The organism is Bacillus sp. PK3_68 (assembly GCF_003600835.1).
In the GTDB taxonomy this organism is placed as follows: Bacteria; Bacillota; Bacilli; order Bacillales; family Domibacillaceae; genus Pseudobacillus.
In genome coordinates this window covers 190001-247671 of sequence record NZ_NQYC01000002.1, presented here as the reverse complement: position 1 = coordinate 247671, position 57671 = coordinate 190001, and the positions used below count along the sequence as shown (strand labels likewise).

Below are 57671 nucleotides of genomic sequence, written 5' to 3'. Positions count from 1 at the left end.
CTACAAGAATATCGGTTAATACAGCAACGATTCCGTTCATACCGTTATAATCTGGAATCACCGTGTCATCAGTAAGGATTTTAAAGGCCCCTACATTAATTAACAAAATCCCAAATAAAGCAAAACCACGGATAATATCTAAGGAAATGATTCTTTCCTTTTGTGTAATGGATGGATTCATACTCTACTACTCCCTTTTAAAAGTTATCTTTGTAAAGCGAGTATAACGCCCCAACCTTACACGAATTTAATGTAAACCTTACATTAACCTTAAAACATTAAGTACCATAAAGCCGCAGGTAAAAGGATACTTTGCGGCTTTATGGTATCATTTCACAGAGTATAACCTTATTTTGCGCTGATTGTGGAAAAGAATAAATGAGCAACACCGAAAGGACAAAGAGGGGGAAGACGAAATTAAAAATGTTATGCTGGAACTTCATCAACGGGGAGACTATCCATATTATTACTCTATAACTTAACTTGTAGGTTTTAATAGGGGAAACGATTTTTTATACCATTAGGCTTGTAGCATTTCAAATTCCTCAAAGTCTTATATTCGAATTTTTCTGGTATTTATATAATTTCACAAACAGGCTATTTCATGGAGTAAGACTTATTGGGCGAACGAGGCATGTTAATACAATAAAGCAGACAGTCCTATTAGTCGCCTTGATTAAATAAAAATATAATTTCTCTCTTTATAAAAGGGAATAAAAGAGAATTAATGAAAACAGATACATTTTTCTTAATAATGAAAAATGCACCTGTTTTTTTTACTTTTCTTATCTTTTGTTTTGAAATACTGCTGGAGGGAGTTGTGAATCCCAATTCTCAGGGATATCTAGTCGTAGCGCATGAGCAATGACGGCAGCAGTATCTATATTTTCTACATCAGACAATACGGTGCCAGGCTTAATAGACTTTCCTTTAGCAGTCCAGAAAATGGTCTGTTCTTCTGGGGAGGAACCACCATGACCATAACCTTTCCCACCATGATCCGTTGTGATGATAATTAGAGTATCCTTCATCAGTCCTTCTTCTTCTATAGCTCGGACAATTTTTCCAACTTGCTGATCCGCTTTTTGTAATGCCTCATACCATTTCAGGCTGCCATAGCCATGGTTATGACCTGCACCATCCACTTCATCCAAATGAACAAAAATATTGCGACTGTTTTTACCTTCTGCTTTGATATAGTCCACCGTTTTTTGTGTCGTATTATTATCGTTCCCACCATTTACTTTATAAGCACCTGAAGAATCTTCAATAATTCCTTTGTTGATCGGTGACCATGTAGTAAAGGAAGCTTGATTAAGCATAGGACGCTCTTGTTTCAGCAATTTCATATAAGATGGATAAGGATTTTTTTCAGGGTAAGGATTACCTGTATTTTCATTGTTCAAACCATGTTTTGAAGGTACAACCCCATGGAGCATGGATCCCCAGTTATGCCCACTAATCGTGGGCATCATTGCTTTTGCTTCATATGTTCCAGCGCCTTCACTCATTAGCTTCTGTATATTTCTTGCGTTTGCTTGTGGGTCTTTTACCCCGTTTCCTGCTCCATCGATACCAATGAATACTACTCGCTTATAAAGAAAATCTTTCTTGTAAGGAGCCAGTTTATCTTTCATCATTTTCACATCTAAGTGATCCACTTTTTTATCATCGTTAATATCCGCTATCTGCGCATGTTTCCAACGTTTGTCACCTTCGCGACTATTTTTGTTTTTCTGGATGAGTTTTAGATCATCTTCCGTTAACAACCCATCTCCCGACACGTCAATGGAGTTGGATATATGTACGTTAGCTGTAGCTGTTTTGCCTCCATCCACTGTTTTGGCCGTAATCGTTGCTTCGCCCGCTTTCACTGCAATGATTGTAGGACGGTCGTTAATCATTTCGATTTTCGCTACTGTTTCATCACTAGAAATCCATTCCACATCCTTTACCGTTGCATCTGATGGAGAAACCGTTGCTGTCAGTGGCATCGGTGCTCCTGCCTTCAGATTGAGTTCAGTTTGATCCAAAGAAATTGATTCTACTGGTGTCGGTTGAAGTGGAGGTGCACTATCATACATGGCACGGACTTCCGATTCGCTCAAAACATTTCGATAGATTTTAAGATCATCCACTGCGGCAGTAAGAGTAGAATCATAATTACCTGTGCCATCTTGTCCGATTTTCGTCGTATAGGAGGTATCAAGAGTTCCTTTCATTCCAGAAATATCGATAGAATGGACTAAGCTACCATCTTTATAAAAGCAGGCACTTCCCTCACGATCATGCGTAGCAACAATGTGATGCCATTGATTATCAGCTACATTTTCCATATGATAATCTTTTCGTGCGCTTCCGGATGTCTTGAAGTTCCAATCAAGTTGTTTTGAGCTGTTCAATGATAAATTCCAACCTGTGTTGCTTCCAGAATTCCAACTCTTATTTGAAATAATAGCAGGGTCTCCTTCAATATTGTCTGATTTGATCCAGAAGGCAACAGAAAAATCTGTGGCCTCCCCAAAACGTAAATCGTCACGATTGCCCAAGTCTACATATTGTCCTTTTGATGTAAATTTAATTGCTTGATCAATTCGTCCTTGAACATACCCTGGATTGCCTTTGATTTGAGGAGTTATAGCACTTGAGGAGCTATCGACTACATTGTTGTTAAAATTAATGTCAAGAACTGTTCCTTCATTAGCAAATGCAACGGATGACATACTGCTGTTGGATAAAACATTAAATGGGGTATCTGCACTTGTTACAGAAAGTGACATCGCCAAAGTTAATGAAGTTCCCACTACTACTTTTTTAAACATGTTAGATTTAGAGTTCATTCATTTACCCTCCAATTTAAAATAATCTGACATGTCCAATTGTAGGGAGGGAATGTAAATATATGAGTAGACTTTTGTGAATTTTTTTTTAAATGCCGGCAAAAAAACACAATAAATAATATGAAACTTCATTAAAATTCTTAATATTAATTTGTTTTAATTGGTTTTTGGGATTGCATTTTACCAAAGTTTGAGAATCCCTGTTATGAGTGTTTTTCTTTTGATCTTTAAACTTCTGTCGGGCTGTTCAATTAAAGGACCATTAAATAGAATAATGCTTTTGACCTGCAAAGTCACTCATCATTTACCTACAGTTATAAAACTTTTCACATTCTATATGTTGTTTTAGGAGGGCTCGTATATATTTTCCAATAAAGGACATATTATTTTCTGATGTACACAATATTGGAGGTTGTACAATGAAAAGCAATCATAATCAAATGAGATTAACATCTACTGAAATGGGAAAACTTTGGGTAACTTATACAGGGAATACGATGGCCAAATGTGTTCTTAGTTACTTTCTTCAGCATATCGATGATAAAGATATCAAAAAAGTCGTAAAAAAAGCCCTAAATCTATGTGAGACGCTTATAGAAAATATTAAAGATATATTTATCCAAGAAAATTTTCCTGTGCCAATTGGGTTTACGGATGAAGATGTGAACTTAGGTGCTCCAAGGTTATTTGCAGATGAATTTTATCTTCATTACTTAAAGTATGCGGGTAAAGCAGGAATGAGTATTTATTCAATAGCCATACCTATAATGGCGAGAAAAGACATAAGGGATTTCTATATTAAAACGCTTAACTCTACAATAAATTTAATAACTGAGGTTAACGATACATTAATGGCAAAGGGACATTATACAATGCCTCCACAAATTCCAACACCAGACAAAATTGATTTTGTAGAAAAACAAAGTTTTTTAAAGGGCTTTTTGGGAGATGTTCGATCTCTTCACGCATTAGAAATTTCACATCTCTATGATAATATTGAAAATAATGTAACAAGTAAGGGATTGTTAATTGGTTTTAGTCAAGTGGCCAAAGCTGAGAGAGTAAAAAATTTTCTTTTAAGAGGAAAGGAAATTACAAATAACCAAATAGAAGAATGTTCACAGCAACTGCATAAAAATAACTTGCCATCTCCTCCGTTACTAGACGACCTAGTAGGTACTTCGACCTTTTCTCCTTTTTCGGATAAATTAATGGTAGGGCATAAAATAGATATGTTTTCCATGAAAATTAGGTCTTACGCCAATGCTATGTCACTTAATGGAAGACGTGATCTTGGGGCAATGTATGCTCGATTTCTAATGAAGATTGGGGTATATGTAGAAGATGGTGCTAATATTATGATTGATCATGGATGGATGGAACAGCCACCAAAAGCAACTGATCGTAAAGAACTTGCGAATAATAAGGATTAAAATATAAGGAACAGATTGACTTTGCAAATAATATAAAAGCTGAATTTGATATAAATTTGTATGCGAACCCTTATGATGAAAATTTTGAGGACTAAAAAAGGCAATTATTCTTCAACTAACAGGGGGCTTTAGTTAAATAAGGAATACCAGAAGAACTCGACGGGACAGGATTCTTTTTGTTTGCTCAAAAATCATTTTCTAAAAGCCAAATATTACTGCGTGATTATTATAACGAACGAGAGATTATGGTTGTGATTCATGAAATGGTCGATGAAGTAGCGATGAGACTTCGTTTGCACCATGCAGCAGCAAGGAAAATCACTCTTGCTATTAGCTATTCTCGGGACATTGAAGAGAGGGACTTAAACATCAAACGCAGCTGCCTAGACAGACAAACTGCACGAAAAACCTGAATACTCAATTTGAAAAACTGTTTAAGACATATTAGAGAGAATAGCCTGTTGCCATCAGGAACCTTGCTGAAAAGAGCTAATCATGATGAGGGATAGACGAAGGTATGGATTGGCAAGCGAGTTGAAAATATGGAACATAATTCCATTCGTTGATATGATTAGGGAAAGATGAGTGAAAAGGCGGTGAGGAAATCGGATAGGAATGAAGTGTACGCATGGATAGCGTTATTAATTGCTTTTGTGTCGCTGAGTATAGCATTTGGAGTTATAGTAAGAAGGAGGTTAAGGGTGGAGAGGAAATTCTGGTTTGCTAATCATTACATTAATGGATTGCATAGAAAACTAGATTGGACGATTCGAATTGTTTTCATCTTTGTACTCGTAGGGTTTATCTATAGTAGTCCTTATAGCGGAGAAGAAACGATTCTGCAATCCGAGCGATGGTTTCTTCTCCCTATTCCGTTTTTAATGATGACGGAAACTGTACGAGCGGTAATGGAGTGGAAGTACGATGAAAATCGAAAGGCTTATCTAGCAACCATTTTAGAGATGTTATTTATGTTATGTTTAGTATTACTTATTATAGGTACCGATTTTTTTGGCATCATTTAAAACTACATTTTGAGATGGATGACTGATTCAGCCATTGAATGAAACAATCCCAAAAGCCTTTTATCTATGGAGCAGCAGAAGGTTGGTAATGTTTTTATACGTTTAAGTACAGTGCATGCTCGGGAGTGAAATCACGATGATCAATATATTCTCTGAATTTTAAAGGATCGTCTAGCGATATATACTTTGCTTCCGGGTTCTCTGAAAAGTAGGAATAGGGATCTGTATAGTCTATGACAAGAAAAAAATGATGAACAGTAGACAAATACTCTGCAGTAAACCACTTTTTGATAAGTCTGTAAAGGAATACGCTAAGCTAAAACGATAGTTTGCAAAACATATTATTTATTAAAAAAGGAATGGATACTTTATTCTGCGTATTCCAACATCTAAGCTGGGTTCTATTAAACTAGTGTAGGAAGACTTTCCTATTGACAGTTTTTAAAATATGGCATAACTTATACTTAACTTAATAATCGACAAATATTATTTCTGTCCCTTTTAAATAATTAGGCCTTTAGCATTCTTTTAATATTTAATATTGACTGGATGAAAAAGCATCCTAATATAAACAAGGAACAGTCACATAAATTAATTTATTTCATCCTCAATAGATTAAATTAAAGTGATACCGATGTCTTCTTTAGAAGGAAATTAAAACATAAGTTAAAATGACCTATAAAAGGTAGCACTTCAAAAAACTTCGCTGAAGTTAGTTGAAGTGAAGCCGACAACTTTAATAGTTCAATGATTGAAAATTATCATTGAACTATCAAAGCTGTCGGTTTTTTTATTGGAAAAATAACATGTAACTAGCAAAAAAACAAAACTGCATGAAATTATCGAAAAAATATCGCCTGAATTAAAAGGACTTCTTGTACGTTAACACTGCTTAAAAAGGGAGAATATGAGATGGTAGTTTCGCTGAATTTGTCATCATTGTTAACATTATTTTTTGTTGTGCTTATTGCTTCTGGGCTAAGTGGACTATTGTTTTTACATCCACGGATACCCTTGAGTTTTGTTCGCATTCATATTGGTATCGTGGCTTTACCGGCTTTGATTTCCTTGGTGGCTCTTGCTAATAGTAATGTAAATGGAAATGTGGGTTCTTGGTACTTGGATTCCTTAGCTTGGTTAATGGCTTTCTTTGTTCTTACAATTGGTTTAATCATTCAGCGTTTTTCTGTACGTTACTTAATGGGAGATCGCCATTATCGTAAGTATTTTACCCTTTTTACATTCACTACAGGTGTTGCTTCAACTGCATGGTTAAGTGCGGATCTCCGCTTGATGGTCGTATGTTGGGGAGCAACTCTCCTCGGGTTAACCTTGCTGATAAGGTTAAATAGTGCTTGGAAAGTAACGAATGAAGCAGCCAAGGTTGCTGGCCGATTATTTATATTAAGTTGGTTTTCTTTGTTGTTTGCGATGATTTGGCTTTTTCAAGTCACAGGTCAATGGCAGTTACCATTAGCTCTAACAACTGACAGTTTGGCTCAACTTGCACCATGGGAAAGAACAGGGATTAATTTATTGATTATATTAGCAGTGGTAGTTCCTGCAGCTCAGTGGCCTTTCCAACGGTGGTTAATTGAGTCTGCTGTTGCCTCGACTCCTGTTTCAGCGATAATGCACGCAGGTTTAGTAAATGCAGGCGGGATTATGCTAACTCGATTTTCCCCTCTCTTTGATAGGGACATAGCTTTGGTTGTGTTACTTATTCTTGCCAGTATTTCTGTATTGATTGGATCCGGAATTAGTTTAGTTCAGGTCGATTATAAACGTCAGTTAGTAGGCTCGACGATCGGACAAATGGGATTCATGCTTATTCAGTGTGCATTAGGTGCGTATATTGCAGCTATTATGCATCTTATTTTACATGGTTTGTTCAAGGCTACGCTGTTTTTACAGTCTGGCTCGGCGGTGCGCCGTTACGAAGTGTCACCTCGCGTTGTTAATGAACACTCATCCTATTTATGGATCATTGCTGGCCGGTCTTTAGGCTTAGTTGTAGGGGTTGCTTTTTGGCTCACGGCTCCTGGAGAGGGGTATCAATTGATTAGTGCCTTAATCTTAGGGTGGTCATTGTCCGTTTCTTGGACACAGCTCGTGGCTTTTGGAGAGGGGAGAATTGGTCGAATTACTGGCTTATCACTTTTAGGAGGAATGGCCCTCGTTTATTTTATCATTCATAACCTCTTCTATGAGTGGTTGCATGCAACCGTTTTTCAGAGTGCTCAACCTCCGATATCAGTTGTTGTCATTGTTGTATGTCTCTTACTATTTGGTAGTGCGATAGGCAAGTGGATTGCTCGTAATCGTTCTTCTGTTTCCTTCGCAGTACTCTACCTTTGGTTAGTACGGTTAGGTGAAGCGAAACCAAAGTCAGTAGAAAGTCATCCAAACTACCTTAAACAATATTTATCATAAGGAGGCGATCAGTGATGGGTGTATCTGTATTAACGAAGGAACATTTTAAAATAAAAGATACAAATATTGATTTTCAAGAAATTGATATTAACGTTTTAATAGAAGCAGCTAGCCAAGTGATTGCACCGCTTGGACCTATTTCTACCTTTGCAGCGCGTAGTCCGTGGCTGGGACTTGAAAAGCAATCTTTTGACCAGGTTGCAGGTCGGTTAAAAACTACTCGTGATATTGATATATACCCTAGTGCCTCTATGATTCTCTCGGCGAAGAATAAGGGAGAGATTGATGAAACTTATGTGGAAATGGGGCTGCAGCATTGGCTTGATTCACATCCATTTAACATCCCACAAGACGTGGCAGAGCAATTTTGCCATGCCGCACTAAAATTAGATCCACTACCTTCTACTCTTTTGTCATCACCTAAACTGGAGCAGTTAGCAGATGAGTGTGGTGGATGGAAGAGGGACAACATCGAAAATTCTTCAATGCAACCAATAAGTTCGCAGATAGAAAATCAAGATGGGGAAAGATTAGTCGATATTCTTGATCATCATGTCATCAAGTGGTGCAAATTATTTCTTGATGACTCTCAGGCAGGTTGGACAATGCCAAATCGTGAGGAAGGTTTCTATCGTGCTTGGAAGCGTCTCATTCAATATGATCCAGCTCTTGGCAAAAAGCAGCGTGAAAGTTTAAAAAATTGGCCGCAAGAGGCACATTTGGCTTTGCAAGAAGCATTGTTCGCACTAGAAATTCCCGAGTCAGACATACAGGCTTATCTTGAAAGTCATTTACTTTCCTTACCTGGATGGGCAGGCATGATGCTTTGGCGTTCTCGACAATCGAGCCATGAGCAGGCACTCCTAACAGACTATTTAGCGGTTCGAATTTCTATGGAGTGGGCACTTATCAAGCCGTACTTCCCTTTGGCCAATCAACGATCAGAGAAAAAAATCTCAGTTGCTCCCCTTTTAGCATCTTGGATTCATTGGGGGAACCTTACAATCGATGAATGGTCACAGATGTCAGCGGCTGAACAAAGCGAATATTTATCATTTGCTTATCGTTTTGATGAGAAGCTTCGCAGGAAACTTTGGTTAGAAGCTTGGGAACAAACCTACACAGATCAATTAAGTCAGAAGATTATCTCTAAACAATGTGAGACCGACAATAAAAAATCTGTGTTAGCCCAATTGGCATTTTGCATTGATGTACGATCAGAGCCTTTTCGTCGTCAACTTGAAAAAGAAGGTCCGTTTGAGACGATTGGAATTGCCGGTTTCTTTGGCTTACCGATTGCAACTAGTGAACTCGGGTGTAATCACAGTCATCCTTCCTTGCCGGTTATACTAAAGCCTCAACATCAAATAAAAGAGTCTGCAGATGAAAATGAATTCAAATCATATCAACAGCGTAAACAGACAGTTAATTCCTTAAGCTCTACATTTAAAATGATGAAACAGAATGTACTTTCGAACTTACTTTTACCTGAGCTAAGTGGACCTTGGCTTAGTCTACAAATGGTAGCACGTAGTTTTATGCCTAGGGGAGCAGATCGTTTTATTCATAAGCTTCATGAGACTTGGTTACGTAAACCTAATACAACGCTCTCACTTAATCATGTTCCCAATACAGAAGCGGAGATGCCTGTTGGTTTTTCAGAAGAAGAAAAAGTGGCTTATGCACGCCAAGCTCTGAAAATGATGGGGTTAACAAAGAATTTCGCGCCATTAGTCGTAATATGTGGACATGGCAGTAAAAGTACCAACAATCCCTATGCTGCGGCTCTCGACTGCGGTGCCTGCGGAGGGGCGGCAGGTGGATTCAACGCTAGAGTTCTAGCTACTTTATGCAATCTTCCTGAAGTAAGAGAAAAACTTTCTTCTGAAGGAATTAAAATCCCTGAGGACACCGTTTTCGCAGCTGCTGAGCATAAAACAACGGTGGATGAATTACACTGGATTTATGTTCCTGAGCTTTCCGAGGCTGCTAAAGAAGCCTTTGATCGTATCGAAGCTATTATGCCGAAAGTGAGCCACAATGCAAATGCAGAACGTCTAGCCCAATTACCGAACATCCATAAAAAATGTAAAAATCCGAAGGCGGAGGTACACCGATTTGCGAAAGATTGGAGTGAGGTACGTCCGGAATGGGGACTAGCTCGTAATGCCGCTTTTATTATCGGTCAACGTGAATTAACTAAAGGTTGTGACTTGGAAGGTAGAGCCTTCCTTCATAATTATGATTGGAATCAGGATGAACGGGGTGATATCCTAGCTAACATCATTGCAGGACCAGGAACGGTGGCCCAATGGATTAATCTTCAATATTACGCTTCAACAGTAGCACCTCATTATTATGGCAGCGGAAATAAAGCAACTCAAACCGTTACAGCGGGTCTCGGTGTTATGCAGGGAAATGCAAGTGACTTGTTAGCCGGACTGCCTTGGCAATCCGTTATGAAATCAGATCACGAGGTTTATCATTCTCCTCTTCGTTTGCTGATTGTCATCCAAGCACCTAGCAAATATATAGAAAGATTATTAAATAATGACTCCGGGTTTCGAGAAAAAGTTCAAAATGGATGGGTTCGACTTGCTAGTATTGATTCCAACGGACGTTGGGAAAACTGGTAACTGCTATTAACTGTTTGCTGCTTAATCAGCAAATTATAAGCATAAAGAAGGGGTGTATTATATGAATTTAGATAAAAATCAAAAAGCATTGTTTTTAACGGGCATGGAAAACGAGTTGGAGCCTATTTTACAAGAAGTGACTAATATTCGGCCAGAAAACATGCTGACCGTACAGTGCTATGGTCCTGTCATTTCCAATCCTTATGGAGATATAATGAGGTCGGTTATTATTGCTATTTATCAGGAAAACGTTGAGGAGATTTTTGTTGTAGGGACAAAAGATAGGGAGACTGCCTCGGTTAATGCACTTACTCAACTTGATTCAATGAAAGACAAAATACAAACATTGGATTATCTTTTTCAAAATAGCAGACCTGAATATCCGGGTGGTACAGTTAATGAGTGGCTAAATGGAAAAGAAAATGGTAGTGACAATATCGAAAACTGTGTGAATACGATTCATCATCATCCATTAGTGCCGTCATATGTTAAAGTTCGAGGTTTAATAGTTAATACTAAAGATGAAAAGTTCTCAATTGCTGAGGTTCCTATTAATAAAACAGCGTCAACGCTTACCTAATCATCATTTAGTATCTTGGGGTGGAGGAGGGAGGAACTTGGTCTCCCTCTAGAAATAGCTAGTGAAATAAAAAATAATTTTTGTTCTGTAGGAGACGTGAAATTTATGAAAACATCTAAAGGTTCTTATGAATCTGAGATAAGTAAGGCAATTACTCAATGGGAAAAGGACTTTCTTGGGCGTGGATCTGTATCTGTTAAAACAGATATATTACGGGATATGATAATTGTGAATTTACAAGGCATTTTAACACCAGCTGAATATACCGTTTGTGAAACAAAAGAAGGACTGCTAACTATAAAGAAAACCCGTTCGGAATTAGTTGAATCAGGTATAGAAGATCTCAAGGATATTATACTAACTATTACCGGAGAAAAAGTAAAAAGCTTTCATACTGATATAAGCTCACGTACAGGTGAGCGAGTAATGATATTTAGATTGTTTAATGATCTCGAGAAAAAAATTTTAATGTAAAGAAATACAGGGATGTCACCTTGAGGGTTATACTATTTTAGTAAACAATACATATCATAATGCCTGCGATAACGATTCGAGCAAAGTTAAGGGCTGAAATACATTGGTTATTCTAATGTTTTAATATATAAATGACCTTGTTAACAGGATAGAAAATCATCCGCTGGCTGACAGGGAATAGCCAGGAAGAGTTAGAAGCGCAATTGGAAAAACAGACAGACAATGGAATAAGATCACAGCAATGATCGAACTTGGTTGCTGTAAGGGTTATTTTAAGTATAAAAATCATTAACAGAAAAGCACTGCAAACAGCTAATTTCTAAGCTGGCTGCGGTGCTTTTTTAATACAATCTCCTAAGAAGCAATTGAACACTCCTATTTGAAAATCTTCCTCTTACTAAATTTTGATCACAATAGGTTAAAGAGAGGTCCTCGTAATGACAATTCTAAATTTCTAGTTACACTAAAAACGATCCTCAACAATCTGGCTCAGTTGTTGTACAGAATTAAAAGAGAAATCTTTAGCTATCTTTATTTTTATTCTAAAACTTATAATAATGTTAACACCGTCCAATAATTGGGCGGTGTTGTGTGTGTTTATATATTTTTTGGATAGATAATATCAATAAAGAGGTGCAGGAACTTAGAAAAAGGATAAGGGATTTATCATAAGGAAAGGATGACTATTTAAAATATTCAAAAAATATTGAATTATATTTTTTCACCGTATATACTATAAACAACAGTCGACAATAGACAATAGAAAGAGACCAAGGAGGCTTTCATCATGAAATCACCAAATTTAATCAATAATGCGCTATCTAATTCAATAGCAGAGCATATTACAGAACAAATTATCACTGGTGAATTGAAACCAGGTGACAAGTTGGTGGAAATTAACTATGCCGAAGAATATGGAACAAGCCGGGCACCAGTACGAGAGGCTATTTACTTGCTTGCTATTGAAGGACTTGTGGAAAGAATCCCAAGAAAGGGCGCCATTGTTAAAGAATATACGAAAAATGAGATATATGATCTTCTTGAAATTCGAACTATGCTTGAAAATATGGCATTGGAGCGGATTAAGAAGCATGGACCTAATCAGGATCTAATACAGGAAATGATAGACCTTCTTGAGAAAATGAAGACAGCGGATGGGATACATTTATACACACAACTAAATCACTCTTTTCATATGTGTCTTATTAAGATGAGTAAGAGCGAAACAATTAAAAATGTGTATTTACGACTTGGTTGGCCGCTATTAAGAATTCAAAGTTTGTCTTTTGCTAATGAAGGCAACATCGAAAAGTCAATTGTTGAACATGAAACTATTATTAAACTTTTAAATGAACAAAACTTAGATGAATTAACTCATGTTTTAAATAAACATAACGAAGATGTTATTTCTAGTATTCAAAAAAAATTGCATTCATAGTCAATTGTTCAAAGCGAAGAGGTGAATATATTGAAGACCGCTTTTTTGTTCCCAGGTCAAGGATCACAAAAACCGGGAATGATGAATGAGTTGCCGTCACACACTGCTGTGAAAGAATTGATAGATTTGGCAAGCAACCTGCTTAATGAGAGCGTATTCAATTTTCATACAGCAGAATCTCTTGCTTCAACAAAGGCGGTACAACTTTCACTCTTCATCGCTGGAGTGGCTACTTTTAAAGCATTTGAAGCGGAAGGGATAAAACCGGATTTTGTGGCGGGACATTCCGTTGGTAGTTTTGGAGCAGCCGTTGCTGCAGGTGTAATTGATTTTGAAGATGCTTTGAAAATAGTGAAACTGCGAGGAGAGTTAATGGAGCAGGCTTATCCTACAGGTTACGGCATGGGGGTCGTGCTGGGAATGGATGTTCACGATTTACAGGTGATCGTTAACCGTTATTCAAATGACAAATCCCCCGTTTTTATTACCAATCAAAATGCACCGGATCAGCTGACGCTTTCAGGTGAATTATGTGGGATAAAAAGAGTGTTGAAAGAAGCAGGAGAGAATGGAGCACGTTGCGCTTCAATGCTGAATGTCCGTACGCCCTCTCACTGCTCCCTCTTAGCCCCTGTTTCAGATGCGCTAACTAAAGCACTTCAAAATATTGAATTTCATCGTCCGGTTATTCCTTATGTAGGTAATCGAACTGCACGTTTACTGTATAATTCGGTCGACATTCGACTAGATCTCGCAGAAAGTGTTTCTTCAGCTGTTAGGTGGCACGATGCTTCTTCTGTTCTTTACGAAAAAGGAACTAGGCTATTTATCGAAATGTTTCCTGGTAATGTATTGTCTCGATTAGCCGTAAAAGCCTTTCCGGATGCGAGAGTAATGTCGATGGAGGAGAATGGGTTTGATGATTGTCTATTTATAGCCCAACACAAAACGTCAAAATAAAGGAGGATGGAATGGTGAAAGCGATGCAGCAGGCAGTAAATAAAAAAGATCTTGGATAAAAAGACTTGAAGCGAAGAATAAGCGTGTTGACAGTGTTAAGGATCTTGTTAATGGAATAGTGATCCCGACAGATCGCATTGTTGACGTGTTGGAGAAGTTGATCAGACCTGGTGACCGCGTTGTTTTAGAGGGAAATAACCAAAAGCAGGCTTCGTTTCTTTCGAAAGCGCTTGCACAGACCAACCCAACCAGATTGTTTGATTTACATATGATTATTTCTAGTATTTCAAGACCAGAACACCTTGATCTTTTTGAACATGGGATTGCGAATAAAATTGATTTTGCCTATGCAGGGCCTCAAAGCCTTCGGATGGCGCAAATGCTTGAAGATGGCAAATTGACGATGGGAGAAATTCATACATACATTGAACTGTATGGCCGTCTTTTTATTGATTTGATTCCATCAGTCGCTCTAGTAGCGGCTGATCAGGCTGATTGCCACGGAAACTTGTATACAGGTCCAAATACAGAGGAGACCCCAACATTAATCGAAGCAGCTGCATTTCGTGACGGGATTGTTATTGTACAAGTAAATGAACTGGTTGATGAATTGCCGCGTGTAGATGTTCCAGGCTCTTGGATCGATTTTATTGTTGTCGCCAAAGAACCGTATGAACTTGAGCCGTTATTCACACGCGATCCGCGTCATATTACAGATATTCAAATCCTGCAGGCAATGATGGTGATTCGCGGTATTTATGAGAAGCATGGGGTACAGTCATTGAATCATGGGATCGGTTATAACACGGCCGCAATCGAATTGCTATTACCAACCTATGCAGAATCACTTGGATTAAAAGGGAAGATCTGCAAGAACTGGGCATTGAACCCCCATCCAACAATGATTCCAGCTATTGAAAGTGGCTGGGTTGACAGCATTCATTGTTTTGGTGGAGAAATAGGCATGGAAAAATATGTTGCCGCTCGTCGCGACGTCTTTTTTACTGGACCTGATGGTAGTCTACGATCGAATCGTACTCTTTCACAAATGGCTGGGCAATATGCTGTTGATTTATTTATCGGCTCCACACTACAAATAGATCAGGATGGAAACTCTTCTACTGTTACACGGGGGCGGCTGGCAGGCTTTGGAGGGGCACCGAATATGGGACATGATCCCGGTGGAAGACGGCATTCAACCCCAGCATGGTTAAATATGATGACATCTGATGATCCGCTAGCACGCGGAAAAAAGCTTGTTGTGCAGGTTGTGGAAACATTTCAAGCAGGGAACAAGCCAGTTTTCGTAGAGTCGCTCGATTCAATTGACGTAAAAAAAGACACTGGTCTCGCAACCGCACCGGTCATGATTTACGGTGGTGATGTAACACACGTTGTGACGGAAGAGGGAATTGCTTACTTATATAAAGCGGATAGCTTGGAAAAACGAAGACAGGCCATTGCAGCGGTAGCTGGTGTTACACCAGTAGGATTAACGCATGATTCCAAAAAAACAGATGAGTTACGCCAAGAAGGGTTAATTGCTCTTCCTGAAGATTTAAACATTCGCCGGACAGACGCTAAGCGATCATTGCTTGCAGCAAAAAGCATTGAAGAGATTGTCGAGTGGTCAGACGGATTATATAAGCCGCCGGCAAAGTTCAAAAGTTGGTAAATAGGAGGAATGAAGTGAACAGTAGAAAATATTCTTTTAGCTACTTTGTTGCCGAAGCAGCTGTGCGCTCTTTAATAGAAGAAGCAGAGCTTACACCGAAACCTGGGCTTGTAGATCAAGCTAACACCGGCGCTCATAACGATCTAACGATTCACTTAATGAGAAAATCAGCGAGATCACTGAAAGAAACGTTTATAGAAATGGCAGACGCCAGCTATGGACTCACCCCTTCACAGTCTCTGCGGGAAAAAATTGCTTTGATCGGCCGTGAAGGTGAAAAAAGAATGTATGAAGCAACCAGCGGTGCCAATACACATAAAGGTGCAATTTGGGCGCTCGGTCTACTTGTTTCAGCGGCTGCGATGGGAAAAGGCACTTATACAATAGAAGAAGTTGTTTCAAAGGCGGGTGAAACAGCACGTTTTTCGGATAGGTTTTGTCCCATTGTCCCCACTAACGGCGACAGAGTCAAAATTAAATATGGTGTAGAAGGAGCAAGAGGAGAAGCACAGCAAAGTTTTCCACATATTATGCAGGTTTCGCTGCCGATGTTAAAGTGGGCACGAGAAAGCGGAATGACAGAAGAAGCGGCTCGGTTAAGCGTACTTCTATCATTGATTGCCCATTTGGATGATACATGTATTTTGCACAGGGGAGGAGCAGAGTCGCTAATATTTGCTAAAGTACAGGCAAATGTATGGCTAAAGAATAAAAAACTTGAACAGCTGAAACAACTAGATGAAGAGTTTACGAGCCGCAATATTTCACCGGGCGGGAGCGCTGACTTGCTGGCGGCGACACTTTTCTTGGATAAAATGCAGGCGGAAGAAGCGGCTTATTTTGTCCAAAAAGAATATGAATCTGCGTATTAAATGGAGGTGCTTCATTTGGAGAGAATCACATATACATTTCCTGCCACAAAAACAATTAGTCGGCGGGCTCATGTAGGGGTCGTCGGGTCGGGGGATCTAGAAATTTTAATGGAGCCCTGCAGCAATTTTCAAACTGAAATAACTATTCGTACAGGCATTACAGGATTCAAAGGCACTTGGGATGCGGTTATCAGGCGCTTTTTTGCCCAGCATGATGTTGCTGCGAAAGTAAAAATCAATGATTTTGGCGCAACACCGGGAGTAGTGACGATACGCTTAGCGCAAGCATTGGAGGTGAGCGGTGTTGATGAAAGCGTTAAGAGCTAGTTTTACAGAGTGTAATGGACGTGAACGGGCAATAGAACTGTTAGACAGCGGGTCGTATAAAGAATTACTTGGCCCATTCGATGGCTTTGAATCTCCCCATCTGGAGACTCAGGGAATTGTACCGCAAAGCGATGACGGAGTTACTGTAGCGAAAGGAACATTGAACACCCAGCCAGCGGTTGTCATTTCAATGGAGGGAGATTTTCAAGGCGGGGGAATAGGCGAAATATCGGGAGCAAAAATTGCCGGCGCACTTGAAAGGGCGTTAATAGACTGCGAAGCAGGGGTTATGACGGTTCCTATTTTCGTATTTGATACGGGGGGAGTAAGACTGCAAGAAGCAAATTATGGCCTATTGGCTATCGCAGAAATTGGTGCGGCTATTGTGGCTCTTCGTCGTTACGTACCTGTTATCGGAGTCATACCTGGAAAAATTGGTGCGTTTGGCGGCATGTCCATTACAGCAGGGCTTTGCAGCGCACTTATTATGACGCGGGAAGGCCGGCTGGGGCTAAATGGACCAGAAGTGATTGAGCAGGAGGCGGGCATCCGTGAATTTGATTCACAAGACCGGCAGCTCATCTGGAGAACGGTTGGTGGAGAGCAACGGACAGCTTCAGGGTTTGCAGATATGTTAGCCGAGGATGATGTAGAAGCTATCAAGGAGGCTGTTACTTCCGTTATAAAAGGAGAGATTACGCTCTATCCGCGAACGGAACAAGTAGAGCGGTATCAAACATTTTTGTGGCTGGTTAATCCATTGCAACGCTTGTCATCCGAAGAAGTACGAGAGTTATGGAGCCGCTCGGAAAAAGCAGTTCAGGATGAAGCAGAGGTTGTTCTAGATAGCTATAAATCAACAAGCCGAGGAAAGACATGGTTTGATTTACTGCGAGGGGATGCTGAAGAAATCAGTGATATTCCTTCTGTTCGTGTCGCTGATAGTATGATAGGGGATAAGAAAGTACGCTATATTGCAGTTGTTCCAGATACCCATAACCGTTTTCCGAGGTCTCGAAGAGGAGAGGTTGGTTTAGAAGAGGGTTGGTCCATTGCGAAATTTGTTCGTGAAGCCATTGAATTGGACCAAGAAGATGAAAAACGTGTGATCGTGGCCATTGTAGATGTACCAAGCCAGGCATACGGATATCATGAAGAAATGCTTGGTATTCATCAAGCGTGTGCGGCGGCTGTTGATGCATATGCATCCGCAAGGTTAGCCGGTCATCCAGTTATTTCATTCATTCCAGGCAAGGCCATTTCCGGTGCCTTTTTAGCACATGGAATGCAGGCGAACCGGTTAATTGCGCTGCATGATCCAAAGGTAAATGTGCATGTTATGTCTAAACAATCAGCGGCCCGCATTACACAGCGAAGTTTAGATGAGTTAGAAAAAGCTACAAAAAAAGTGCCAGCGATGGCTTATGATATTGATTCTTTTGAAAAGCTTGGTGCTTTATTTTCAGTAGTTGATGGAGTGGAAGCTGATGCTCCAGGGGAAAAAGACCGCGATGTGATATATATGGAAATTCAGCGCGCGGTTGAGGATGTCCAGATGAACGGCTCGACAGATTTAAGCGTTCGTTTATCGTCGTCTTATGCAAGAACAGTTGGCCGGCCTGCATCTATCCTGGTTAGAAGGAAGCTGAATGAACAATGGAGTTAAACCCGCATGATTTATTAAAAATAAGAACTATAAAGGAGTTGATCAGCTATTCCTCTATGCCTGGATGGGTAACAGTTTCCTTAACGAATGCCCCTTATGTTGTTGTGCGGCGAGCAAGGGCTCCTGAGGGATTCGTCGCTGTCGGTGTTAGAGGCTCCAAAAGAAATGAGCGATTTGCGGCTTTTTTGCCCATTGAGCACATAGCGGAGCGAATTACGCCGGAACAGCTGGCTGATGAAAGAGGATGGCGTGAAAGATCAAAGGAGATCTTCCATCGTTTAGAACAGGTTAGTGACTTGTTAAAAAAATATCCTTATCCGTGGGGGCCGACGGGAAGTGTCGGTTTTGAACTCGCAAGCGGGAAAGAAACGGTCACAAAGAACAGTGATATTGATATCGTGATTCGCTCGCCGGCGGGGTTAACAATCGAGATTGCTAAAGAGATGAAACAAGAGTTGGAGAGAATACCAGCTCGGCTGGATGTTCAGGTGGAAACAGTTGATGGAGCTTTTTCGCTCAGTGAATATATCATGTCGGAAGGGAAAGCTATTTTGTTTCGTACGATGGACGGTCCGCTATTAAAGACGTTTTATATACCGGCGCTGAAAAAATAAAAGAGCATCTCAAGAACAGCCATTTTAAAAAATGTGTAAAGGGGAGGTACAAAATGAAGTTTATTCACTTTTTAACTATGATTCCTTTTGTTGGAATGCTTTTCTCTCTGCCATTCGTTAATCGAGTCGAACCGTTTGTACTTGGGATGCCATTTATCGTATTTTGGACCGTTTTATGGGTCATATTAACCTCAGCTATTATGGCTATTGTTTTTAAAATTGATCCTGCTAATCAAGAGGATGGTGAGTTAGAATGAATGCTTCGCTCTTTGTGCTTTTTGGTTTTCTGTTATTAATCATTTATATCGGAATACGGGCTAGACAAGGAAAAGATATGGACCTTGAACAATGGACTGTTGGCGGAAGAGGATTTGGAACAATACTTGTTTTTCTGTTAATGGCAGGAGAATCATTTACAACCTTTACCTTTCTTGGCGCAAGTTCATGGGCTTACGGAAAAGGTGGACCTGCTCTTTATATTATCGCTTATTTGTGTCTGACCTACTGTTTCTTTTATTGGTTTTATCCTGGTATATGGAAGTATGCAAAAGACAACAGGCTAGTCTCTCAATCTGATTTCTTTGCCAGTAAGTATAAAAGCCCGTATTTAGGAACTCTCGCCGCTCTTATCGGCGTCGTGTCCATGATCCCTTATATTGTCCTTCAGTTAAAAGGATTGGGTATCATTGTTTCCGAAGCTTCTTATGGTTTAATCTCTCCTGCTGTTGCAATTTGGATCGGAGCAGTATCTGTAACGGTTTACGTAATGATTTCAGGCATACATGGTTCTGCATGGACGGCTATAATTAAAGACATTTTAATCTTTGGTGTTGTCGTATTTATGGGGCTATACATCCCTTTTCACTATTATGGCGGAATAGAGCCTATGTTTAGAGAGATTCATACATCAAATCCCGATTTTCTCAAGTTACCGGATTCAGGGTTGAGTATTTCCTGGTTTATTTCAACTGTTTTGATGACGAGTGTCGGCGGCTTAATGTGGCCACATTTGTTCGTTGCTACATATTCGGCATCAAGTCCAAAAGCCATCCGTAAAAATGCGGTTATTACTCCCCTGTATACACTGATGTTATTATTTATCTTTTTTGTTGGATTTGCAGCAATTAAGATCGTACCTGGTTTACAGGGGTCCAACACTGATCTCGCTTTGCTGCGTATTGCATTGCAAACATTTGATCCTTGGTTTGTCGGAGTTATTGGCGCCGCAGGTTTATTGACTGCTTTAGTTCCGGGCTCCATGCTGCTGATGACCGCTTCCGTGTCACTGTCCAAGAATGTATATAAAGTATTTGCTCCGGAAGCTTCGGACAAACAAATTTCAACAATTGCCAAATTGTTAGTCCCTATTATTTCACTCATCTCTGTTTACTTCACATTCAATGGCGGAAACTCGATCGTAATGCTTCTCCTCATGGCCTATAGCTTCATCACACAATTATTTCCGCCAATCATTTTCGGTTTGATGAAAAATAACTTTGTTACAAAACAAGGTGCTGCAGCAGGAATGATAGCAGGTGTCATCACTGTAGCTTATATGACTGTGACAAATGCTACTGTGGGGACTTTATTTCCTTCGCTGCCAAATGTAGCAAAAGATTTAAACGTAGGAATCATCGCTTTAAGTATAAACATTATTATTATGCTGGCTGTTAGTTTATTTACTAAACAAGTATCTGTATCAACAAATGTGAAAAAATCTCAAACGGTGTAATTTCTATCAAAATATTCTAAGTAGAAGAGGTGTCATTATGATTGAACATCTATTTAACAGATTAGAAAATTTATACCCTAAGTTAGTTGAATTTCGTAGAAACCTGCATATGTACCCGGAACTTTCTTTTAAAGAGGAAGAGACGCCGAAAAAAATTGCTGACTTTTTAACGAACTTAGGATTAGAAGTGAAAACAGGAGTCGGTGGCAGAGGGGTTCTAGCAACGCTAAGGGGAGGAAAGCCCGGAAAAACAGTAGCTTTCCGCGCTGATTTTGATGCCCTGCCTATTCAGGACGAAAAAGAAGTAGAGTATAAGTCTCGTATCCCGGGAGTTATGCATGCTTGCGGTCATGATATTCATACGGCAGCTTTACTTGGAGTAGCCAAGGTAATGAGTGAGGTAAAGGATGAGCTTGAAGGAAATATTGTGTTTATTCATCAATTTGCAGAAGAAGTAATTCCAGGAGGGGCCAAGTCCATGATTGAGGATGGCTGTCTTGATGGAGTGGATATGATTTACGGAGCTCATGTCGCTTCTCACCTTCCCTATGGAACAATAGGTTTAAAAGAAGGGTATTTAATGGCTGCCGGTGATAGGTTTGAAATCGATATTTATGGAGTAGGAGGACATGGAGCCACACCAGAATTAACAGTTGATTCTCTCGTAGTAGGCAGCCAGCTTGTCCTAAATCTTCAGCAAATAGTAAGCAGGCGTGTGGACCCGCTCAAGCCTGCTGTTGTAACTGTTGGCTCATTTGTCAGCGGTGATGCTTACAATGTAATCGCTAACACAGCAAAAATTAAAGGAACTGTTCGAACATTCGATGAAGGTGTTCGTGATTTGATTGAGGAATCGATCGGACAAATAGCCAAATCGACATGTGAAGGAGCTGGAGCTACTGAAAAATATTCTTATGAAAGAGGCTATCCAGCTGTTTGGAATCATCCCGCTGAAACGAGAAGAGTGCAAGAAATTGCCAAGGTACTGATTGGTGAGGAGAATGTCAAAGAAATGACACCTCATATGGGAATGGAAGATTTCGCGTATTATTTGCAAAAGGTACCCGGAACATTCTTCTGGGTAGGGGGAAGGAATGCCGATATAAATGCAGAGTATCCGCATCATCATCCAAAGTTTGATGTGGATGAAAGGTCTATGCTAATCATTGGAAAAATGTTTATTTCTGCTTTTTTTGCCAACAGTTCAACTAATATGGCGAAACTAAAGAAAGTTTCATTGGGACATTAAGATTAATAAAAGGGGGAGCTTTGAATGGGAAATATAATTGAAGAAAGAGTGAGTGATTCATTGATAAGTACAAATGCGGCGAAAGAAAGAATTAAAGAGTTATTAAGAGACTTAACAGGATTAGTAGGCGTTTCTGGTACAGAACAAGAGGTTGTTAAATATATGAAAGAAAAATTGCTGCCGTATGCGGATGAAGTAAAGGTTGACCACAATGGCAACGTGATTGCGATCAAAAAAGGAACAGCGCCGGGGCCTAAATTGATGGTTTCAAGCCATTCGGATGAAGTGGGATTTTGTGTGAAAAATATATTGCCTAATGGGTTTATTATGTTTGATAAAGTTGGAGGCGTTTCTGACCAGTTATTGTTAGGAAGAAAAGTCTGGATTACAGCAAGAAAACTGCCGGGCATTATTGGAATTAAAGCTGGGCATATGCAAACTCCTGAAGAGAGCAAACGCGTAAAAACAACCCGTGAATGCTACATTGATATGGGAGCTTCTTCTCGAACAGAAGTAGAAAATATGGGAATAAAAATCGGAGACCCGATTGTGTTCCAAAGTGATTTTATGGAAATGGACAATAAAGATCTTGTGTCTACAAAATCAGTAGATAATCGAATCCATTGTGCCATATTAATTGAATTATTTAAAGAATTACAAGGTATTGAATTTGCTGGAACTTTGTATGGTGTTGTTACTGTTCAAGAGGAGGTAGGTCTCCGGGGAGCTATGATGGTAGGGAGTGCGATCGAACCTGATTATGCCATCGTTTTAGACACAATTCCAGCTGGAGATACACCTGACATAGATACAGAAATATCACTTCCGGTCTATCTCGGAAAAGGCCCTGCTTGTCCTGTTGCGGACGGGGTAAGAGGAACAATGACATTTAACTACATTCATCCTAAAGTAAGAGAAATGATTGAAGAACAAGCAGCAAAAGAAAATATATCCTTGCAAATGATCACGTTAATTGGAGATGCGTACACAACTGATGCAGCTAGTTTAGGTTCAACGAATAAAGGGATACCTGTTGGCATTGTCTCCACACCGCGCAGATATTCCCATTCTCCGGTTGAACTGGTTAACCTAAATGACGCCGAAGGGGTTTTGAAAATCGTAAAAGGAATTGTAACAGACAATGGAACAAAAGATTTAAGTTTTATCTAACTTTTGGGTACCATTCACTTTAAGTGAATGGGCCTTTTTTGTTATTTAGCGAACTATAAAATGTTCGCAGTTTGGATAACATTGCTTATGGAGTTGGATAGGTGGAAGAACATTTGCTTGTCAGGGAAGGCCAAGGTGCTTACGTATTTGTTCTTTCAAAAAATTTTGATTTTTCTCTTGCAAATGACCAATCTGTAAGAAAATCCTATCATTTTGTCAGAATGCAGTGAGGGATTTATTTTAATATATATTTCATAGTGATTTTTCAAAATCTAAAAACTGCTTCGCAGGAGGGAGTTATAATAACAATACAAAAGACAAGGTAACCGCTGAACGCTTAATAGAGTGGGATAAAAAACATTGCCTTCATCCCACAACTCTACTGAAAGAGCAGCAGATAAATGGTCCTGCCAGGTATTTATGTAATAGATATGCATGGAAATCAATTTGTTGATGGCGTGTCTTTTTTATATTGAAAGTAGCATTAATACGTTATCTGATGCCATTCAAGCATTTGAGAAAAAAAGCAAGAGAAATTGTCAGACGAGCTCATTATGTACGGCATGTCGGACCGTGCTAGATAATATGCGTGAGGAGAAGTTGTAAGTGGTGAATATTAAAGAAGAAGAGTTTATTAGTGTCGGTGAGCTTTCTGTCGGATTTAGTGAAAATATGATGCAGCCAACGAATCGGTTAGAAGGAGATTATTGAATCTTTATATATCGATTATAAAGAATGTTCAACAATACTTATTTGTTGTTAATACGAATTTCTAGGCAGCATAAACGTTATATGTACAAAAATAATAAGAGGGAGTACCAGAAGCATAGTCCCACTTCTCTTGGGATGTATACTTTCATCAGTTGAATCCATGGAGTTTTGCAAACTTGCTCTTCGTAAATACTTCATAGATGATTAAAATATCGATATCTCCGACTTTAAATACTACTAAGTAGTCAACCATAGAAAAATTTTTTGTAAAAACTAAATTTGATTCTGCTGGATAAGAAGCCATTTTAGTCAATTCTTTATTCAAAATGGCTTCTTTTGTTTGCAGTAAATTAAGGCCTGAAAAAGTGATGTTGAACAAAATTTTTTACAAAGCTACAAGAATTTGATTCTATCAATTTTCTTTATGCGTTTCTAAAGTTTTACTTCTTTATTTTCTTTGTAGAAGTCCATTCCAGCGTTTTTCTTCCGCTTCAGGCAGATGTATGTTGAACTGATCTAGTGTTCGAAATGCGATATGGTTAAATATGTCATCCAGGGACTCAGGATGATTATAAAACGCTGGCATCGGAGGGAGTATAACGGTTCCCATACGCGACAAAGTCAACATATTCTCAAGATGTATATCGTTGAACGGTGTTTCCCGTGGAACCAATACCAACTTTTTGCGTTCTTTTAACATGACATCTGCAGCGCGAGTAATTAAATTATCACCAAGACCTACACGAATGGAGGCTAATGTTTTCATTGTACAGGGAGCAACAATCATTCCATCTACTTGAAACGAACCGCTGGAAATTTTGGCCGCTAAATCTTTATTTGAATACGAGTAATCTGCCAGATCTGAAACCTCTTTCGCCGTATAAGGAGTTTCATCTTGTATGGTTACAGCTGCCCATGAAGACATAACGAGATGCGTCTCAATGCCCGCCCCTTTAAGAAGCTGTAAAAGACGAACACCAAACATGGCTCCCGTGGCTCCAGTCATTGCTAAAATTATTTTCATCTTATTTATCCCTTCTAACACTTATTATAAAGAATTTCTAAACCCTATGAAGTGATAATTCTTTACTGTAAAACGGAATCAAAACCCGTATTCTTTCCAGTTTTTAATAATATGATTACGTAAATCTTCAGGATAACTCCTAAACGATGCTTCAAGGGGTCTCTTATCCTCAGACCACTTGTTTAAAGGCAATAAACAGTTATAAATTACCTTTGTGGTAAGTGCTTCTTTCTTTTCTTTTTCATCTAGGTAGGCAACAAGAGGTAAGACATTTTGGTTAAGCATAGCTTTTCTTTTATCCGGATGATGGCGGGTGGCCATAGCCCACACGACTTGATTAATGTCACTTGGATCAATATCGTCATCTACAACAATTACTTTAGGGACGTAAGAACCACCTCTAGTAGCAAACACGGTTTCGCCAATTTCATGAGCCAGCTTTTCATTATCATCTCTTTGTTGACGGCTATCTACAGTGACAACAAGCCAATGTACAGCTGATTCTAATGGAATAAAGCATTCTTTAATAGGTAATCCTTTTTTTCGCAGCGCATGTTGAATGCTTGCTGCAATAGCCACGCCCCAATTGGTATGATTTTCTTCCGGTGGAATACCGGCTACACATACTGGCATGATTGGATTATTTCGATGTGTCATGGCTGTCACGTGAAAGCGTGGTACTGGTTTTTTATGACCAACCCATGTATAGCCAGCATATTCACCCATTGGACCTTCTGGAATCATCTCTTCTAGGGAGGCGGTTCCTTCAATCACAATCTCACTTGAAGCAGGTACCTCTAAATCACTGGTCTCGCATTTGACAACATCGATTGGTTCACCATACCACCCTCCAATCATTTCACCTTCATTCACATTATCAGGAAGCGGATAACCTGCTATCATCGCAATGCCAGGATCTACACCTAGACATAAGGCAAACGGCATCTCCTTTCCTATTGCTTTCCATTCTTCGTATATTTTCCCGAGATGCTGAGATGCGATAACAACACCAGCCATTGTATGAGGTCCCTCGAGCATAACACGTGAAATGGACCAGTTCACCCAAGATCCATCAGGTGTACGGACGATAAGAATACCGTAAGTATTAATGTAACGTCCTCCATCTCCAACATGCAGATATGGTACAGGTAATTTAGCAAGGTCAATCTCATCATTAAACAATTTGTTTTCCTTGCACTCACCATCTGTAACTAAACGAGGGGAAATAGGGTTAACGTCGGGAAGATGAGACCATGCTTCGACTAACTCCGGAGCTGGGGTATCTATTGGTAACCCGAGCGAGAGGGCCACTCGTATAAATGGATGTTCCTTATTGGGGCTCAATCCTACTGGTGCTCCTAACACTTCAAATCCAGAGGTACTATCTTTTACGGATTTAAAGAGTGGAGCTGGGGAAGGGAGTTCATAAGCTCGACGAATGATAGCACTCATTTCTAAATTCCAATCTACCTCTTGACTAATAGCAACTACTTCGCTGTATTCCTTCAAAGTTTGCACATACTCGCGAAAACTTTTAATTGGTTTCATATATATTATCCTCCTTCAATAACTTTCACCTCATTATCTTTACTTATTTATTTTAATGTGAGGCATAAATGTATGTAAAATATATATAATGATAGGTGCGCATATAAAAAATATATAACTAAAAAGGATGTTAAATTATGGATTTAAAGAAGCTTGTCTATTTTGTAACAATTGCTGAAGAAGGACAAATCACACGTGCTGCAAAGCGTTTACATATTGCCCAACCTCCTCTAAGTATGCAATTGAAGTCTTTAGAAAAAGAACTAGGTGTAATGTTAATTAAACGAGATAAAGGGGAATTTGAATTAACACCTGAAGGGGCGACTTTTTATAAAAGAGCCAAAGAGGTATTAAATTCTATTAATGAAATGGTAACAGAAGTAAGGGAGGAGCAAGAAGGTATTAGGGGAAAACTATCTATTGGTACAGTCATGTCTTGTGTACCTTACCTACCTCCGGCGTTGAAATTTTTCCAAGAAAAGTATCCTGACGTTTCTTTTCAACTATTTGAGGAAGATTCCCGCAGAGTAGAGGATCTTCTGCAAAGTAAAGAAATTGAACTTGGAATCGTAAGATTACCTTTGCAGTCTCAAAATATAAATAACATTTCTATCTATCCGTTGCAGTCAGATCCACTTGTAGCTATTCAACCGGCTGATTGGAATATTTCTAAGGGGAAAACAATTTCAATAGAAAAATTGGAAAACCAGCCTCTTTTGATACTCCACGGCCGGGGAGATTATAGTGTTTTTCATAAATTTGTTGAGATGTGCAACATCTACGGGTTTAATCCAAAAATTGTTTGCGAAAGTCCAGATGTAACGACGTTGATGAAATTAGCAGATTCGGGAATCGGGGTTGCAATCGTTCCTAAAATAGCTGTGCAATTAATGTCAAAGGAGTCGTTATGGTGTGCAGAGATTATTCCAGAAATAAATTCTGATACCGCACTGATTTGGTTAGAAAATCAATATATGTCTAAAGCTGCACAAAATTTCAAGGATGTTTTACTTGATTTATTTTGATAATCGGTTCGTCGTTTTTATAACAGCCATTAAAGCGTGAGAATTCCTTACAAAACTGAATTAATTGTCAGATTCCAAAAATTTTTCAAAACTAAACACCGGGCATCTCAATGGAAACTATCGAAACCCCATATGGATACCCGGTCTTTTTATAATTAAATCCAGTTTTCAGAATGTTTTTCGATTAAAAAACCATTTCTGTATGCCTAAGCAGCTGGGAGGAAAAGTTCAAAGCTATGATGAAAAGATAAATAATAATACAAATAAACAAGTATGCAAGTGTAAAAGTATACTTGTTTATTTATGTATAAGTGTAATTATACTTAATAGATGAAGTTTATACTTATTAAAACAAGCTCAAAAATCCAGTCATTATTAAACAAAAAGTAACACATTAAATATATTGAAAAAACCCTATTTAACCTATGTAACACAAATTGTACATGGTTCTTTAACCATTGTTTAGTCCACTTCATTAAAATGTTATAAGCAGCAATCCCCACTATAAAAAAAAGAAAGAGAAGAATTAATATTAGCTGTGTGCAAAAATAGGGATAAAAAAACAGTTACGAAACTTACCAATTTAATAGCATCAATAACAAAACTATATATAAGTGATTTAATAAAATACGGCTTTAATTCCCTTTCTAATGGCAACAAAAAGATTATATCTGCCCTTTTAACAAAAGTATGGACTTTTGTCTGTTTTAAAAAGTAGGTTACAAATAATGATAAGATTACTTCAACAGATATTTGAGGAGGTATCCACTGAAGAAATAAATTAAAATAATATATAAAGATACTGCTAATGATTAGAAAAAAATAAACAACATTTGCGCCAATTATTGAATAGTACCTGAACATTTTTCTATAATATTCCTAAACCCTTAAACCACATGATGTTTTTATATCCATTAATACACCCATACCTTTAAAGAGTTTGCACAATATGAAGCAAAACTTAATCAAGGCGAAATTCAACCTTTTATCGCACCAATCCTTGTCCCTATTGCTGCTACAGCTAGAGTCGCTTTACAAACTATTGTGAAACAAGGTACAAAAATAGCATCTAAGTATCTTAAAAATAAATTAAAATCCGCAGGGAAAAATTATAAATTAATTTGGAATGCTAAAAATAGTAAAGGTAAAATCACATCTTTGCTCAAAATTCAGCATAAGCCAACAAAACAAATGGTATTTAGAATTGACAACGGCACAATTCCATTGAAACCAGGTTCACAGGACTGATATTGGCATTACCACATTGGGGACACTGCTACTAAAATGAAATACCATTATTCATTACGTGCCATTGTCCCATCAAAATATAAGCCAGATACTGGCACCATATTGTATTAAAAATAAAAGAAGAGTGTTCTATCACTCTTCTTTTTCGTCTTCATCTTCATCTGGAAACAATATAACTGGGGAGTAAGGTGCTTTTGGATCTTGTTTTAAATTTATGAAATAATTATGGTTATTACGCTCACCAAATTGTTCCGTGTAAGGCATTTCTAATGAATTAAACATATCTTCATTTTCTACTACACCTACATATAACTGGTATCCCTCTTCATCAGAAGGAAAGAAATTACCCATGGATGTATTATTAGTCAAAGCCTTATCTATTAATGCTCGCAGCTCAATCAGTGCTTCTCTATTTCCTACAATAAAAGATTCATGATGATGGGAATGCTGGGCATATACATGCAAATACTTATAATCTTTCCAAGACATACTATAATCCCCTTTAATATTTTGCTAATTATACCATAAATCGATTTCCGCTTATTCTCATTTTTGGGTTTAGATGTAACCTGTAAAATTATAATTTTATCGTATAAAAAGCGCCCTATTTTTTTATTTCTTCAAGCCTTCTTCTGTTGACTGCTCTATATAAGGACCCTTGAGATATTCCAGTTGTTGAGACTATCTCCTTTATAGAATATTCCTCACTATCATACATCCGTAGCGCAACAGCAAGCTTTTCTTTATCCAACCTAGGTCTACCTAATGTTTTCCCACGTCTTTTACTTGCTTCAAGTCCTTCCTTTACTCTTTCAGCGATAAGGTTTCTTTCTAATTCAGCAATGACACACATCATTTGGAACATGGCTTTACCTGCAGAGGTTCCTGTATCCATATTTTCCTTTAAAGAAATAAATTGCACCCCCATCTCTTCTAACTGTTGAATAATGTTTAGGATGTCTAATGTTTTACGTCCTAAACAGGAGATGCTCTCAACTACAACTGTATCGCCTTTCTGGATGACATCAAAAAGTTGATGAAGACCTTTTCGATCTTTAACCGCACCAGTAAATTTCTCCTTAACTATTTTTTCACACCCATATTCATTAAACATACTAATTTGCCGATCTAAATTTTGGTCAGTAGTAGACACCCGAGCATAACCGATTATCATTTGTAACCTCCAATAAACTTGTATATTTTTATTTTATTAGAGGGGAACTTATTGTAAAGGTATTTGGTAATAGTATGTATTAACATGGAGATAGGTTATTCAGCAATCGGGCCATTATATGCGGAAGAAGAGAAGGGAGAGTAATACTATTAAGCGCTTAATTGTTTTTTCACTAATGACAGGTTTATTGCTTTTATCTGCTTGTAGCAAAGATAATATAAACTATTTTCCTTCGAAAGAAGCGGCCTTGGAAGAGTTTATTCGAAGCGGGGAAATTAACGGGAATATTGATATGGTTACAACGATGAATGATGAAGAACTGTTAGTCACTCAACAAGATAAGAATAACTATTTTGTAGGTGAATTGTTGGAAGATAAAAAGGGATTCGCTGCTAACAGAGTATCTGACAACGCTGTCATGGAGTTAGGTGGAAGTTGGGAGTTGAAAACAAATGCCAATCATAAATACACGATCTACTTTGAGAAAGAGCAAGAAAATCAGAATTACTTCCCTTTATCGAATGGAGATTATTATATCTCAATTGCAGAAGGGCATCAGATTCAAAAGGAAAACCCAACTTTTACAAATTCAATAAAAGACATTAAAGCAATAAAAGATTAATTGGGTAATCGTTGAAGGATAGTCAGTGACCTATATCCGTAAACGGGCGCTTTTCAGGTAAAAGATTAAGGGGGATAAGCATTGATAGTACTTTTTTCTTTATACGTTAATGCGCATTCTGGATCTATACATGGTAAAAGCCTGTCTAAAGCTCCAACGTCAAATACTTTCTCATATACTACTGGATGGGGATATAACTTTTTTGCCACTGGACAGGCTAGTTCAAGAGCTTGGAGCAGTGCTAAAGTTCATATAACTGGAATGACCACAACACATACAATTAGTTTGGAATTCACATATCCTTAAAATCCAGCTATGTTTATAGAAAAGTAAACACTCTATATTTTGTACAAAGTATGTACAAAATATAGAGTGTTTTTTATGATGATGTGCAGAGATAATAAAGTTGTTTAAAAATCCTTCCTCTACTAACGGGCAGGATAGTTTAAGAAGGAGTAAATCAAGTTGGATTTAATTTTATAAGAATACCCTTCATGATAACATGCAAGAGCATTTGTTCTAGAACACATATTCTATACAGATTGTAACGTCGGTCTAATGACAATCTCATTTACTCCAGCAACATCGGGTTCATTGATAGTAAATGCAATAGCTTGAGCCACACTGTAAGGTGAAATGCTAAGATAATCTTGAGATTCATCAAGAACTCCAGTTGCTGTCATTCCTGGTGAGATGTTCGTTGTACGGATATAAGAAGTGGGAGACTCCTCTTGGCGTAAACCTTCCGTAATAGCGCGTACAGTAAATTTGGTCGCACTGTATACCGGAAGCTCATTAATTATTTGACGTCTATTGCTAGTGTATTGTCGTTTTATGCTAGTTACAGAACCGTATTATATAAGTAAAATGAAATAACTATCCCGTTAACAAACTTAGCTGCGTTCATTTTCTAAAAAACGTTAATGTGTTGATAGATAGAGAGGTGTAATATATGACTTCACATACTCGTATTAGAATACCGGATGGATTTTGGGCAGGACTGTATCAACTTGGAATTGCGGCTCAAGATGTGGTTAGGAAAGCAAAAATGCCACTTACCGTAATCACTGAATCTGTTGTTAGTACTGAGGAATATTTCGCAATATGGCAAGCATATTCCGATATTATCGGTGACATGGAAGATGGGATAATTAAGCTCCCGACAGTATTTGAAACAGCTCAATATCCACCGTCTGTACTGGCAGCTTACCATGCTCGTGACTACCGGGATGCTCTAACGAGAATGGCTCGTTATAAGGAAATGTGTCCTCCTGAAAATATTCGAATTGTGGAGGAAGGCGTAAGCTGTACAATTGAAGTGGAATGGCTGGATACTGATCAACCTGGACCACCGTTGCTTGTTGGAACTACGCTTGCATTTTTACTGGAACTAGGGCGACGAGGTACTGGTTTGCCTTTAAAAGCGAGCTTAGTAGAATTTAAACATACAATGACTCAAGTACAAGGAATTGAAGATTACTTTGGCTGTCCTATCCAGACTGGTGCAAAATGTAACAGATTGACATTGCATAGAGGAGATTTGGATCGCCCATTTGCTTCTTACAATGCTGAATTACTGGAAATGCTAACTCCCGTATTGGACCAAACGTTGGAAGAGCAGCGACGCAGTCACTCTATAACAGAGATAGTTAAGTGGATATTGAAACGCAGTTTAACAGGAGAACGACTAGAAATACAAGATGTAGCAAGTGAGTTGGGAATGAGCGAACGTACCTTACAGCGCCGGCTAACTGACGAACGAACAAGCTTCAAACAGCTGTTGAGAGAAGCCCGCCATGAACAGGCAAGAGAGTACTTGGCAAATCCTTCTTTAGACATTAAAGAAGTGGCTTTTCTTGTAGGGTATAAAGATCAGAGCTCGTTCTATCGAGCCTTTCGCTGTTGGGAAGGTAATACCCCTTCGAATTGGCGTACTGAATATGTAAGTATAAATTCAATAAACTGAAACCGTCTTTAATGAAAAGTAAAGGAGGAGTATATGATGGAAATGGGATTAAACAATAAAACAGCCTTAGTTACAGGCTCCTCAAAAGGAATAGGTAAAGCAATTGCCATAGAACTGGCCAAAGAAGGAGTTAACGTTCTTATAAATGGACGTAATTATGAAGAGGTAGAACGAACTGTAAAGGAAATTAAAACAGCTTTCCCAGCTACTTCTCCTAAAAATGCTACAGCTAATATTGTTGATGCACAACAAAGAGAAGCGTTATTAAAAAAATTCCCCAATGTTGATATTTTAGTTAACAACATGGGAATATATGAAATTATGCAATATGAAGATGTTACCGATGAAATATGGGAAAAATACTTCCGTACTAACGTATTAGCTGCAAATGGACTATCCAAATATTATTTAACTAAAATGTTGGGAAATAACGATGGCCGCATTATCTTTATTGCAAGTGAAGAAGCAGTAATGCCTTCTGGACAGATGCCTCAGTATTGTATGACAAAATCCATGCTTTTATCATTGTCAAAAAGCTTATCTAAATTAACAAAAGGAACCGAAGTTACAATCAATACGATTATGCCTGGACCAACGCTTTCTGAAAATGTACAACAAATTATTGAGGGTATTTACAATAATGATAACATGCCTTTTTCAGAAAAAGAAAGGCAATTTATGATTAATAATCTACCTCAATCTGAAATACAGCGATTTATTAAGCCGCTGGAAATAGGGAGACTAGCTACATTCTTATGTAGTCCATATGCGTCTGCATTTAAGGGATCTCCAATCCGTATGGATGGAGGAATGGTTCCAACCATTTATTAATATGTAATCTTAACTGCTATTTGGTAGCTTTTTTATGTAATGTTACAAACGGGGCAGTAATTCTTTAATAAAAGAACTGTAAATGGGGATAAGTTTGTGAAGAAATACACTTAAACTATAGGGTGCTTTTGTTGAAGAAAGAACAAAAAATGATCAAACTTTTTTATAAAAGAATCATTCAATTTAACACAAGGAGAGCATGTTTTGATTAATCTTTTTTCAAAACATGCTCTTTTCTTTTGTTCATTTATCAAGGTTAATAACATTATTTCAATTAAACTTTATTCCAAAGCTACATTAGGTCCGTGGCTTTGCGTCTCTTACTTTCGTAAAATTTGCCCATCCAGGTATTTTGCCATATCGAAATATGTCGATAAATGAACGATAAAAATTAACTGTTAACTTAACATCTTGTCACTGACGATCAATTCTTAACTTGCTTGTGATACGCTTGATGAACAGTTCGTTGAGAATATGAATAGGAGTACTACTAATGTGCACTTTAACTGTTAGCCGTTTGATAAACAATGAGAGGTGTTTTCTCTTGTGTCCAAATTGACAGTAAAAGAAAGTTAGAAGTTGTCTAACTTTCTTTTACTGAAGATGCATGATCGGTAATCCTCACAGTACACACACTTGTCTAAGTAATAGTTATACTCTAATTTAATGTGCCATCATCTCATGGGCAATCTCATGCCCATCCATTTCCGAAGGATAGTAGGTAGGCCAGTTTGTTACTTCATCCAATAAAGCCTCACGGTCGTCGCCCCAATACAGATGGTAGTGACTAGCTTTATTTGGATAGATACTATGATCACTAAATTGGATATAACGCGGCAGTTCTTTCGCTTCTTGATCTAATTTAAATATGTATCTTACTCCTCTATTTCCCGCCTCGTATGTTAGAATTTCGTATCCATCATAAATATACTTACCAGAGTATTCTTTTTTGTTTTTGAAAAATGTTACAGTATCTTCTTGAATCACAATACGTTCAACATCCGTTTGGTATCCTTCATTGTAATACTCCTTATATTCTTCAGCTGTCATGTCACCCTCATGTTCCGCTTTATGAGCGAATACCTCGTCAAACGAACCATTTTGTAGATATGGATATACAGATTGCCAGTCTCCTTCCCAATCGGAGAGTGGACGATCCTTCACTTGGCTGTCTTCAAAGTATCCATCATAAATTCGTTCTGCTTTTTCATTATGCACATGAGTATGATCGTGTTCACTTTCATGTGAAGGATCCTCAGATGTTTTCTTCTGCGTTTGGGAAGAGCCTTCTGCAACTAATGAGGCATTATCAACAGATTTGCCTTCGGATGAATCTGCAGTTTGACACCCTGCCAGCAGCAAACTAATAATGAATATACTTAACCTCTTTGTGAATGAAACTTTCACTTATATTCCCCTTTCAAAAATCGTAATGATTACGATTTAGAATTATACATATACACTTCATGAACGTCAAGTAAAGAAACACCGATTCCACTAAAGGAAGTTTTTAGCGATCATTTATTATGATCAAGAAACACTTAACGGCATGAGAAAGGTATAGCAAGAGCTATTTATTTCAGTTATATAAGGAGAAAGAAAACCATGGAATGAAGGTTGTTGTTCTATCCAAACTTATAGGCGTACTAAGAAACAGTAGTGAGACAGAAGAAATGCATTAGAGCTGAGTTACAATTCCTTACAATAGACAGTTATTAACTTTCAGAGTTTACCTAAAGGAGATATTAGTTAAGATAAAAGCTTCATAATTGTCAAACTTTTTCTAAGCTGCTAATATCCAGTTTATAAAACAGAATCATTACGATTTATTGATAAATAATAATGATTCTACTTGTTCTTTTTCAAAAAAGGTGATAAATTATCAATTATAATCATCTAAATCGAAAAGATTACGATTTAAGCGCAGAAGGAGAGCATATCTATGTATGAATGGATGATTGTTGGTGGAGGGATTCAGGGTATTACAATGGCAACCTTTTTACTTAACCGAGAAAAAACATCGATTGATAATCTTGCGATTATCGATCCGCATTCTGAACCGCTCAAAAACTGGAAACGTTGCACAAATCTTATCTCAATGCCTTATTTGCGCTCTCCGTTTGTTCATCATTTAGATGTTGAACCATTTAGTCTGCAAGCGTTTGTAAAAAGTGAATCTTATGATTGGAATACTGCTTTTTACGGAATATATAAACGTCCCTCTCTGCAAGTATTCAATGAGCATTGTAAACATATCATTGACGAGTTGTTGATCCATAAAGCTTGGATCCAAGGACGAGTGCGGGATGTTAAACGAATGGGAAACGGCTGGAGCGTTGAACTACATAACGGCCGAGAACTAAGAGGGAAGAATTTAGTATTAGCTATAGGGATTGGTGAACAGCCGTCTTGGCCCGAGTGGGCAGAAAGGTTAAAACAAGCACCGGGTTCTTCCGTGTACCATATTTTTGATTCTGATTTGCCAAACTTTGAGCAATTGGAATATCCCCTTACAATTATCGGCGGAGGCATCACATCTGTTCACCTAGCTATAAAATTAAGTACTTTGTTTCCAAAGGATGTAACGTTATTAAAACGACATCCGTTTCGCCTTTATGATTTTGACAGTGATCCTGGTTGGTTGGGACCCAAAAATCAGCGACCTTTCCATCAATTATCAAGCTACAAGAAACGCCGGCAACAAATCATGACCGCACGCCATAAAGGCTCTACTCCACGTGACTTGTATGTAAAGCTATTACGTTGTGTTCGTCAAGGCAGCCTGCATATAGCGGATGGGCAGGTTAAACAGGCTATGATAAGCAACGGTCAGATCATGTTGTATGATGAACAAAACCATATGATTCATCAGACGGGCACCGTTTTATTAGCGACCGGTTTCAAGCCAACTTTACCAGGAAGAGAATGGTTAACGCCAATGATTCACAACCATCGTTTACAATGTGCAGAGTGTGGCTATCCCATTTTGTCAAAATCATTGCAATGGGGACCCAATCTATATGTAACGGGAGCTTTAGCCGAACTTGAAATGGGACCGATTGCTCGTAATATTTCCGGAGCTCGCCAAGCAGCGGAACGGATTGTTAGCAGTTTATAAACATTTTATTGATCATTTTTTAGTTAGAATCTTTGTTCTTTCCAAGGGATTTTAATCTCCAATAGAAAGGAAGAACTGAAAAAAGACTGGTCCTCATTCAAAGCCCCTGTTTCACTGTTTATAGAAGTTTAATTAATAGAGGAGGATATGATAATGAGAGTAAACATTACATTAGCATGTACGGAAACGGGAGATAAAAATTATATCACGACCAAAAATAAGCGTACAAATCCAGAGCGTCTGGAATTGAAAAAGTATAGTCCTCGCTTAAAAAGACATACACTACATCGTGAAACAAAATAAGCTATATCTTTAGGAAATAGGCATTTCTTTAAATCGGTGTATGTAATTAGCTTGATGAACCAATAAAAAAGTCTCAATGGGATAAGCTTCATAGTCATCAAGTTAAGCCAGTAGGGTTTAGTTCTTTTCTTAAAACGTAATGATTTTGATTATCAATAATGAAAAAATTTATTTTGAGGTGATAGCATGAAACCAAACTTGCATCCAAACTATGAAAAAGTGGTATTTATGGACGTGAATAGTGGCTATAAATTCTTAACGGGGTCTACAAAAAATCGAATGAAACGATTGTTTGGGAAGATGGAAATACGTATCCACTAATTAAGGTAGAGGTCAGCTCTGATACACATCCGTTTTATACAGGCAAGCAAAAATTTGCAGATAAAGGCGGGAGAGTGGATCGCTTCCTTGAAAGATATAATATGAAAGAAAAAGAATAAATCAGTCACTTACTATCTAAATTCGTTCTTTGCTTAGAATCTAGGTAGTTGAGAAAAACAGTTAGCCCAGTTATTTTACTTTAAAGAGTCTGCTTTTTAAATCGTCATGATGATTACTTGAAAAAATTCAGGAGGTAAACATAAGTGGCAAAGAAATCGAAAGTTGTAAAAGAGCTCAAAAGACAAAAGATGGTAGAAAAATATGCGGATTTAAGAAGAGAATTGAAAGAAAAAGGAGATTATGTTGCATTAAGTAAGCTTCCTCGTGATTCAGCACCTTCCAGGCTTCATAACCGTTGCCAAGTTACTGGGAGACCTAGAGGCTACCTAAGAAAGTTTAAAATGTCCCGTATTGCTTTTCGCGAATTCGCACATAAGGGGCAGATCCCTGGGGTTAAAAAATCAAGTTGGTAAAACACCGTAAGTGTAACGCTTACAAATTCCTGTTTGATGTATGTTAAGAATGTTATTGAAAATTGATAGAAAGGCCAGCCAAAAAGTTGGATACAAATGATTTTGAATACTAAGGGAAAGATGGTTGTTTGTAGTGAATGAGAAAATAATGGAGATTTTCGCGAGAAATATTGTGGCTTCTCTACCAAAGAATAAAAGAAGGCTTTATCAATTTATTGAAGGTATGGAAGATAGTTTAGCCCAACAATCCGATACGAAGGAACAATTTCTAACTCTTCTCAAAGAGCAATTACCGCACCAGCAGGCAGCCAATCGCTTTAATATGTCGTTAGATGAAACGATGAAATTGATGCACGAAATTGAAGATGAAATAAACGAAAAGCTAGAAAGAAAACTACAGAATTATAAATGGATTGATTATACAGAACAAGTATATGGTAATCAGGTTGAGGCAATTAAGAATAAACAATGTTTCCTTATTTTTCAATAAGTTGTAAAGGTTGATTTCTCTATCAGAAATCAACCTTTATTTTTATAAAAAGAAATATTTTTAATAATATATTCGTAAGAAACCCCGTTCGTAAAAGTACACTTTTACGAACGGTTGTTTTTTGACCAAAAAAGGCTGTTTTTCACGTTCGTTTAAGTACAAAAATCATTTACGAACGTTTTTGGTAGAATAGGAGAGAGAATTAGTAGCAAAGGGAGTAAAAAAATGGATGTTCGGAAATTTGGTTACATAAAAGTAAGTAGCAAAGATCAAAATGAAGGTCGGTAGCTTGAAGCAATGAAAAAATGGGAATTGACCAAAGGGACATTTTCATGGATAAACAAAGTGGAAAAGATTTTGAGCGTGTCCAGTATCAATTATTGAAACGTATCATTCGTAAAAGAGATATCCTTTACATTCATTCACTTGATCGTTTTGGACGAAATAAAGAAGAGATTCTTCATGAATGGAACGATCTTACGAAAAACATTGAGGCGGATATCATCGTTTTAGATATGCGTTTGCTTGATACCACTCAATATAAGGATAACCTTGGAACATTCATTGCTGATTTTGTTCTATAGATTCTTTCCTGGATCGCAGAAGAAGAGAGGGAGAGGATTCGAAAGCGACAGCGTGAAGGAATTGATGTTGCTTTGAAAAATGGTGTCGCTTTTGGCCGGCAAAAAGTTCAGGTAACAGAGGAGTTTAAAGAAGTATACCATCGGTGGAAAGCAGGGGAGATAACAGCTGTTAAGGCCGTGCAGGGAGTAGGCTTGAAAAAGACGACCTTTTATGAACTTGTTAGGGAGTATGAAGAGGCAGTACAAGAATGAACACATATAATAAGAAGAAACTCGTTAAAAAATCTTCCCATAATTAACAAAGTGCAGGAGTGCTTTTAGGATTATGAAAAATCCATGAATTGATCAATTCATGGATTTTTGATTGCTGAAAAGGATTTTGGTGTAATTCAACTGTTAATAGAAGCCACCCCATATGCTATGAAAAGCAAAGATTCACTAATAATAAATGAAGTCTTCTCAAAACGAAGCTGGAAGATTTACGAACTTTTTAGATTAATAGTATAATATATCATTTCGTTTAGAAAGAAAGCTTCCGATCTTACATTGACAAGATAGTATATTCTACTTACAATTGAAATTGATTATCAACATCAAATAGGAGGAACACCACTGTGTTCAATAGAAGAAACAGTAAAAAATGTTATTAACGACCGTAATTATGTTAATTTTATCAACACTATTACTTGGTTGTACAAATGCTAGTAAAGAAGTTTCAATGTCAAAGGACGATAATGACAACATGCTTACAATCGCCTGGCCGAGAGATATAGGCGAAATGAATCCGCATGTTTATAATCCTTCACAATTATTTGCTCAGTCAATGGTGTATGAACCGTTGGTAAGCTATGGAGATGGAGGCGAGCTAAAACCTCATCTAGCTGAGTCATGGGAAATTTCAGATGATGGTAAAGTATATACGTTTCATCTTCGTCAAAATGTTAAGTTCTCTGATGGAACAAACTTTAATGCAGAGACCGTAAAAAAGAATTTTGATACGATTTTGAATCACATGGAATTACATAGTTGGTTGGGATTCCTCTCGAAAATAGCTAGCACAGAGGTAACCGACAAATATACGTTTAAAATGACACTAACTGAACCATATTATCCAACGATTCAGGAATTAGCTGTTGTTCGACCAGTTCGTTTCTTAGGAGACGCAGGATTCCCTGAAGATGGTGATACTTCAAAAAGTATTATGAAACCAGTTGGCACAGGCCCGTGGATTTTGGAAGAACATAAAGCAGATGAATATGCGATTTTCACACGAAATAAAAATTACTGGGGCGAGCTTCCAGAAGTAGAGAAAATTCAAGTGAAAGTCATTCCTGACGCGGAGACGAGAGTAATGGCGTTTGAAAAAGGTGAGTTAGACTTAATTTACGGAGAAGGTGTAATCAGTTTAGATGCTTTCAAACAATTGGAATCCACGGGAAATTATGAGACTAGCATTTCTGAACCAGTGGCTACAAGGCAGATTGTTATGAATACAAACAGGGAACAGCTTTCTGATGAACGTGTTCGCCAAGCATTACACTATGGATTTAATAAAAAAGCAATGGTTGAAGGCATCACTTCTGGCCTAGAAGAAGCAGCAGACTTTATTTTACCGACAAACCTGCCTTACACTTCAGATATTGATGTTACATCAATTGACTATGATGTTAAGAAAGCAGAAGCGTTATTAGATGAGGCAGGCTGGACGCTTCCTAAAGGGAAAAATGTTCGTGAAAAAGATGGACAGCCACTTGAAATTGAGATGATGTACGATTCAGCAGAATCTATTCAAAAAGCAATGGCAGAAACACTGCAATCAGAATGGGCTGCCATTGGTGTTAAATTAAATATTGTTGGTGTAGAACTAGCTGATCAAGTGCAAAGATTTAAAGATAATAAATTTGATATTAATTTCTTTAGTAACTACGGTGCCCCTTATGATCCGCATACATTTGTAAACATTGTTGCAAAAGAAGGATTTGGATTTAATGAAGCCATTTCAACTTATCCGAACAAAGAGGAGTTACTTCAACAAATAGCACGGGTTCCTCAAACAACTGACGAAAAGGAACGTCAACAGCTTTACTCGTCTATTTTAACATCACTGCAAGACCAAGGAGCCATTGTTCCTGTTTCATATATTAAGAAAACAGCAATTTATCAGAAGGATGTTATTAATTTCACTTTCTCTGCTAACCGAGATGAGAACCCATTCACAGGAATTAGCATCAAGCAATAAAAGTAGGAGGATTTCATGGGTATCTATATATTGAAAAGAATTACGTCCATTATCCCAGTTTTTCTTTTAGCAACGCTTTTTGCAACTGGGATGATCCATCTTTCACCGGTGGATCCCGCAGAGGCCTATTTAACAGCAGCGCATATCGAACCCACTGATGAAATCTTAGCCCAGAAGAGACATGAGTTTGGTTTGGATCAACCATTCCTCATTCAATATGTAAACTCTATTATGAAGATATGCCAACTTGATTTTGGCATATCTTATATTTCAAATAAGCCCGTTTGGGACGAGGTTTTATATAGAATACCAGCGACCATCCAGTTGGCTCTTGGGAGTTTAGCGATAGCAGTGCTCGTTAGTATCCCTCTTGGCTTCTTGGCGGGAGTAAAGAGAAATGGTGCTATTGATCATTTTAGTCGCTTACTCTCCTTTTTTGGGTCATCTATCCCCTCTTTTTGGTTAGGTTATCTATTAATCTTTTTCTTTTCTGTCAAACTTGACCTTTTTCCGGTTGAGGGGATTGGGACATGGCAGCATCTTGTTCTGCCTTCCATTACGCTGGCTCTTCCCTTAATTGCGATGTACACAAGGCTGTTACGTGCTAACATCCAAGAAAATTTACAAGAGCCCTATGTGTTGTTTGCACGGACAAGGGGCATTAAAGAGAGAACGATTATGGCTAAGCATGTCTTGAGGATTGCCATTTCACCGATGATTACCGGACTGGGAATGAATCTTGGAAAGCTATTGACAGGAACGATTATCGTTGAAACTGTTTTTTCTTGGCCTGGTTTCGGCCGTTATTTTATTGAAGCGATTTTTAATCGTGATATGCCTGTCATTCAATGCTATGTGCTCATTGCAGCTATCTTATTTATATTTAGCAACTTAATTGTTGATCTAATTCAAATATATATTGATCCGCGCATATCCAGGAAAGAAGGGCACCACCGATGATAGCAAGCATACGCAGGATGTTCATAAGTCAAAAAGTGATTCCCATATGTTCGGTGATATTAAGTATTCTTTTTATCATAGCCATATTTGGCCCCTTGATAGCACCAAATGATCCCATTGCCGTCAATTTGGCTTATAAACTGCAGCCTCCGTCCTGGAATTTTCCATTAGGAACCGATCATTTAGGAAGGTGCAACTTATCGCGCATTTTATATGGAACACGCATTTCATTAGGCTTTGCCATGCTCATTTTTATTTCATCATTAGCTATTGGTTTAATCATTGGAACCTTTTCGGGTTATAAAGGCGGCTGGATTGATCACATATTGATGAGATTTTGTGATGGGGTTATGGCTTTTCCTAGCCTTATCCTTGTACTTGGACTTGTTGGGGTTTTCGGTCCCGGACTTCCGCAAGTCATCTTGGCGCTGATGCTTGTGCAATGGGTCTATTATGCGAGAATGTTCCGAGGAATGGTACTTAGTCTGAAAGAACAAAACTTTATCGCTGCTGCAAAAATAAGCGGCTCATCTCAATGGAAGATTATTAAAAATCATATTGTCCCCAACGTGCTCCCGCCGCTTGTTGTCATGGGTACATTAGAAATGGGCTGGGCGATTATGGATATTTCGGCCATGTCGTTTCTTGGTTTAGGAGTACAACCTCCTACACCTGAATGGGGAGCGATGATTCATGAAGGCAAGTCGTATATCCGGACGAATCCAGAATTGATGCTTTATCCAGGTGCGATGATTATGCTTGTTATTGTGACATTCAATTTATTAGGAGAAGCGTTATCAGAGCGTTACGATGTCAAACGTGATGTTAAAAAGGGATGAGGATGTTGAATACAGAACAGTCGAATGTGTTAGAGGTTAGGGATTTACATGTACAGGTAGAAACAAAAAGTGGTCCTGTCACTCTCGTTAAAAATATCAATTTTGAACTAAGGCGTGGAAGAGTACTTGGCCTTGTAGGAGAAAGTGGATGCGGTAAGACCGTTACAAGTATGTCCATCCTCCAGCTTCTTGATCGCAAAACAACAAAGGTTAAAGGAAGTATCGTATTACAGGGAAACGAATTGAATGGTTTAAGAGAAAAAGACATGCGTGAGATCCGCGGCAAGGACATAGCCTTTATTATGCAAAACCCAATGAATGCTTTTACGCCAGTTTTTACTATCGGCCATCAATTTATTGAAACCATTTGTTCTCATACACAATGGAATAAAAAACAAGCAACAGAGAAGGCCATTAAAGCACTGCATCATGTGAACTTACCGGACCCCGTTAAACTTTTAAAATACTATCCTTTTCAATTGAGTGGTGGTATGCTTCAAAGGGTGATGATTGCTATGGCATCATGTTTACATCCAGCCGTTATTATTGCGGATGAACCAACAACCGCACTTGACGTAAATAACCAGAAGAAAGTGCTGCACCACTTAGATCAAATTCGCTCCGAATACGGTTCAGCCATTTTATTAATATCCCATGATCTTGGGGTCATTTCCGAAATGGCAGATGAAGTAGCCGTTATGCAGGAGGGTAGAATAGTAGAAAATACAGATGTGTTTCAACTATTTGATAACCCGCAGCATGAATATACGAAAAAACTATTGAATGCACGACCAAAATTACATTTAGATGAATCTATCATCCATTTGGCGTGACATATGATAGGCATTTTATAGGGGGGACAAATGAGTTTATTACAAGTAAATGAAGTGACTCATAGCTATGGATCCCGAACATTTTTTAACTGGAAAGAGCGTTCTAAAAAAGTCCTTTCCGGTATTTACCTTTCTATCGAGGAAGGAACATGTTTAGGAATGCTTGGTACGAGCGGAGCCGGTAAAAGCACTTTAGGAAAAGTAATTCTTGGCTTGGAACGGCCACGGTACGGACAAGTTCTGTTTCAAGGACATGATATTTATACTGCGGACAAGCATACTCGCCAAAACATCCGCCGTGATCTTCAAGCTGTCTTTCAGGATTCATATTCATCGGTAAACCCCCGAATGACCGCCGAACGTATTATTGCTGAGCCGTTAGAGAACTATGAAAAGCTAACAGTGGCCGAAATGAAACGCACCATTATTGAATTATTGGAACGGGTAGGGCTAAGTGAAGAGGACTTGAACAAATATCCTCATCAATTTAGTGGCGGCCAGTTGCAAAGGATTAATATTGCAAGAGCCATTTCACTCAAGCCCAAACTGATCGTCTTAGACGAATCTGTAAGCAGCCTAGATATGGTGAATCAAACTCTAATTCTAGAATTACTAAGGGAGCTAAAAGTAGACTTCGGGTTATCTTATCTCTTTATTACACATGATATTAAGGCTGCCTATACGATTAGCGACACTTTAGGTGTACTAGAAAAAGGAGAACTAGTCGAGCTTTACGAGTCAAAAAATCATTTTTTCACCTCAGAGCATCCTGTAGTCAAAGAGATGAGGGGTTCCATACTAGCCGAACACCCACGTTTTCGTTCGATTGGAACGAGGGTTAGCTATACTTAATTTAAAAAGTATTTACATTGAGTTGAAGGCCTCGATTTTATTCATATAATCGGGGCCGTTGTTTTGAGTTTTATAGAAGGAGGACAACCGGATGAATCATCGTGCGTATCTTGCTTTGGCGATCCCCTTAACGGTTTCAACCATGACGACGCCTCTATTAGGTGCTGTAGACACAGCGGTTGTTGGCCAGCTTCCCGATCCAGCTTATATTGGAGGCGTTGCGGTAGGGACCCTTATTTTTAATACGTTGTATTGGGTATTTGGTTTTTTACGGGTTAGTACATCTGCTTTCGCTGCACAAGCTAATGGAGCAAGCGATCCAGCTCAAGGAGTACTTGCTTTATCTCGTCCATTCTTGCTGGCTGTCATTGTAGGTATCTGTTTTATTTTCTTACAATGGCCGATTGAATATGCAGCTCTTACACTGATCGCTCCTGATTCTGATGTAAGCAAGTTTGCAGTTGAATATTTTCGAATTCGAATATGGGGAGCTCCCTTTACGTTAATGAACTATGTTATTCTTGGCTGGTTAATGGGAATGGCCAAGATTAAAGAATCTTTATGCTTACAAGTGGTAATGAATGTGTTGAATATGATTTTGGCTATTCTTTTTGTCCATGTCTTTTCTTTTGCCGTAAAAGGGGTTGCTACGGCCACTCTAATTGCCGAGGTTACAGCTTTCGTATTAGGATTACTTCTTATTTGGAAGGCATCACCGTTTGAGTGGAAAATACCATCCATTCAGGCACTGATAGATACACAGTCTATGAAAAAGATGTTTAACGTTAACAAAGATTTGTTTATCCGAACAATTTGTTTACTAGTCGTTATTAATATGTTTACAGCAAAAGGTGCTTCGTTTGGTACAGAACTTCTAGCTGCAAACGCTGTATTATTCCAAATTCATTACATAATGGCTTATTTCTTTGATGGGTTCGCTAACGCCTCTAGTATTCTCGTTGGGAAAGCAGTAGGGTCAAATGACAAAGAGTTATATAAAAAAACACTTAGTCTATCAAGGCAATGGTCAGTGATAACAGCTGTTATCATCGCTTGTATATATGGATTATTTCAAGAACGAATTATTGGGCTTTTTACAAATTTACCTGGCGTTATCGAACTTTCAACCAAGTATGGAACTTGGCTTCTCGTCTACCCGTTTGCTGCTTGTTTTGGTCTTGTCATTTACGGTGTCTTTACAGGAGCAACTGAAATTGCTCCTGTTCGAAACTCTATGGTCTATGCCATGATTGTCTATGTCATTATACAAATTATTGTAACACCTATCTGGCATAACCATGGCCTATGGTTTGCTTTCATCGTCTATACTATGGGGCGATCTGGATTTCTAGTCATGTATACCCCTATGTTAAATAAAAAAATGTTACAACTACGGAAGGGAATCTGAAAATCTCCTAATGAGAGAACCCCCGTTCAAGTACGAACGGGGATAGGTGTTAAAAGATAAGATTAGATTCTCTTAGGAAGAACCTGAAACTGCGAAAGGCAAGCAAAATTGACCATCAATTGGAAGTCGGTTTTTATAGTGCTTTATGTATTTTACAGTAAGGTGAGGTACAGAGGGCTAATTGAAAAGAAAGTATGCTTATAATCTAAATTTTATACATGCTTGTCAAATTTACAGAACATCAGGCCCGCTTATATTTTCACTACTTTTTGTACTGCTTCCGCAAGGCCAAGAAATCCTGTCCTGACCGGCTTCATTTTTAAAAGGCTGTTTAAGCCAATTGTCTTTTGATTTCCTTTTTCTTGATTAATCTGCTCAGTTGTGAGAAAAAAAATCCCCACTGATCTAAATTCAACGGATTTACAACGCTTCGGTCCTGTTCATTCAGCAAACAGAAAACATATACATCTGCACTTCTCTTTATTTCTGTAGCATACGTATTGGTGCTGGCTTGCCATTCCTTTGCAGGAGCAATCCCAAAGCTAATGGCCGAGTTTTTTGCCTGCTGCCATGACTGCACATAGGCGGCTGACTTTACTTCAATTTTGATGCCGTCTGGTGTTATAAGGTCAAACATATCCCACTCAATTCTCATCTTAGTGGTTGCATTTACAGCTCTGGCTACAATAAACTCCGCAAGTTTTCCACGAAGTGCGTTGCTTAGAAGATCCGATTGGTTCCACTGCCCAAATTCTAAAAGCCTCATATTGGTCTCAGTATTACTAAGCAGAAATCGTTCTTCACCGGTTTTTTTCATTTTAATTGTATCACTCCTTTAGAGAAGCTTCAGCCACATTCATACGTCAACAAATAGAAGCTTGATTGAGAATACGAATTTTCTAAGCTGTTTTCTTATTTTAAATTAATATTGAGTGCTCAATACTGAAGACTTTATCTATTATCTCCTCTGCTTTGAATAGTCGTTGTTAAAGTCTTTTCTTGATTAATCCCTCTATATAAGGTTGCTGCAGATACTCCCGTCGCTTCCTGTATTTCTTTGACACTCATTCTTTGCGAATAATACAGGGCCATTGCTTGATGCAGCTTTTGCTGATTTACTTTTATATCAGAAACAGTCTTTTCCATCTCCTGACGCCTTTGGAGGCCTTCTGCTTCCAATTGATGGAGTGAGTCCCTCGCTTCCTTGAATTGAGAGACTTTCATGTATTTATGGGAACCGACATTGGCTCTTTCAAAATTCGGAATATGAGCCTTCGCTAATTCCTCAATACGTGCTGTTTCATGCTCACGCCAATGCTTAATAAGCTCTGTTCCTTTTCCTTCAATGCCCTGCTGTTGCAAAACCTTGTCCATTCCGACACGCCTTGTCAGTCCCCTTTTGCTTTCAAAATTCGGTAGGCAGGTCAAAACAAGGTTTTGACAATGCCAAGAGGGTTCGGGTGTAGTGAGTTTGTCAACGCCCTTCCGCTCCTTATCCTCCCTACGGTCCGGTACCGCTCCAAGACATTGACAAACTCCATATGAGGCTGTTCTAGCGCTTTTAAGAGGTCGCCCCTCGTTAAAGCCTTAAAGGCAACAGAATCGCCTTTAAGGCGCTAAATGCTTTTGGGCAAATTGAAATAACCGCTCGTTAAATCCCTTATCAAATTCCGTTCCCTTTTTGGACTTATCTTGGGCTAACCCCTATGTATAATTGCTCAATGTTGATTTCATCTTTTGGACATTTAATCTATTAATTCGATCATATATATGATACTTTAGAGGTTGGGAAATTTTTACAATAACAGGAGGGATTTTCATGTTTAAAAAGAAATTTTTGTATTTACTTAGTTTTTTACTTATTTTCTCTACTGTAGGACCATCGTATAGTATGGCTATGGCTAGTACGCAAAATAAAGATGATGAAATTACCGACTTATCACAATTCGAACAATTAACCGATCAAGAAGTAATAGAGTTATCGGATAGTATCGAAATGGTTGAAAGGTCTAATAGTCACGTATCGGAAATTACAGTCAATATTGATAATGAGGATTTAAAAGTTGAATCAGAATTAACCACAGACTTGGATACAGGGAAAATTGAATATGTTGGAGAAATTCAAGAAGGCAATGAAAATATCGCAGTAAATTTTGAAGTGTTTTTAAGCTATGTTGATGGAGATGATTTTGGCGGATTTTTAGTAGATAATAATACTGGTCAAAAGTATTCATTTGATACAAAAGTTGCTGATGCTTCAGCAGTACCCATTATTATTATTGCCGTACAAATTGTACGTTATAGTGTACAATGGGCTATTAAAAAATATGGTAAGACACTTGTTAATAATGCCCTTAAATCTTCAGCATATGCGGCTGCCAAAAAATAAAAAGCTCTTTATTAGATGATAATGGTGTAATAATTAAATTATTCACACAAAAATAAAGGGTAAGCAAGAATGGAAAGATCCCAAATCGGGTTGGTCTATTTCAAGAGATGTAGGGAAAGGTAACTCTCATGGTGGAAGTTATTATAAACTAATGGACAAATCGGGTAAACGTATAGCAACTCTAGATAAGGACGGAAAAGTATTAAGAGAATAAAAAATAGTTACTTTATACAAAAGGGGATTTATGAATGGATTTACAACCATACTTAAGCGAAGAGTTCAATGATTTAGATTTAATTAGAGATTCATTTATGGAACACAAATTTTCGGTTCACTTACAATTGGAAAAAAACCTTTCCCCATTTAAAGACGACTCGGATGAGTTGAATGAATTGTACTTTAAAAGCGTTTATAAAAATGCAATAAGTATATTTGAAGACCTATTTCAAAATGGTGACAGTGTTTTTTTAGTGTTACATATTCGCAGTGACTTACCGCTAACGAGAAAAACCGGTATTTACGAAAAATATGTAAAAAATCCGAATATCTATAAATTAGCATGTAAAAAGGTATTTTTAGAAGATGAGCAAGAACAAATTATTCAATACTCACTTCTGTGCCAAAGAGAGCAATTGTCTTATAAGCAATTGATTAAAGCGATTTGTAATCAAGACTTCAGAAGCTTAAAACCTAGGTTGAAAGATAAAAACACCTACTACCCAGAAATATTTTTTATTAATATAAATAAAAATATAATATTAAATATTTATGATGATAGAGGGGGATTTATTTTATTAAATAATCCTGAAGATCATAAGTATTTAGAGAATAAATACAAGGAGTTATTAATGGAGGATAATTATTAAAAGGTTATTTTTTATTGTTATTATCTTACTTCTGCTATTTTTATTTTTTCTATTTGAATCTATAAAACAAGTGCCTGAAGAAGCAAATAATCATAATGATAATTCTAAGACAAATAAAGAGGTTATTCCTTGGGGACAAGCTTATGTCGGTATTGATAAAGAAATAAGGAATTCTAAAGTAAAAGTTGCTATTCTTGATAGTGGAATTAACTCGAATCATAGTGACCTTAAAAATAAGGTCACTAAAAGTTATAATGTTATTCGAAGTACTAATTCCACTTCAGATGATTTTGGCCACGGTACTAATATTGCCGGAATTATAACCGCAAATCATAATTCGCATGGAATAATTGGTGTTTCCCCAAATGTTGAAATTTATGATATCAAGGTATTGAATGCTGAAGGCAAAGGGGAAATTGATGACGTATTAACTGCTTTGTTGTGGGCATATAAGAATGATGTTGATATTATAAATATAAGTTTTGGTTTTTCAACAAATTATTCGGAGCTCCAAGAAATGATTGATCTGTTAGTATCGGAAGGAATCATAATTGTGGCTGCGTCTGGTAACAATTTGGGACAAGAAGTAGACTATCCTGCTAGGTATCCCAATGTTATATCAGTTGGTTCAATAGATAAAGATGGTAATATTGATACTTTGAGTGCTCAAGGTAAAATTGATGTTTTGCTCCAGGGAAAGATATACTTACAACAAGTATGTCTGGGGGATACGAAAAAGTGAGGGGAACATCTTTTTCAACAGCTTTTATTACTGGAGCCCTCGTAAATTGGCTATCAAGTGATGATATTAATACTAATTTTGATGATGATATTTTTAAACAAAGCTTAAAGTACTTAAAAAAGGTAGGTTTAATAAAAAATTAAAAATAAAGGGCTTCCTGAAAACGTTAGGGAGCTTTATTTTTCTATGTTGGTGAGACCACTGTTGTTTGGGTGATATGGAACCAAATTAAAACAAGGTACAAAATCGCACCTTGTTTTTTTACTTTTTAAATAATTTATTCCACCACCATAACTTCTTTTCTTCTTGAGTTGCTGCTATCTCCAGGCGCTTTTCTTCCAGGGATCGAGTTAGTTGTTGAGTTAGAAATCTATCCCTTTTTTCTACAGCATCATTCATTTTTAATTCAAAAACCATGGTTTTTAGAAAAAACGAAACGAGTATATAAGCTTATAATTTGGTAAGTTTAAAGTGTTCTCTTTCCTGTTGGCTCTATAGAGATTCTTCATGATAAAAAGTCCAATTCTCATTATTAAAATTAAGAAATTGGACTTTTTACTATTGTAAATTCCTTAGCATCGCAAATCCGGATTTTTATGCCGCTACATTTGAAGAAGAATTTAAGTCTTTATTGAGCCTTGTGTATTTCCTGGCCAGTCATAGTAATCAAGGTGGAAGGTTCGTTTCTTGATTTTGCTATGATTAATCCTACAAAGAACCCTATTAATCCGGTAACAATCCAGCCGGCACCGTTTTCGAATAAAGGAATGAAGCCAAAGGAGGCGTTTATTGTTTCTGGTGCGAGTCCTGCTTCTTTGATTGCATCCAAGATTGCAACCATTCCGGTTCCAATAGTTGTCCCAATATAAACAGACCGATGACCATTGAATAGGTTATTCGTAAAGATTAAACCAATCAGAGCAATAGCCAAAGGATAAAGCAATAATAAAACTGGAGAGGCTAAAGTTAAAATCGTGTTCAAGCCAAAGTTTGTAATCACTAGTCCCAATATAGAAAAGACTATGACCCATTTCTTATAAGAGACGGAAGGAATGATTTTTTCGAAATATTCGGAGACGGCTGCTAAACAAGCTACATTGGTTGTAATCCCTGTTAAGAGGATGATGGTTCCGATCATGTAGATGCCGTATTCACCAAATAAAGTAATGGCGCTTTGTGCTAAGACTTCTCCTCCATTGGTTTTCAATCCAATAGATTCTACGCTTGAGGCGCCAATCCAAGCCATGGAAACTTGAAGAGCGATTAATCCAATAATTGTGATGATACCAGCTTTAATAAATAAGCTTGAGACAGCTTTTTCGGATTTGATTCCTAACGAACTAATGGATTTAATGAAAATACCACCAAATACGAAAGCTGCAAGCACATCCATTGTGTAATAGCCTTGAGTGAATCCTTTTAAGAAAGCGTCATTTAAGTATTCCGTTTGAGGTTGTTTAATGCTTCCCATTGGCGTAATTATTGATTTTCCAATTAACATGATTAATAATACGACGAAAATGGGGGTAATAACTTTCCCCAGGCGATCAACAAATTTCGTTGTATTCCAGGAAAGCAAGATTGTTAGAGCGATGAATAGAACTGAAAAAATAAGCAGATATAGATTTGTGTTCGATGCAGCACCTGTTAACGGGTTAATAGCAATTTCATATACGACGGATGTGGTTCGTGGAATAACATAGATGGGTCCAAGAGTTAAGAATAATAAGACTGAAAACACGATGGAAAAGGTTGGATGAACTCTCTCCGCCAATTTCTCAATTGTTCCGCCGCCGCGAGTTAAAGCGATGATAGCCAATAGAACTAATCCAACTCCTGTTATTAAAAATCCCCCCATTGCAATCCATGTATTTGAACCGGCCTGTTGGCCGACCATGGGAGCAAAGATAACGTTTCCTGCACCTAAAAACATAGCGAAAAGCATTAAACCAATGGCAAGTATTTGTGAGAATGGTAATTTGTTTTCCATTATTTTTCTCCTTTCCTTGTTGGGCTAGAGTTGATCATTCATTTTTCAATAAAGATAGCGCTTTCAATTGGGTGTTGTTGTGCCTTTGTTTGATTCTTAAGGTAGAATGGCGCATTAGCCATTCTCCTTTTCTTTGTCTAAATAATCGTATTGTGCGTTTTCAAAAAATGCACATTTGTTTCTTATGGCGTCACGTTATTTCAATAAAAATCCTTCCGTGTAAGGATCAGTGGCTTCCAGTGAAAATTTATGGAACCCGGTTATCCATGCAGACCCAGTAATTTTAGGAATGATAGCTTTATAATTTCCGACTTTTGTATAATCCACTACTGTTCCTTTAAATTGAGAATCAATAATACTTTCTTGAATGATTTGCTCACCCGGCTTTAAGTTTAGTGTAGAGAGTTTCGCGCATGTTCCAGTTCCGCAGGGAGACCGGTCGATTTGTCCATCTCCAAAAACAACAGTATTTTTATAATGATTTTTACCTAATTGTAAACTAAATTCGACTAGATCAACTGTATTGATTTCCGGTATCTCAGGATGTTTGATCGTTAGTTGCTGATTGGCGGCTTCTCTAATCGTTGTACCAAGGGCAGCTATTTTGTCCTGCTCCTCAATATTCAATTTTAAATTGAACTGCTCGGCACCCACTATCGCAAAAAAGCTTCCTCCAAAAGCGATGTCTACCGTTATCCAACCCGCATTCTTTATTAAAATTTTGATATCCTTCTCCAATAAGAAGGCAGGTACATTTATAAAAGAGACCTCTTTCACTTTGGAATTTTCATATGTGACATAACATTCAACTACTCCAGAAGGCGTGTCTAGAAAAATCTTCTCCTTTTTTTCGATAAGACCGGTATTAATAGCCACTGTAATAGAAGCAATGGTTCCGTGACCACACATATTCAGGTAACCGCCGCTGTCCATAAACAACACACCAAGATCGCATTCGGGGTGACAAGGTTGAGTTAAAATAGCCCCAAACATATTTAAGTGTCCTCTTGGTTCATGCATAAGAAGCTTGCGGATGTTATCCATCTCCGCTTGCACGTGCTGTTTCTTTTCCATCATCGTCTGGCCTTGGATTTCCGGCATACCTCTAACCACGATTCTAGCGGCCTCTCCCATGGCATGGGCATCAATTGTTTCAATGAAGTTGAAGTCTTTTAATTCTACCATCTGTTCGTAACCTCCCGAAAAATGTATATAAACGTTTATATAGTTATATAAGCAATTAGCGTGCCAACTTGATTATTGCGTACAGTAGGCGCATTGCTATTAATTTTGTTATTAAGTAAAATAAAATTGTTTAATAAGTTTACAAAAGTGTAAAATTAGGTTGGATAACTACTTTGCAAATTTACACTAAGGGGGCTATATAGTGAGCAAAATTCCACTTGAACATTCAATCCATTATTTAAGATCGCTAATTGAGATGAGCCCAGACGCAGTGACGATAGTAAACTCATCGGGAGAAGTGGAATATTGGAATAAGCAGGCCGAATTAATCTATAGTATCCCGCTGAAAAAAATTAAAAATAAGAGAATTAGTGAGTTCTTTAAAAAAGAAGATTTAAAAGTGTTAGAGATACTAGAAACCAAAAAGCCCGTTTTCAATGCCTATCATCAGCCCCGTCCAGATAAACATGTAATGATTAGTTCAGCTCCTATTTTTAATGGAGAAGGGAAGTTAATCGGAGCTATCTCTATAGATCAAGATATTACAAATGTCGTAAAGTTGAATGAGAAGTTAGCATTAACGACTACACAATTGCAAAAATTAAAGCAGCAGTACAATTTACAAGGACAAATTGGTCCTTTATCTGAGATTAAAGGAAATAGCATGGCTATAAGGCAAACGAAGGAATTGGCTCTCAAGGTGGCGAAAACTGACGCAACGGTTTTGATTCAAGGAGAAAGTGGTGTTGGTAAAGAATTATTTTCACAAGGCATTCATGAAGCTAGCTTAAGAAAAGATCAACCGTTCATCCCGATTAACTGTGGGGCTATTCCTGAAGCGTTATTTGAAAGTGAGTTTTTCGGCTATGAAAAAGGATCCTTTACAGGTGCATATAAGGATGGCAAAGCAGGGAAAGTGGAAATGGCAGACGGAGGGACTTTATTTCTAGATGAAATCGGCATGCTACCTCTTGACATGCAAGTAAAACTGTTGAGGGTATTACAAGAAAGAGAGGTTTGTCGAGTCGGTGGAAATAAACCGATAAAGGTTGATATCCGAATTGTGGCGGCCACTAACAGTGATTTAAAGGAAATGGTTAAGCAAGGAACATTTCGCGAGGATTTATATTATCGGCTAAATGTAGTGACCTTGAAAATCCCTTCACTTCGGGAGCGCATTGAAGACATTCCGACCTTAGTCAAAAGTTTTATACAAGAGTACGCTATAAAGTATCAGAAAGAAGAACCAAATCTTTCGAAGAGCGCTCTGCAAATGTTCATGAACTATCAATGGCCCGGCAACATCAGAGAACTAAAAAATGTGGTGGAAAGAATGATTATCTTCACTGATGAAGCGACCATAACTCCAGAAGACATTGCTCCTATTTTTCCAGTGGATATAAAAAGAGAACTGCCGAATGAAGCAGAGAGTGACAGCCTCTTTCAAGAGAAAGCCCTTTTAGAAAAGGAAAGAATAGAGGCAGTTCTTGCTGAAACTTATGGAAACAAAAGTGCGACAGCTAAAAAACTAGGAATCTCCCGGGTCACTCTATACAATAAAATAAAAGCATATAATATAAAGGGGTAATAGAAACAAAGGAATTAACGTTGATTAACTTTATTAATAGAGAGCAGTTTAACTTGGATGCTTATCTTACCCATTTGTTACGCTATAAAGGTTCACAAACAGCGGGCGTTAAGTTTATGGAACCAGTGAAATTTGAACGATGAATCCTCTTTGAATGGAGGATTTTTTGTTTTTTATCTATGTGCAACTATCTGTCATTGCTGTAAAACTTAATTACTTTCTATTTTTCTAAAAAACTTATTGACTTATTTATTGATAGCATGGTATATTGGTTTTCCGCCGTTAAAAGAAGGCGTTTTTAAAAAAACATTTTAAAAAAAGTTGTTGACACTATTATTGTAAAATGTTATTATAGTATAGCTGTCGCTGATAACGACAACGAATTGATCTTTGAAAACTGAACAAAATACATGCCAGTAAGTTAATTCTTATTTTTAAATTATGAGCAAGTCAAACAATCTTTTTGGAGAGTTTGATCCTGGCTCAGGACGAACGCTGGCGGCGTGCCTAATACATGCAAGTCGAGCGGACTTGACGGAGCTTGCTCTGTTCAAGTTAGCGGCGGACGGGTGAGTAACACGTGGGTAACCTGCCTGTAAGACTGGGATAACTCCGGGAAACCGGGGCTAATACCGGATATTCTTTTTCTTCGCATGAAGAGGAATGGAAAGGCGGCTTTTAGCTGTCACTTACAGATGGACCCGCGGCGCATTAGCTAGTTGGTGAGGTAACGGCTCACCAAGGCGACGATGCGTAGCCGACCTGAGAGGGTGATCGGCCACACTGGGACTGAGACACGGCCCAGACTCCTACGGGAGGCAGCAGTAGGGAATCTTCCGCAATGGACGAAAGTCTGACGGAGCAACGCCGCGTGAGTGAAGAAGGTTTTCGGATCGTAAAGCTCTGTTGTCAGGGAAGAACAAGTACCAAAGTAACTGTTGGTACCTTGACGGTACCTGACCAGAAAGCCACGGCTAACTACGTGCCAGCAGCCGCGGTAATACGTAGGTGGCAAGCGTTGTCCGGAATTATTGGGCGTAAAGCGCGCGCAGGCGGCTTCTTAAGTCTGATGTGAAAGCCCACGGCTCAACCGTGGAGGGTCATTGGAAACTGGGAGGCTTGAGTGCAGAAGAGGAGAGCGGAATTCCACGTGTAGCGGTGAAATGCGTAGAGATGTGGAGGAACACCAGTGGCGAAGGCGGCTCTCTGGTCTGTAACTGACGCTGAGGCGCGAAAGCGTGGGGAGCGAACAGGATTAGATACCCTGGTAGTCCACGCCGTAAACGATGAGTGCTAAGTGTTGGAGGGTTTCCGCCCTTCAGTGCTGCAGCTAACGCATTAAGCACTCCGCCTGGGGAGTACGGCCGCAAGGCTGAAACTCAAAGGAATTGACGGGGGCCCGCACAAGCGGTGGAGCATGTGGTTTAATTCGAAGCAACGCGAAGAACCTTACCAGGTCTTGACATCCCGCTGACCGGTCTGGAGACAGACCTTTCCCTTCGGGGACAGCGGTGACAGGTGGTGCATGGTTGTCGTCAGCTCGTGTCGTGAGATGTTGGGTTAAGTCCCGCAACGAGCGCAACCCTTGATCTTAGTTGCCAGCATTCAGTTGGGCACTCTAAGGTGACTGCCGGTGACAAACCGGAGGAAGGTGGGGATGACGTCAAATCATCATGCCCCTTATGACCTGGGCTACACACGTGCTACAATGGATGGTACAAAGGGCTGCAAGACCGCAAGGTTTAGCCAATCCCATAAAACCATTCTCAGTTCGGATTGCAGGCTGCAACTCGCCTGCATGAAGCCGGAATCGCTAGTAATCGCGGATCAGCATGCCGCGGTGAATACGTTCCCGGGCCTTGTACACACCGCCCGTCACACCACGAGAGTTTGCAACACCCGAAGTCGGTGGGGTAACCCTTACGGGAGCCAGCCGCCTAAGGTGGGGCAGATGATTGGGGTGAAGTCGTAACAAGGTAGCCGTATCGGAAGGTGCGGCTGGATCACCTCCTTTCTAAGGAACTTGTGAACCGTGTCAGGCTTTTAGCCGCACGTAGTAGCAACAGAGAACGCTGTTCTCACAAACGAATTAACGGCATTGTTTTTTGTTCAGTTTTGAAGGATGAATTCCTTCTCTATAGGTAAGACCACTTGTTCTTTGAAAACTGGATAATATCGTATAAAAGTAACCAAGCAATAACCGAGTAATCGCCATTTTAGGTTAAGTTAGAAAGGGCGCACGGTGGATGCCTTGGCACTAGGAGCCGAAGAAGGACGGGACTAACTCCGATATGCTCCGGGGAGCTGTAAGTAAGCGTTAATCCGGAGATTTCCGAATGGGGAAACCCACTGTTCGTAATGGAACAGTATCCCTACCTGAATCCATAGGGTAGGAGAAGGCACACCCGGGGAACTGAAACATCTAAGTACCTGGAGGAAGAGAAAGCAAACGCGATTCCCTGAGTAGCGGCGAGCGAAACGGGAACAGCCCAAACCAGAAGGCTTGCCTTCTGGGGTTGTAGGACACTCTATACGGAGTTACAAAAGAACGGTGTAGGCGAAGAGGTCTGGAAAGGCCCATCAGAGAAGGTAACAATCCTGTAGCCGAAACATCGTTCTCTCCAGAGTGGATCCTGAGTACGGCGGAACACGTGAAATTCCGTCGGAATCCGGGAGGACCATCTCCCAAGGCTAAATACTCCCTAGTGACCGATAGTGAACCAGTACCGTGAGGGAAAGGTGAAAAGCACCCCGGAAGGGGAGTGAAAGAGAACCTGAAACCGTGTGCCTACAAGTAGTCAGAGCCCGTTTATGGGTGATGGCGTGCCTTTTGTAGAATGAACCGGCGAGTTGCGATTTCATGCGAGGTTAAGCCGCAAAGGCGGAGCCGCAGCGAAAGCGAGTCTGAATAGGGCGCATGAGTATGAGGTCGCAGACCCGAAACCAGGTGATCTACCCATGTCCAGGGTGAAGGTAAGGTAACACTTACTGGAGGCCCGAACCCACGCACGTTGAAAAGTGCGGGGATGAGGTGTGGGTAGCGGTGAAATTCCAATCGAACCTGGAGATAGCTGGTTCTCTCCGAAATAGCTTTAGGGCTAGCCTCAAGGGAAGAGTCTTGGAGGTAGAGCACTGTTTGGACTAGGGGCCCCCCTCGG

48 protein-coding genes, 2 rRNA genes and 3 pseudogenes (2 of these 53 running past the window's edge) are annotated in these 57671 nt (G+C 38.6%); 40 read left to right on the top strand and 13 right to left on the bottom strand.

All coding sequences use genetic code 11. The features are described from left to right. Together CJ483_RS23550 and CJ483_RS23545 are read right to left on the bottom strand one after the other, a co-directional pair. On the bottom strand, nucleotides 1–181 hold the 5' portion of the coding sequence (locus CJ483_RS23550; protein WP_120038599.1) for a DUF418 domain-containing protein. The gene continues 869 nt to the left of window position 1, outside the view; only the first 181 of its 1050 coding nucleotides appear in the window; the start codon lies at nucleotides 179–181; the stop codon falls past the left edge of the window. Nucleotides 182–785: 604 nt separating this feature from the next. Continuing rightward, the gene (locus CJ483_RS23545) at nucleotides 786–2840 is read right to left on the bottom strand and encodes a LamG-like jellyroll fold domain-containing protein (protein WP_120038597.1); all 2055 of its coding nucleotides are present in this window, start codon (nucleotides 2838–2840) and stop codon (nucleotides 786–788) included. A 419-nt stretch (nucleotides 2841–3259) separates the two neighbouring features. Here CJ483_RS23545 and CJ483_RS23540 point away from each other — a divergent pair, with 419 nt between their 5' ends. The 18 genes from CJ483_RS23540 to CJ483_RS23450 all read left to right on the top strand — a co-directional run bounded on the left by CJ483_RS23540 (nucleotide 3260) and on the right by CJ483_RS23450 (nucleotide 23124). Then, nucleotides 3260–4273, top strand: coding sequence for a DUF3231 family protein (locus CJ483_RS23540; protein ID WP_120038595.1), 1014 nt, complete (start codon nucleotides 3260–3262; stop codon nucleotides 4271–4273). 176 nt (nucleotides 4274–4449) lie between these two features. Beyond that, nucleotides 4450–4686 carry a DinB/UmuC family translesion DNA polymerase gene (locus CJ483_RS23535; protein WP_182917199.1) on the top strand — a complete coding sequence of 79 codons (237 nt, stop codon included), beginning with the start codon at nucleotides 4450–4452 and terminating at the stop codon, nucleotides 4684–4686. A 168-nt stretch (nucleotides 4687–4854) separates the two neighbouring features. Beyond that, nucleotides 4855–5298, top strand: a complete 444-nt coding sequence (locus tag CJ483_RS23530; protein WP_120038591.1) for a DUF4181 domain-containing protein — start codon at nucleotides 4855–4857, stop codon at nucleotides 5296–5298. A 912-nt stretch (nucleotides 5299–6210) separates the two neighbouring features. After that, nucleotides 6211–7731 carry an NADH dehydrogenase subunit 5 gene (locus CJ483_RS23525; protein ID WP_120038589.1) on the top strand — a complete coding sequence of 507 codons (1521 nt, stop codon included), beginning with the start codon at nucleotides 6211–6213 and terminating at the stop codon, nucleotides 7729–7731. Nucleotides 7732–7745: 14 nt separating this feature from the next. Next, entirely contained in the window at nucleotides 7746–10367 is a 2622-nt protein-coding gene (locus CJ483_RS23520; protein WP_120038587.1) for a DUF2309 domain-containing protein, read from the top strand. 61 nt (nucleotides 10368–10428) lie between these two features. Further along, nucleotides 10429–10947: a carbonic anhydrase gene (locus tag CJ483_RS23515; protein ID WP_120038585.1), complete on the top strand. Its 519-nt coding sequence runs from the start codon at nucleotides 10429–10431 to the stop codon at nucleotides 10945–10947. Nucleotides 10948–11052: 105 nt separating this feature from the next. Then, nucleotides 11053–11421 carry a Na-translocating system protein MpsC family protein gene (locus CJ483_RS23510; protein WP_120038583.1) on the top strand — a complete coding sequence of 123 codons (369 nt, stop codon included), beginning with the start codon at nucleotides 11053–11055 and terminating at the stop codon, nucleotides 11419–11421. 787 nt (nucleotides 11422–12208) lie between these two features. After that, nucleotides 12209–12859 carry a GntR family transcriptional regulator gene (locus tag CJ483_RS23500; RefSeq protein WP_120038581.1) on the top strand — a complete coding sequence of 217 codons (651 nt, stop codon included), beginning with the start codon at nucleotides 12209–12211 and terminating at the stop codon, nucleotides 12857–12859. A gap of 30 nt (nucleotides 12860–12889) precedes the next feature. Then, entirely contained in the window at nucleotides 12890–13819 is a 930-nt protein-coding gene (locus tag CJ483_RS23495; RefSeq protein WP_120038579.1) for an ACP S-malonyltransferase, read from the top strand. A gap of 55 nt (nucleotides 13820–13874) precedes the next feature. Continuing rightward, complete coding sequence (gene mdcA, locus CJ483_RS23490) at nucleotides 13875–15494, top strand: malonate decarboxylase subunit alpha (RefSeq protein ID WP_120038577.1); 1620 nt, start codon at nucleotides 13875–13877, stop codon at nucleotides 15492–15494. A gap of 14 nt (nucleotides 15495–15508) precedes the next feature. Next, nucleotides 15509–16366 carry a triphosphoribosyl-dephospho-CoA synthase gene (locus CJ483_RS23485; RefSeq protein WP_120038575.1) on the top strand — a complete coding sequence of 286 codons (858 nt, stop codon included), beginning with the start codon at nucleotides 15509–15511 and terminating at the stop codon, nucleotides 16364–16366. Nucleotides 16367–16381: 15 nt separating this feature from the next. Next, nucleotides 16382–16693, top strand: a complete 312-nt coding sequence (locus CJ483_RS23480; RefSeq protein ID WP_120038573.1) for a malonate decarboxylase subunit delta — start codon at nucleotides 16382–16384, stop codon at nucleotides 16691–16693. Beyond that, nucleotides 16674–18359: a biotin-independent malonate decarboxylase subunit beta gene (gene mdcD, locus CJ483_RS23475; RefSeq protein WP_120038571.1), complete on the top strand. Its 1686-nt coding sequence runs from the start codon at nucleotides 16674–16676 to the stop codon at nucleotides 18357–18359. The genes CJ483_RS23480 and mdcD overlap by 20 nt, the downstream gene beginning before the upstream one ends. Beyond that, entirely contained in the window at nucleotides 18350–18973 is a 624-nt protein-coding gene (locus CJ483_RS23470; RefSeq protein WP_120038569.1) for a malonate decarboxylase holo-ACP synthase, read from the top strand. Before mdcD ends, CJ483_RS23470 begins: the two co-directional genes overlap by 10 nt. Before the next feature lie 53 nt (nucleotides 18974–19026). After that, complete coding sequence (locus CJ483_RS23465; protein WP_120038567.1) at nucleotides 19027–19230, top strand: DUF3311 domain-containing protein; 204 nt, start codon at nucleotides 19027–19029, stop codon at nucleotides 19228–19230. Continuing rightward, nucleotides 19227–20705, top strand: a complete 1479-nt coding sequence (locus CJ483_RS23460) for a sodium:solute symporter family protein (protein ID WP_120038566.1) — start codon at nucleotides 19227–19229, stop codon at nucleotides 20703–20705. Before CJ483_RS23465 ends, CJ483_RS23460 begins: the two co-directional genes overlap by 4 nt. 37 nt (nucleotides 20706–20742) lie before the next feature. Next, entirely contained in the window at nucleotides 20743–21954 is a 1212-nt protein-coding gene (locus CJ483_RS23455) for a M20 family metallopeptidase (protein WP_120038564.1), read from the top strand. A gap of 24 nt (nucleotides 21955–21978) precedes the next feature. Beyond that, nucleotides 21979–23124, top strand: a complete 1146-nt coding sequence (locus CJ483_RS23450; protein ID WP_120038562.1) for a M42 family metallopeptidase — start codon at nucleotides 21979–21981, stop codon at nucleotides 23122–23124. Nucleotides 23125–24283: 1159 nt separating this feature from the next. Here the strand turns inward: CJ483_RS23450 and CJ483_RS23445 are convergent. Both CJ483_RS23445 and CJ483_RS23440 read right to left on the bottom strand, forming a co-directional pair. Next, nucleotides 24284–24859 carry a UbiX family flavin prenyltransferase gene (locus CJ483_RS23445; protein ID WP_120038560.1) on the bottom strand — a complete coding sequence of 192 codons (576 nt, stop codon included), beginning with the start codon at nucleotides 24857–24859 and terminating at the stop codon, nucleotides 24284–24286. A gap of 78 nt (nucleotides 24860–24937) precedes the next feature. Then, nucleotides 24938–26407, bottom strand: a complete 1470-nt coding sequence (locus CJ483_RS23440; RefSeq protein ID WP_120038558.1) for a UbiD family decarboxylase — start codon at nucleotides 26405–26407, stop codon at nucleotides 24938–24940. Nucleotides 26408–26544: 137 nt separating this feature from the next. Between CJ483_RS23440 and CJ483_RS23435 the strand changes: the two genes are divergently transcribed. Next, on the top strand, nucleotides 26545–27432 hold the full coding sequence (locus CJ483_RS23435) for a LysR family transcriptional regulator (protein WP_120038556.1): 888 nt from the start codon (nucleotides 26545–26547) through the stop codon (nucleotides 27430–27432). A 483-nt stretch (nucleotides 27433–27915) separates the two neighbouring features. Here the strand turns inward: CJ483_RS23435 and CJ483_RS25930 are convergent, their stop codons facing one another. The 3 genes from CJ483_RS25930 to CJ483_RS23415 all read right to left on the bottom strand — a co-directional run bounded on the left by CJ483_RS25930 (nucleotide 27916) and on the right by CJ483_RS23415 (nucleotide 29854). Next, on the bottom strand, nucleotides 27916–28296 hold the full coding sequence (locus tag CJ483_RS25930) for an ABC transporter permease (protein WP_120038554.1): 381 nt from the start codon (nucleotides 28294–28296) through the stop codon (nucleotides 27916–27918). Nucleotides 28297–28812: 516 nt separating this feature from the next. After that, entirely contained in the window at nucleotides 28813–29169 is a 357-nt protein-coding gene (locus CJ483_RS23420; protein ID WP_120038550.1) for a hypothetical protein, read from the bottom strand. A gap of 115 nt (nucleotides 29170–29284) precedes the next feature. Continuing rightward, nucleotides 29285–29854: a recombinase family protein gene (locus CJ483_RS23415; protein WP_120038548.1), complete on the bottom strand. Its 570-nt coding sequence runs from the start codon at nucleotides 29852–29854 to the stop codon at nucleotides 29285–29287. Between the two features lie 118 nt (nucleotides 29855–29972). On the opposite strand from CJ483_RS23415, the gene CJ483_RS23410 reads away from it, so the two are divergent. Continuing rightward, nucleotides 29973–30476, top strand: coding sequence for a hypothetical protein (locus tag CJ483_RS23410; RefSeq protein ID WP_120038546.1), 504 nt, complete (start codon nucleotides 29973–29975; stop codon nucleotides 30474–30476). A gap of 533 nt (nucleotides 30477–31009) precedes the next feature. Here CJ483_RS23410 and CJ483_RS23400 read toward each other — a convergent pair. After that, nucleotides 31010–31228: a hypothetical protein gene (locus CJ483_RS23400; protein ID WP_481747760.1), complete on the bottom strand. Its 219-nt coding sequence runs from the start codon at nucleotides 31226–31228 to the stop codon at nucleotides 31010–31012. Nucleotides 31229–31428: 200 nt separating this feature from the next. On the opposite strand from CJ483_RS23400, the gene CJ483_RS23395 reads away from it, so the two are divergent. Next, the gene (locus tag CJ483_RS23395) at nucleotides 31429–32442 is read left to right on the top strand and encodes a helix-turn-helix transcriptional regulator (protein WP_120038541.1); all 1014 of its coding nucleotides are present in this window, start codon (nucleotides 31429–31431) and stop codon (nucleotides 32440–32442) included. Nucleotides 32443–32478: 36 nt separating this feature from the next. Then, nucleotides 32479–33273 carry an SDR family NAD(P)-dependent oxidoreductase gene (locus CJ483_RS23390; RefSeq protein ID WP_120038540.1) on the top strand — a complete coding sequence of 265 codons (795 nt, stop codon included), beginning with the start codon at nucleotides 32479–32481 and terminating at the stop codon, nucleotides 33271–33273. A 663-nt stretch (nucleotides 33274–33936) separates the two neighbouring features. Here CJ483_RS23390 and CJ483_RS23385 read toward each other — a convergent pair. After that, nucleotides 33937–34680 (bottom strand): ZinT family metal-binding protein, encoded by a 744-nt coding sequence (locus tag CJ483_RS23385; protein ID WP_120038539.1) that lies wholly within the window; start codon nucleotides 34678–34680, stop codon nucleotides 33937–33939. A 535-nt stretch (nucleotides 34681–35215) separates the two neighbouring features. Here CJ483_RS23385 and CJ483_RS23380 point away from each other — a divergent pair. From CJ483_RS23380 to CJ483_RS23325, 12 genes and pseudogenes are all read left to right on the top strand, one after another. Continuing rightward, nucleotides 35216–36391, top strand: a complete 1176-nt coding sequence (locus tag CJ483_RS23380) for an FAD/NAD(P)-binding protein (RefSeq protein ID WP_120038538.1) — start codon at nucleotides 35216–35218, stop codon at nucleotides 36389–36391. Nucleotides 36392–36544: 153 nt separating this feature from the next. Beyond that, nucleotides 36545–36694 carry a 50S ribosomal protein L33 gene (gene rpmG / locus CJ483_RS23375; protein WP_120038537.1) on the top strand — a complete coding sequence of 50 codons (150 nt, stop codon included), beginning with the start codon at nucleotides 36545–36547 and terminating at the stop codon, nucleotides 36692–36694. A 186-nt stretch (nucleotides 36695–36880) separates the two neighbouring features. Then, nucleotides 36881–37134: pseudogene (locus CJ483_RS23370) on the top strand (type B 50S ribosomal protein L31). A 144-nt stretch (nucleotides 37135–37278) separates the two neighbouring features. Then, nucleotides 37279–37548 carry a 30S ribosomal protein S14 gene (rpsN, locus tag CJ483_RS23365; RefSeq protein WP_120038536.1) on the top strand — a complete coding sequence of 90 codons (270 nt, stop codon included), beginning with the start codon at nucleotides 37279–37281 and terminating at the stop codon, nucleotides 37546–37548. 133 nt (nucleotides 37549–37681) lie between these two features. After that, nucleotides 37682–38038 (top strand): hypothetical protein, encoded by a 357-nt coding sequence (locus CJ483_RS23360; RefSeq protein WP_182917197.1) that lies wholly within the window; start codon nucleotides 37682–37684, stop codon nucleotides 38036–38038. A 225-nt stretch (nucleotides 38039–38263) separates the two neighbouring features. Next, nucleotides 38264–38874: pseudogene (locus CJ483_RS23355) on the top strand (recombinase family protein). Nucleotides 38875–39262: 388 nt separating this feature from the next. Further along, entirely contained in the window at nucleotides 39263–40861 is a 1599-nt protein-coding gene (gene nikA / locus CJ483_RS23350; protein WP_120038535.1) for a nickel ABC transporter substrate-binding protein, read from the top strand. A gap of 15 nt (nucleotides 40862–40876) precedes the next feature. Continuing rightward, nucleotides 40877–41821, top strand: coding sequence for a nickel ABC transporter permease subunit NikB (nikB, locus tag CJ483_RS23345; RefSeq protein ID WP_120038534.1), 945 nt, complete (start codon nucleotides 40877–40879; stop codon nucleotides 41819–41821). Continuing rightward, nucleotides 41818–42660, top strand: coding sequence for a nickel ABC transporter permease subunit NikC (gene nikC / locus CJ483_RS23340; RefSeq protein ID WP_120038533.1), 843 nt, complete (start codon nucleotides 41818–41820; stop codon nucleotides 42658–42660). Before nikB ends, nikC begins: the two co-directional genes overlap by 4 nt. Before the next feature lie 5 nt (nucleotides 42661–42665). Then, entirely contained in the window at nucleotides 42666–43493 is an 828-nt protein-coding gene (nikD, locus tag CJ483_RS23335; protein WP_120038773.1) for a nickel import ATP-binding protein NikD, read from the top strand. Between the two features lie 30 nt (nucleotides 43494–43523). After that, on the top strand, nucleotides 43524–44345 hold the full coding sequence (gene nikE, locus CJ483_RS23330) for a nickel import ATP-binding protein NikE (RefSeq protein ID WP_120038532.1): 822 nt from the start codon (nucleotides 43524–43526) through the stop codon (nucleotides 44343–44345). A gap of 91 nt (nucleotides 44346–44436) precedes the next feature. Beyond that, on the top strand, nucleotides 44437–45753 hold the full coding sequence (locus CJ483_RS23325) for an MATE family efflux transporter (RefSeq protein WP_120038530.1): 1317 nt from the start codon (nucleotides 44437–44439) through the stop codon (nucleotides 45751–45753). Nucleotides 45754–46084: 331 nt separating this feature from the next. On the opposite strand, the gene CJ483_RS23320 is transcribed toward CJ483_RS23325, so the two are convergent. Together CJ483_RS23320 and CJ483_RS23315 are read right to left on the bottom strand one after the other, a co-directional pair. Further along, entirely contained in the window at nucleotides 46085–46570 is a 486-nt protein-coding gene (locus CJ483_RS23320; RefSeq protein WP_120038528.1) for a hypothetical protein, read from the bottom strand. A gap of 382 nt (nucleotides 46571–46952) precedes the next feature. Further along, nucleotides 46953–47172 (bottom strand): annotated as a pseudogene (locus tag CJ483_RS23315) (plasmid recombination protein); the annotation flags it as partial. Nucleotides 47173–47572: 400 nt separating this feature from the next. Here CJ483_RS23315 and CJ483_RS23310 point away from each other — a divergent pair. The 3 genes from CJ483_RS23310 (at nucleotide 47573) to CJ483_RS23295 (ending at nucleotide 49750) form a co-directional block, all read left to right on the top strand. Beyond that, nucleotides 47573–48142: an SAR2788 family putative toxin gene (locus CJ483_RS23310; protein WP_120038526.1), complete on the top strand. Its 570-nt coding sequence runs from the start codon at nucleotides 47573–47575 to the stop codon at nucleotides 48140–48142. Nucleotides 48143–48390: 248 nt separating this feature from the next. After that, nucleotides 48391–49008, top strand: a complete 618-nt coding sequence (locus tag CJ483_RS23300; protein WP_120038524.1) for a DUF3885 domain-containing protein — start codon at nucleotides 48391–48393, stop codon at nucleotides 49006–49008. A gap of 70 nt (nucleotides 49009–49078) precedes the next feature. Beyond that, complete coding sequence (locus CJ483_RS23295) at nucleotides 49079–49750, top strand: S8 family peptidase (protein ID WP_182917196.1); 672 nt, start codon at nucleotides 49079–49081, stop codon at nucleotides 49748–49750. A 628-nt stretch (nucleotides 49751–50378) separates the two neighbouring features. On the opposite strand, the gene brnQ is transcribed toward CJ483_RS23295, so the two are convergent. Beyond that, complete coding sequence (brnQ, locus tag CJ483_RS23285; RefSeq protein WP_120038521.1) at nucleotides 50379–51740, bottom strand: branched-chain amino acid transport system II carrier protein; 1362 nt, start codon at nucleotides 51738–51740, stop codon at nucleotides 50379–50381. Nucleotides 51741–51935: 195 nt separating this feature from the next. Next, the gene (locus CJ483_RS23280) at nucleotides 51936–52925 is read right to left on the bottom strand and encodes a proline racemase family protein (protein WP_120038518.1); all 990 of its coding nucleotides are present in this window, start codon (nucleotides 52923–52925) and stop codon (nucleotides 51936–51938) included. A gap of 202 nt (nucleotides 52926–53127) precedes the next feature. On the opposite strand from CJ483_RS23280, the gene CJ483_RS23275 reads away from it, so the two are divergent. The 3 genes from CJ483_RS23275 to CJ483_RS23265 form a co-directional block, all read left to right on the top strand. After that, the gene (locus tag CJ483_RS23275; protein ID WP_342754664.1) at nucleotides 53128–54513 is read left to right on the top strand and encodes a sigma-54 interaction domain-containing protein; all 1386 of its coding nucleotides are present in this window, start codon (nucleotides 53128–53130) and stop codon (nucleotides 54511–54513) included. Nucleotides 54514–54973: 460 nt separating this feature from the next. Continuing rightward, nucleotides 54974–56527 (top strand): 16S ribosomal RNA (locus CJ483_RS23270). A gap of 205 nt (nucleotides 56528–56732) precedes the next feature. Beyond that, a 23S ribosomal RNA gene (locus tag CJ483_RS23265) occupies nucleotides 56733–57671 on the top strand (it continues 1992 nt past the right edge of the window). The 16S and 23S rRNA genes sit together here, the layout of an rRNA operon.

What these genes read in the sequence shown, in the direction of transcription:
- CJ483_RS23325 (WP_120038530.1), top strand. Translation starts at nt 44,437, where the DNA reads ATGAATCATCGTGCGTATCTTGCTTTGGCGATCCCCTTAACGGTTTCA.
- CJ483_RS23500 (WP_120038581.1), top strand. Translation starts at nt 12,209, where the DNA reads ATGAAATCACCAAATTTAATCAATAATGCGCTATCTAATTCAATAGCA.
- CJ483_RS23280 (WP_120038518.1), bottom strand. Translation starts at nt 52,925, where the DNA reads ATGGTAGAATTAAAAGACTTCAACTTCATTGAAACAATTGATGCCCAT.
- CJ483_RS23380 (WP_120038538.1), top strand. Translation starts at nt 35,216, where the DNA reads ATGTATGAATGGATGATTGTTGGTGGAGGGATTCAGGGTATTACAATG.
- nikC (WP_120038533.1), top strand. Translation starts at nt 41,818, where the DNA reads ATGATAGCAAGCATACGCAGGATGTTCATAAGTCAAAAAGTGATTCCC.
- CJ483_RS23460 (WP_120038566.1), top strand. Translation starts at nt 19,227, where the DNA reads ATGAATGCTTCGCTCTTTGTGCTTTTTGGTTTTCTGTTATTAATCATT.
- CJ483_RS23530 (WP_120038591.1), top strand. Translation starts at nt 4,855, where the DNA reads ATGAGTGAAAAGGCGGTGAGGAAATCGGATAGGAATGAAGTGTACGCA.
- CJ483_RS23520 (WP_120038587.1), top strand. Translation starts at nt 7,746, where the DNA reads ATGGGTGTATCTGTATTAACGAAGGAACATTTTAAAATAAAAGATACA.
- CJ483_RS23545 (WP_120038597.1), bottom strand. Translation starts at nt 2,840, where the DNA reads ATGAACTCTAAATCTAACATGTTTAAAAAAGTAGTAGTGGGAACTTCA.
- CJ483_RS23510 (WP_120038583.1), top strand. Translation starts at nt 11,053, where the DNA reads ATGAAAACATCTAAAGGTTCTTATGAATCTGAGATAAGTAAGGCAATT.
- nikA (WP_120038535.1), top strand. Translation starts at nt 39,263, where the DNA reads ATGTTATTAACGACCGTAATTATGTTAATTTTATCAACACTATTACTT.
- brnQ (WP_120038521.1), bottom strand. Translation starts at nt 51,740, where the DNA reads ATGGAAAACAAATTACCATTCTCACAAATACTTGCCATTGGTTTAATG.
- CJ483_RS23470 (WP_120038569.1), top strand. Translation starts at nt 18,350, where the DNA reads ATGGAGTTAAACCCGCATGATTTATTAAAAATAAGAACTATAAAGGAG.
- CJ483_RS23540 (WP_120038595.1), top strand. Translation starts at nt 3,260, where the DNA reads ATGAAAAGCAATCATAATCAAATGAGATTAACATCTACTGAAATGGGA.
- rpmG (WP_120038537.1), top strand. Translation starts at nt 36,545, where the DNA reads ATGAGAGTAAACATTACATTAGCATGTACGGAAACGGGAGATAAAAAT.
- CJ483_RS25930 (WP_120038554.1), bottom strand. Translation starts at nt 28,296, where the DNA reads ATGTTCAGGTACTATTCAATAATTGGCGCAAATGTTGTTTATTTTTTT.
- CJ483_RS23320 (WP_120038528.1), bottom strand. Translation starts at nt 46,570, where the DNA reads ATGAAAAAAACCGGTGAAGAACGATTTCTGCTTAGTAATACTGAGACC.
- nikE (WP_120038532.1), top strand. Translation starts at nt 43,524, where the DNA reads ATGAGTTTATTACAAGTAAATGAAGTGACTCATAGCTATGGATCCCGA.
- CJ483_RS23420 (WP_120038550.1), bottom strand. Translation starts at nt 29,169, where the DNA reads ATGTCTTGGAAAGATTATAAGTATTTGCATGTATATGCCCAGCATTCC.
- CJ483_RS23435 (WP_120038556.1), top strand. Translation starts at nt 26,545, where the DNA reads ATGGATTTAAAGAAGCTTGTCTATTTTGTAACAATTGCTGAAGAAGGA.
- CJ483_RS23390 (WP_120038540.1), top strand. Translation starts at nt 32,479, where the DNA reads ATGGAAATGGGATTAAACAATAAAACAGCCTTAGTTACAGGCTCCTCA.
- CJ483_RS23410 (WP_120038546.1), top strand. Translation starts at nt 29,973, where the DNA reads ATGCGGAAGAAGAGAAGGGAGAGTAATACTATTAAGCGCTTAATTGTT.
- CJ483_RS23445 (WP_120038560.1), bottom strand. Translation starts at nt 24,859, where the DNA reads ATGAAAATAATTTTAGCAATGACTGGAGCCACGGGAGCCATGTTTGGT.
- nikB (WP_120038534.1), top strand. Translation starts at nt 40,877, where the DNA reads ATGGGTATCTATATATTGAAAAGAATTACGTCCATTATCCCAGTTTTT.
- CJ483_RS23310 (WP_120038526.1), top strand. Translation starts at nt 47,573, where the DNA reads ATGTTTAAAAAGAAATTTTTGTATTTACTTAGTTTTTTACTTATTTTC.
- mdcD (WP_120038571.1), top strand. Translation starts at nt 16,674, where the DNA reads ATGAAAGCGTTAAGAGCTAGTTTTACAGAGTGTAATGGACGTGAACGG.
- CJ483_RS23515 (WP_120038585.1), top strand. Translation starts at nt 10,429, where the DNA reads ATGAATTTAGATAAAAATCAAAAAGCATTGTTTTTAACGGGCATGGAA.
- CJ483_RS23465 (WP_120038567.1), top strand. Translation starts at nt 19,027, where the DNA reads ATGAAGTTTATTCACTTTTTAACTATGATTCCTTTTGTTGGAATGCTT.
- CJ483_RS23525 (WP_120038589.1), top strand. Translation starts at nt 6,211, where the DNA reads ATGGTAGTTTCGCTGAATTTGTCATCATTGTTAACATTATTTTTTGTT.
- CJ483_RS23300 (WP_120038524.1), top strand. Translation starts at nt 48,391, where the DNA reads ATGGATTTACAACCATACTTAAGCGAAGAGTTCAATGATTTAGATTTA.
- CJ483_RS23395 (WP_120038541.1), top strand. Translation starts at nt 31,429, where the DNA reads ATGACTTCACATACTCGTATTAGAATACCGGATGGATTTTGGGCAGGA.
- CJ483_RS23455 (WP_120038564.1), top strand. Translation starts at nt 20,743, where the DNA reads ATGATTGAACATCTATTTAACAGATTAGAAAATTTATACCCTAAGTTA.
- CJ483_RS23415 (WP_120038548.1), bottom strand. Translation starts at nt 29,854, where the DNA reads ATGATAATCGGTTATGCTCGGGTGTCTACTACTGACCAAAATTTAGAT.
- CJ483_RS23450 (WP_120038562.1), top strand. Translation starts at nt 21,979, where the DNA reads ATGGGAAATATAATTGAAGAAAGAGTGAGTGATTCATTGATAAGTACA.
- CJ483_RS23440 (WP_120038558.1), bottom strand. Translation starts at nt 26,407, where the DNA reads ATGAAACCAATTAAAAGTTTTCGCGAGTATGTGCAAACTTTGAAGGAA.